Below are 57,671 nucleotides of genomic sequence, written 5' to 3'. Positions count from 1 at the left end.
GCGTCGTGATCCTGGCGCCGGATAGTGGCGCCGCCCGTGCGTCGGAGCTTCGCCGCGCCTTGCTGTCTGCCGGTCACGCGGTGCGCGTGGCGCAACCTCGGGCGCGGCGTCAGCCGGTTTCGATTCGCGATGACGTGGCGATCTGGCTCGCCGCGCCGGGCGCAACGGCGCTTGCCGCCGACACGATCCATGTCGCCGCCTTCGACAACGCGCCCGGCCACGGCTTTTCCTTCGATATCCGGGCGGAATCCCTTGGCGCGGATTTCCCGGCATGGTTTGATCGCCTGATGTCGCAGATTGCGGATGGCCATGAACGGCGCATGGCGGGGCCGGTCGACGCGCCGCTTGAGGATTTGAGCGGTCTTGATGCGACCGCATCGGTCGCCCTGTGGCGCAGTCGCCACGATCCGACGGCGCATCTGATCGATTTGTCCTGACAGTGGCTCGGGCTGATAGGGGGATAAGGCTTTGAGCATGGACGTGAGAATCGGCACGGCGACGGATCTCGACGATCTGGTCCGGTTTCTGCTGATGGCGGGCGAGGGCCTGTTCGAATATCTGTTCGACGATGCCTATCCGGGGCTGACAGCGCGCGATGCGCTGGCGCTCGGCGTCGGCGATGCCGAGAGCCCCTATCATTTCGAGAATGCCTATCTGGTCGAATCAGACAATCGGGTGGTCGGCTGCCTGATCGCCTTTCCGGCCGAACAGATCGGCCTGCCCGAGCTTGCCTACAGCGTTCTGCCGCGCGATCGCCTCGATCCGGTGCGCCCGCTCTTCGAAGAGCATGTGCCGGGAAGCCTCTACATCAACACGCTGGCCGTCGATGAATCGATGCGCGGGCAGGGTGTCGGCGGCCTTCTGCTGGATTTTGCAGCCGAACTGGCCCGCGGCGGCGACTGCGCCAGCATGACGCTGCACGCCTGGGGCGACAATGAGACGGCGCTGAGCCTCTACGCGGCGCGCGGCTTCGAATGCGTCGACAAGGTCGAGATACCGCGCACCGCGCAATTGCGGCATGAGGCACCCATGCTGCTGCTTCAGTGTCCGGTTGCCTAGGTGCGGCCGGGCGTCGTCGTCATCACGGGTGCCGGCGGCGGCATTGGCGCTGCCCTGGCAAATATCTATGCATCCCAAGGGGTTATGCTCGGTCTCGTCGGTCGCGACGAAGTCAGGCTCGGCCGGGTGGCCGACGACTGCCGGGCGAAAGGCGCGGATGTCCATGTCCTCCGTGCAGACGTCACGACGCCGGAAATCGAAGAGGTTCTGCGCGTATTCGATGCAAGTCACCCGATCGACCTGCTGATCGCGAATGCCGGCGTGACCTCGGGCATTTCGGCCGTCGACGGTCTCGAACCCTGGGATACTGCCCGGCGCGCCGCCGAAACCAATTTCATGGGCGCGCTCCGCACGATAGCGCCGGTCGCCGAACGGATGGCGGCGCGCGGACGCGGCCAGATCGCGGGCATCGGCTCCCTCGCAGCACTGGCACCGCTGCCCTTCAGTCCGGCCTACAGTGCCTCCAAGGCCGGCATGGAGACCTATGTTCTGGCCCTTCGATACCTGCTCGCCCCGAAAGGCGTGAAGCTGAACGTCGTGACGCTGGGCTATGTCGAGACGGATATGAGCCGTCGGCTGAGCGGGCCGAAGCCGTTTCTGACAACCCCCGCCAAGGCTGCTATCAAGATCAGGAACGGGCTGGCACGCAATCGGGCAAGGATTTCGTACCCCTTTGTTTTTGCTATGGGAATTCGCTGTCTCAACATTCTGCCCGAATGGCTTGTCCGCTTGATCCTGCCTGCCTTTGCTTTTACGATTTCGCGGCAGGGGGCCAGCATAGATCGTCTGAAGTAAGTATTGTTTTGGCTTCCACGGGGGACGTCTGATGATCGCCGGTCTTGCCGGGCTCTTCACTGCATTGAGCGCAGTGTTGATTCTTGAGCGTTTCGTCAAGCCGCAGCGGCGTCGAACGCCGATTCTCCACAAGGTCGGGCTGCTCGCGGCGATGCCGCTGATTCTGTTCTATGTTTCGATCCTGATGGTGACCTACCGGCCGCTTTTTTCGGCGGTTTTCGTCGTCATCGTGTTTCTCGGAATAGTCGTCGTCAACAACGCCAAGGTCCGCGAACTGCGCGAGCCGCTGGTCTATTCCGACTTTGCCTTGCTGCGTCAGGCCATTGCGCATCCGGGCCTCTATGTCACCTATATCGGCCCCATCAAGGTGACGGCCGTGATTCTAGCAGGCGCGCTGGCGATTATGGCCGGATTGGTCTTCGAGCCGCCCATTCTCAAAAGGGACGAACCTGCCGAATGGATGCCGACATTTGCCTATTGTCTGGTTTTCTTCGGCGCCATCTATGCCATCACGCGTGGCCCGCTCAGAAACGAGTTCAGGCAGATTCTGAGGGAATTCGGCCCGTCGACCGATGTCCGTGAAGATGTCGATAAACTGAGTCTCGTGACGACGCTCATCTTCTATTTTTTCCTTGCCGGAGAGAGCGAGGAAGCGATGGCGCATTCGCGGATGAATGAAGATGAAGACCGTGCGCGACCCCTGGGCGGGTCGAAGGCGCGCCCGCCGGTTGTCGTCGTGCAGAGCGAGTCCTTTTTTGATGCACGTCGTATTATGGAGACGCCCCCGGCCGGCTATCTGAAGCACTTCGACCGCATGAGCACGGAGGCGCGATACAGTGGCCGATTGCGGGTACCCGCTTGGGGGGCCAATACGCTGAGGACCGAATTTGCTTTCCTCTCCGGCATTCCGGATGAGGCAATGGGCGTCGATCGTTTCAATCCGTATCTTGGCTATTGTGCCAAGCCCGTATGGACCATCGCCTCCTATCTGCGCAGCATCGGCTACCGTACCGTTTGCATTCACCCCTACCACAAGTCCTTCTTCCGGCGCGACAAGGCATATCCCCATCTCGGGTTTGACGAATTCATCGATATCGCGTCGTTCAAGGAGTCCGATCGTATCGGGCCGTACACGTCGGATGCTGCCGTGGCAGCCAAGATCGAGGCGTTGCTCAAGGAAGCGGAACAGCCACTTTTTGTTTTCGCCATCACGATGGAAAACCACGGACCTTGGACGAAGCCACGGATCGAGATTCCGGAAGGCGTTCGCGCTGCGGCACCTGTCAGATCGAACGCGGTGCAGCAATATCTCAGTCACGCGCAGAACGCGGACAGGATGATTGCACATGTCCGGCGGGCTCTATGCGAAATGAAGGGCGATGCCGTGTTTTGTTTCTATGGCGATCATTTGCCGAGTTTGCCGAAAGCGTTCAGAACCATTGGCTATGATGACCCGCGGACAGATTATTTCATCTGGCGCAAACGCGTGCGGGACGAAAATCGCTCCGTCAATGTGAGCGCCGACGCATTGAATCGTCTGTTGCTCGAAACCGTCACCGGCGCGCTGGGCGATGCGGATGCGCGGGCAGCGATGAAGGGCGCAGCAGACGCACCGGTGCATGATCGCGAAGACTGGCGTGACGAGAGGCAGGCGGGGGAGAACCGATGAGCCGCGCTTTCCTCTTCCTTCAGGGAAACAGCAGTCATTTTTTCAGGGCGCTCGGACAGGCTTTGGGCGATCGCGGTTACCGCGTGAGACGCATCAACGTGTGCGGCGGTGATCGCTTCTTCTGGGGTGACTGGAACGCCGTCGATTATAGCGGAGCACCGGACGACTTCGCAGACTTTGCGCAGGACCTGATTGCCTCAGAGGGCATTTCCGACATCATCATGCACAATGACTGCCGTCCGCTTCACCGGGCGGTTATCGATGCCGTTGCTGGAATGGGCTGCCATGCCTGGGTGTTCGAAGAGGGCTATATCCGCCCGCACTGGCTCACGTTGGAAGAGGGCGGAATCAACGGCTACTCGCCATTGCTCCGCGACCCGCTTTTGCTCTCCGATGGTGATGATGGTGGTGTGACGGAAGAACCGGACTTTGTGTCTCTCGAGCCGGCCATGCGCCGTCGAGTCATATACGATTTTCAATGGCAGATATGGAACTATCTGAATTGGTTGCGCTATCCCAGATACCGGACGCACCGTCCCTTCCCGATCTGGGCGGAGTATGCGACATGGGTGCGGCGGCTTGTCACCCTGCCTCTCCGTAGTCGGCAAGCAAGGCGGATCGTCGATCGTCTCGTGATCGACCGCGACCCGTACTTCGTCTTTCCGATGCAGCTCGACAGCGATTCGCAGGTGCGGATGCATTCTTCCCATATCGATATGACGTCGGCGCTTGAATATGTGATAGGTAGCTTCGCGTCCAATACGCCTGCGCCGTGCCGGCTCGTCGTCAAGGCCCATCCACTCGACAATGGCTGGACCAATTTTCGCAGGCGTGTCCACAAGCTTGCCGGTCGGTTCGGCGTGTCGGACAGGATTGACTATATCGACGGCGGCGATCTGGAGGCGCTTATCGACAGTGCGCGAGGCGTTGTGACATTGAACAGCACGGTCGGCCTGACGGCGCTCGGCCTTGGATGCCCGGTGATCTGTCTTGGCAGGGCAATTTTCGACAGGCCGGGACTTACGTTCCAGGGAGAGCTGGACGAGTTCTGGGCTTCGGCGACAGCGCCCGACATGGGTTTGTTTGCGGATTTTCGGCGTAAGCTTCTGGTGCGGAGCATGATCAACGGCGACTACTACACGCCGGGGGGAATTCGACTTGCTGTCGCAAATGCGATCGCTAGATTCGAGGCCGTCGGACAAGGCCGTGCCGATACGGTGGCAGACGGAGCTGCCGGTGTAGCGGTGCGCGAGCGCCAAAGCAGGACGGGCGTTGCCGATCGGGTGCCGGCGCCGGCAGACACGCCGCAAACGATTGTAGCGGCCGTCCGTCATTGACGGCGCCTGCCACAGGCCAGCCCGTCGTGATCGCGTCGGGGCAAAGGTCCATCATATGATGGCCAGCGGGAAATGTGAGCATCGGCCGGTATGCTGGTCATGCTCGCTAGAGACAGGCGGACCTATCCGGTGAGTTTGAGCGTTGTCGACCAATCATCGCGTTCCGTCCAGGCGGAAGAGTTCTCGCGGACCTATGCAGCCGGCGAGGAGGACGCCGCCATCGCGATTGCCATAGCGGCGCTGGAGGCCGAGACCCCATTCATTCCGCCGTTCGAGAGTTTGTGGTGGCTCTGCGGCGAGTTGATTGCACGGCGGCGCTACCGCCTCGGCCTCGAGTTGACCGAGCAAGTCTGGAAACAGGGGTATCGGGGCTGGCGCGCACTCTATTTGCGCGGCGTCTTTCTGGCGCTGAGCCGCGAAATCGAGCCAGCTGCAGAAATACTCGAAACCGCACGCCGGGAAGCGCCCGAGGGCCGGAGGAGCGAGATTGCGCTGATCGAAGCCCGCTTGCGGGCAATGACGGGGCAGACCGGCAATGCATTGTCGCTATTCCGGGAACATCTGAAATTCGACCATGCAAGTGAGCGAGCGGTTGCCGCGGCGTTGCGCATTGCGCTTCGCGAAGACCAGAAGGATCTGGTCATTCAATGGACTGAGCAGGCCAACAAGGCTCTGGGTGCAACGGCTGCGCGTACGCGTCTCCTCGCGGAAATGTACTTTGAAAACGGCGAGTGGCAGAAGGCGCGCGCGACAGCGGAAAGCGGCGTACGTCTCGATCCGAACGACCTGGTGCTGGGCCGGATCGCCGCGCGAAGTGCCTACCGCGAAGGTCGCATCGCACCGGCAATTACGCGGCTTGAAGCGCAGCTCGCCCTCGATGATGCGTGGGTCGAAGGAAAGATTCTTCTGTCTCGTTGCCTCGTTAAAGGTGGCCGCGACAAGGAAGCACGACGAATTCTGAAGGGAATCGGCGCCGCCTCCAGCCATGAGGAGGAGCGGCGCGAACTGCTTGCGGGGCTGCGGAACGCCGGTACCGACGATGTGCTGGAGGCGGTGCCGCCCGGAACTCCCAGGAAGAAGCGTGGGAACAAGCAGGACGTTCTGCAGGATCCTGAAGTCAGGAAGATCATGTCGAACATGCCGGCCGAATTCGTGCCGCGCTGGACGCCCGAAACACTGGCCGCGCGCGGCAATCCGCTGATTGCCATTGGGCGGCTGTCGCATTCGGTGCGGACCCTGATGCTTCGCGAGATGATGGCAAGATTCGGGCGGCATGAGCTCGGCTATTTATGGGCCGTTCTCGAGCCGATGATGCACGTGCTTGTGATTTCCCTGATTTTCTACTTCATCCGCGCGCGCGACGCGCTTGGCATGAATATGGTTCTGTTCGTGACTACGGGTGTGGTGCCGCTGTTCGTCTACCTCAAGACCTACAATCAATTGACCAACGCGTTGAAGCAGAACCGTCCGTTGTTGAATCACTCGCGCGTACAACCGATGGATATATTCTTTGCCAGGAGCATCCTCGAGCTTTTTACGCACATTTTCGTTCTGATCCTGTTTGTCACCTTCATCTACGTATTCGTGGATAAATATACATTTGGCAATGCGTTGTCGGTGCTCGTCAACCTGTTCGGGCTCTGGATATTCGGCATTGGAGCGGGGCTTGCGCTTGGGTCTCTGGCGGTCTTCGTTGAATCGATCAAGAACGTCATGGACGGGCTGAACCGGTTGCTCTACATCACGTCGGGAGTGTTCTTCACGCTTGACATGATGCCGGCATCGGTCGCGCAATACATGGCCTACAATCCACTTCTGCATTTTGTCGACGGCGTGAGGGGCAATTTCAATCCCCTGATGGGCGGCACCCGCGTCGACATCGTTTATGCATTCAGCTGGGCTGTGGGTATTCTTGCGCTTGGCCTCCTTGCGGATCGTGCACTTCGAAGCCGGGTTCTCGATCGATGATTCACCTGATCGACGTGGAAAAGCATTTCAATACCGATGTCGGCATTCGCCAGGTGCTGCGGGAAACACGGCTTTCGATCCCAACCGACAAACGCGTCGGCGTACTTGGTCGTAACGGTGCGGGAAAATCGACCTTGCTCAACATGGTGGCCGGTGTGGATCAGCCGTCCTCCGGCATGATCGTACGCGAGAATGCGCGCCTGTCGTGGCCGCTCGGTTACGCTGGCGGATTTCATGGCGACCTGACGGCGCGCGAGAACATCTCGTTCGTGGCGCGCCTCTACGGCGTCGACTATGAGAAGACGTTTGAACTTACGGAAGACTTTGCGGAAATTGGCAGCTATGTCGATATGCCGGTGCGGACCTATAGCGGCGGCATGAAATCCCGATTGGCGTTCGGCCTGAGTTTGGCTATCAAGTTCGATTGTTACCTGATCGACGAGACAATCGGTGCAGGGGATCGCTTTTTTCGCGCCAAGTCGCGCCAGGTGTTTCTCGAGCAATCCAAAGGTGCGGGCATGCTGCTGGTCTCGCACAGTGAGGCGACAATTCGGGAATATTGTGAGATCGCTCTCGTTCTTTTTGACGGCGTCCTGGTGCCGTTTGCCGATATCGAGGACGCGATCGATTTTTACATGAGAAGGTGCGCACCATGAACACCCGGTTCGGCAAGGATCATCTCGATCGGATCATGCGTCCCGGCGGTCCGCTGGACCGTGTCAACGAATTCGCCCGAAACCGGGCGCGGCCATTCGTCGAGCGCGAACTCGTCGCCGTCGTGAAGCTCGGCATATCGAAAATTCTCTTGATATGTCTTGTGGCGGTGCCGACAGCCGTCGCATTCGTCTATTATGGATTTTGGGCGTCGGATCGCTATGTATCGCAGTCGCTGATGACCGTTCGGACCGCCGATTCGCAGATCGCCACGGCAGTTGGCGGATTGCTGGGGTCGATCGGCGGCACGAACACGGGGCTCGTCGACGGTTATGTTGTCGAGGCCTACATCCAGTCGCGGGAAATTGCCCGGAAGCTGGAAGAGGCCGTCGATCTGAGGACGATCTACATGGCGTCGGAAGCCGACATATGGTCGCGGCTCAGCGCCGACGCGAGCTTTGAGGAATTCTTCGAATATTATTTGAGCCGCATCGACGTGTATTTCGACAGCACGGCCAATGTCGTCCATCTTGACGTTCAGGCCTATCGCCCGGAAGACGCCAAGCGGATCGCAGGAGCGATCATCGAGATAAGCGATGACATGGTCAATCGCATCTCGCAGCAGTCGAGATCCGACGCGCTGAAATTTGCGCTCGACGAAGTCAAGCTGGCGGAAAACAGGCTGAGGGACAATCGTATGGCCCTGTACAGATTCCGTGAGGAGCACAGCGATCTCGATCCCGTCCGATCGGCGGAGGCCATCGGCGGGATCGTTGCCAGCCTTGAGGCCGAACTGTCGCGATACAAGACCGAGTTGGCGTCTCTCCGCAGCTACATGCGCGAAGACAGCGCGCAGATCGCTGGCGTCAAGGCGCGTATCGCGGCCATTGAACAGCAGATGGAGGCGGAGCGAGGCCGCCTGACGAGAAACGAGGACCTGCCGGGAACAACCTATTCCGACCTTCTGGCTGACTATGAAAGGCTGTTGATCGAGGAGGAGTTCGCCCGCGCGGCCTATACCTCTGCTGTATCGGCCTTGGAGCTGGCGCGGGCCGACGCGGGCCGTAAGCAGGCCTATCTCGTGGCCTTCGTCGAGCCGTCCTTGCCGGACGATCCGTCCAAGCCCGACCGTCTGCTGATTATCGTGTCGTTTCTGGCCTGCGGCCTGTTAGCATATGGGCTGCTGATGTTGATCGGAGCTGCAATAAGGGAGCATGCGCGCATATGAGGATCTGGGGGGCTGTTTTTGCGGTTGCGCTGCTGACCGTGTTTGGTGCGGGGGCGATTCAAGCTCAGGGGACGACAGGTGGACAAGGGAGCGATCCGACATTGCGGGCGCCCTCCTCGTTGCCGGAGCCCGAACCTCTGGGCGAGATCTTCGGCGATCCGGGGGGCAGCGAGCAGCCGCACGCGGTGCAATCGAGCCCCGTTGCCGGCGACCTTCTGCTGCGTGAACAGAGTGGCGCTCGCACCGACATCCCCAATGCGGTGCCGCCCGTTCCGACCGGCACCCTGTTGCCGTTCGGCTCGCAGATTTTCACCAATTCCAGCTTGGTCGACCGGAGCGTTGGCGTAAATCCGGACTATCGGATCGCGCAGGGCGACCGCATCGCGGTCAGGATGTGGGGTGCAAGGACCTTTGACGGCGTCCTCGTGGTCGACATTCAGGGCAACATCTTCCTGCCCGAGATCGGACCGGTAAGGGTTGAAGGGGTGACCAATGCCCAGCTTGCGCAGCGTGTCCGGAGCAGTGTTGCCAGCGTCTTCACCGACAATGTGAAAGTATATACGAACCTGCTCGGCACGCAGCCGCTGGGGGTGTTCGTCACGGGTTCCGTACCCTATCCAGGGCGCTACCCAGGCTCAAAGGACGACAGCGTCCTCTACTATCTGGCACGGGCAGGAGGGATTGATGTCGATAGTGGCAGCTTCAGGGAAATCCGGGTGGTCCGCCGCGGTGCGACGGTAGCGACAATCGATCTGTACAGGTTTCTCAAGGACGGCGTGATGCCGTCAGTCCGCTTCTCCGACAACGACTCCATCGTCGTCGGACAGCAAATGCCGACAGTGGCAATCTCCGGCGACGTACGGAACGAGTACAGGTATGAATATGATCCGGTTCGCTCGACCGGCGCGGAATTGATTGCCCTGGCGCAGCCGCGCCCGTCGGCCAGCCACGCGCTCATTCGCGGTGTTCGCGAAGGCAAGCAGTTCAATACCTACATTCCGTTGAGTCAGATGGCGGCCTACAAACCGACGGATGGCGACACGATTGCAATCGAGGCAGACCGTGAGGCCGAAACGATCGTGGTCAAGGTCGATGGCAATGATATGGGACCCTCGGCATTCGCGGTTCCGCGCGCAACGCGGCTCGGCGCGGTCGCGCAACTGATCGAAATCGATCCGACGCTTGCCGACATCGAATCGATCTATCTCCGCCGGCAATCCGTGGCGTTGCGCCAGCAACAGGCCATAGATCGTGCCTTGTACGAGCTGCAGCGGTCCGTACTGACAGACAGCGCGATAAGCGCGACCGAGGCAACCATGCGCGTTCAGGAAGCAGCACTTGTCGAGCGCTTCGTGTCGCAGGTTCGGGCCGTCCGGCCGGAAGGGCGCGTTGTTCTGGCGGGCAGCAATTGGCGGGAAATGATTCTCGAAGACGGTGACGAAATCGTCATTCCCAAGAAGAGCGACGTTGTCGTGATTTCGGGTGAAGTGAAGCTGCCGCAAACGGTGCTCTGGCAGGATCGCCGGTCGATCCGGGCCTATATCGGGGATGCTGGTGGCGTGAGCAATCGCGGCGACGCAGGGCGCATTCTGGTCATGCGTAGCGACGGATCGGTCCATGACGGCAGCAAGCCGATCCGCAAGGGTGATCACATCATGGTTCTGCCTGCGGCCAACCAGAAGACGTTCGCCGTATTCAGGGATATCGTCGAGGTTGTCTTCCGTGTGGCGCTGGCTGCAGCCGTTGTCATAGACGCCAACTGATTGCGACGGTGAATCTGGATATGGACGATTTTCGTCCGCTCTTTCCCGCGGCATCCTTTCGCTGTCGTGGCGAATACTTGCGTGCGTCCGAGCGCATTGTCGTCCTGACGGCAGAGCATTCGCCGACCTGTGACATCTACCTGCGTGAGCGGCTTCGGTGCTCGGTCCTGCCGGTGCACTACTGGTTGCTCGGGCAAGAGCCGCCAGTCGCGCTGGCAGGTGCTTTCGTCATCATCGTTCGCTATGCCGATGCGGCATCTCTGGCTTCACTCGAGCGGATCAAACACGAGCTGGCCGGCATTGCCTATCTTCTCGACGATGATCTGGCGGGGGCGATCCGCGACAGGACACTTCCGTTTCATTACAGGGCCTATATGGCGCATTTCTGGCTACGCTATGCGCGTCGTCTTGGGGCCCTTTCAAGCGAGATGTGGGTATCTTCCGAGGTGCTGGCACGACGCTATGGTGGAGCGGGTGTCGTTCATCGTATCGACCCGGCACCGCAAAGATTTGCCATGCCTCGGGAACGCGCCGCAAACGATGGTGCTACTGTGAACGTCTTCTATCACGGGCAGAAAACGCACCGTGCGGACAGAAAGTGGCTTCGGGACGTGATGCGCCCGGTCCTTGAGCAATGCGGGGACTGCCGATTCGAGATCGTCGGAGACCGGAGGGTGAGGCGCTGCTACGCCGGATTGCCGGGCGTCGCGATCGTGCCACCGATGCCATGGCCCGAGTACCGTGAGCGCAGCCGGACGACGCGGCTTGATATTGGTCTTGCGCCGCTCGTTCCGACGCCGTTCAACGCAGCCAGATCGTGGATCAAGTATCTCGATATTGCGCGTCATGGCGCTGTCGGCGTATTTGCGGACGGAGAACCCTATGCGCACGTTGTCCAGGACGGACGCAACGGTCTGTTGCTACCGCCGGGGGACAAGCAGGCCTGGTCGGCGGCTCTGATCTCTCTGGTTCGGGATCGCGCCTTGCGTGACAGATTGACAGCAGCAATTGATTGGCCAACCGACATAAAGACACCGCCGACATTTCAGCAATTTTAGGCGGATGGGAGCGGCCTGGGTGCAGGCATGACAGCGTCTTATTCTATGATAGACTTGCCGAAGTGTCCCAGAGGGCACGCCGCGGCGCAGGACGGAAAAGGTGAAAATATGCGGGGATTTTTGATCGCATTGATGTTGTCGGTCGGGCTTGCGGCATGCGAGACCACGTCGGCGTCCAGTGAGCAGGTCGGAGCGGACGAGGCTATCGGCAGCAATCCGTCGGGCGACCCGATTGCGCTCTACGCGGTCAATGCTGTTCCGGGAACAGTCGGGCCCGTCGTTGCGGCTTCCGGCGACAGCATGATGGTGCATGTCGGCCCGGACTATGTGTCTGCTACCGGAGATCGTTGCCGCCGTGTCATTCTGGCTGATGGTAACGGACGCTCGCAGGTAAGCGCCGTCTGCCTGACCGAGCAGTCCTGGAAAACGGTCATCGGCCTTTAACGCCTATAGCGGGGTGTTTTCCAGACGCTTTTTCTGATCGACGACCTCCGCCACGGTGAAGCGTATCTGCGCTTCGGTGTGGGCACTGGACAGAAAGAAGCGAATCCGCGCGATCCGTTCTTCAACGGCCGGATAGATGATCGGCGGCGCATTGATGCCTTTTTCGAACAGCGCGCGCGACAGGCGCACGGCCAGAAGCGAGCTTCCGGTAATAACAGGCAGTACCGTGGAGCCGACAGCGTAGCCGGTGTCGAGTCCGGCCTCCCGCGCAAGATCGAGCATGAGCTTGCCGTTGGCCTGAAGCTTCTGTACGCGCTCCGGTTCCTCCTCCATGATCCGCAAGGCTTCAAGCGATGCCGCCGCCATGGGTGGCGGCATGCCGACCGAGTAGAGAAACCCGGAAGCCGTATGTTTGAGCAGCGTGATCAACGCCTCGGAGCCGGCCACATATCCGCCGCAACCTGCCAGCGTCTTGGAGAGTGTGCCCATCCAGATGTCGACGTCGTCCGGTTTGAGGCCGAAATGCTCGCCGATTCCGAACCCTCGCGCTCCGAGCGCGCCAAAGGAATGCGCCTCGTCGACCATCGTCAGCGCCTTGTGCTTGCGCGCCACTTCGATGATCTGCGGCATCGGCGGCACATCGCCGTCCATCGAATAGACGCCCTCGACGCAAATCAGGACTTTCTCGAATTTGCGCCTCGACCGTGTCAGCAGGTCGTCCAGCCCGCGCCAGTCATTGTGATCGAAGGGCTGCCGCTGCGCGCCGGAGAGCAGGGCGCCTTGCAGAACGGAGTTATGAATCAACCTGTCGTGAAGAATGAGGTCGCGTTTGCCAAGTAGCGTGCCGATCGTGGTCACATTGGTGGCGTGGCCCGAAACGAATGTCAGTGCCGCGGCTGTCCCGTGCAGCTCGGCGATCTTGGCTTCCAGCTCGCGGTGAGGTCGGCGTTCGCCAGAGACAAGCCGGCTGGCGGACGCGGACGTGCCATAATCCACCATGGCCCGGTAGGCGGCCTCATTGACGCGCGGGTGGCCATTCAGGTCGAGATAGTTGTAGGTCCCGAAATTGATGTACTCCCGGCCACCAATAATTGTGGTGTCGCGCGCGAGGACATCGTGTTCCTGGAAATAGGGGTTTTCGAGATTGACCTTTTTCGCCAGACTCTGCTGGAGGACCAGCGTCTGGTAATCGGCGAACTTCTCGATCCGGTAGTGCGACTCGGGAATGCTCGTTGCATCGCGAACGGCAATGCCATTCATCCCCCCTGAAACCTCGTTGCGCTTTTTCAGGATGCGCCGCAGTGCCTCCTCCTTGGATTCCTTGGAGAGCCTGCGCGGTTCGTTAGGATCTGAAGTTGTCACGTTCCGAATTGATTTTCGCTTGTTGAAGTACCGCGAGTGTCTTCTGTTCTGCGAATGTTTTCAACATCATCGTCATTGATGTGACGCGAAATAATCGTCTGAACGTCCCCGGCAAATTGGTCTCCGGCTTCGTCGCCGCGAATCTGGGCGACGATCTGGGCAGAAAGAGATGTGATGTTGCCTCCTTCGGAGAGCGCCATGACCGGAATCTCGATTCCAAAGCGGTCCTCGATGCCGAGTTTGAGTTCGAGGGCCATCAGCGAGTCCATGCCCAGATCGAATACCGACTTTCCAAGGTCGATCTTGTCGGGTGTCAGGCGAAGGACCTGACCGATCTCCTCGGCGAGAATGCCGGAAACGAGAGCGATGGCCTCCTCCAGGGAGACCTCGGTCAGTTTTGACAGGGCATCGTCCGGGCCACCGCTGTCGGCCTTGCGTTCGCTGCCGGATGCCAGCTCGCCAAACACACGCGCCTGCAGAACGGGCAGGCCCGCGCGCAAACGCTGCCAGTTGATGCCGGCTGCGTAAAAGTTGGATTCGTCGCGCGCAACAAGCCGCTCCAGAAGAGCCATTGCATCGCGGGTGCTGAGCGGATCGGCGCCTAGCTTCGAGGCAAGCTGGTCTCTGAGATCTTCATTGCGGGCGAGATAGCCTGCGTCGGCAATCGCGCCCCAGCCGATCGCCTGTGCCGGCAGGCCGGCCGCACGTCGATGTTGCGCAAGTGCCTCGAGAAAGGCGTTTGCGGCGACATAATTGGCCTGGCCAGGATTGCCGAATGCGGTGGTGATCGACGAATAAAGCACAAAAAAGTCGATCTCGCGCCCGAGGCTGACGTCGTGCAGGACGAGGGCACCGTGAATTTTCGGTTCGATGACGCGTTGATACTGACGTTGGTCGAGCGTCTCCATCGTGGCATCGTCGAATACGGCTGCTGCATGAACGACGCCGCGGATCGGATAACCGGCCGCCTGCGCTTCGTCAAAAAGTGTCCGGATCGAATTGGCGTCGGTAACGTCGCAGGCACGAGCGATGACATGAACGCCCAAGGCTTCGAACTCGTTGATGGCAGTCCGCGCCTCGTCGCTCGTCGCGCCCGAGCGTCCGATCAGGACAAGACAGCCCGCCCCCTTTGTGGCCAGCCACCGTGCCGTTGCGAGCCCGAATCCCGAAAGACCGCCGGTCACCAGGCAGGCGGCATCGCGGCGTACCGGAAATGCCGTCTCCACGCGCTTCGGGGTGTCGGCTGTGGCCAGCGGCGGCCGAACGATGATCTTCCCGATATGGCCGGACCGCTGCATCAGCCGGAATGCATCGGGCGCGCGGGACGCGTCGAAGGCACGGTAGGGGAGGGGCGTATAGACGCCCTTCTCAAACAACCGGAGCAGTTGATCGAATATCTCGCGTGCCAGCTCCGGCCGCTCGATCATGAGTTGATCGGCGTCGACGCCGAAATAGCTGAGATTGTTGCGGAAGAACTTGAGGCCGATGCGATTGTTCTCGTAGAAGTCCCGCTTTCCGAGTTCGATGAACCGACCAAACGGCCGTAGCAGGGTCAGATTCCGATGAATCGCCTCGCCGGCGAGCGAGTTGAGAACGACGTCCACACCTTCGCCATTTGTTGCCGCCATGATTTCATCGGCAAACAACAGCGACCGCGAATCGAATATCCGGTCATCCGGAATGCCGAGCATTCGCATCAGCTGCCGTTTTTCCGGCGTGCCCACGGTCACGAAAATATCCGCGCCGATGTGACGAGCAACCTGAATGGCCGCAAGGCCGACGCCGCCTGCTGCGCCATGAATCACGACACGTTCGCCTTTGCGCAGGCGAGCGATGTGGTCGAGAGAATACTGCACAGTAAAAAATGCGGTGGGGATGGTCGCTGCTTCCTCGAAGCTCAATCGAGCGGGCTTGATCGCTGCTGCGCTCGCCGAGGTTACGACATGACCGTCGAAACAGTGTGGCGCAAAACACAGAACCTCGTCGCCCGGCTGGAATCCTGTTACATCAGCGCCGACACTGGTCACGATGCCGGCCGCCTCCATGCCAAGACTCGGTCCCGCAAAACCGGCCTCAAGCGCTTCTTCCGGCAATACGCCCAGCGCGTACATCACATCGCGAAAATTGAGGCCTGTCGCGCGTGGTGCGACGACGATTTCATGAGACTTCGGGACAGGCATGGGTGCCGGCCGCCACGCAAGGGAACCGAGGCGGCCTGTTGTAAAGGTGAGTTTCCGTGTTGTTGGTCCGGCCTCCGTGGTTTGCTCATTTGGGACAATCCGCAAGCGCGGCGCAAACGAACCTTCGGGGCTCAGGATCAGTTCGGATTCGGGATCGGCGTCGAGCAGCGACGCGCAGAGCGCGGCGATCAGTTCGGTTTGCGTTGGATCGTCGCCCTGGAGATCGATCATGCGCAAGCGTGTCTTCGGCACTTCGTTTGCGATGACGCGCCCGATGCCCCAAAGCGGCGCCTGGGTCAGGTTCATCTTGTCCGTGGCATGGAAACTCGACGCATTGCGGGTCACGATATGAAGGCGCGGCATGGTCTTGAAATCTGCATGCGACATGGCGCGCGCTGCCAGCAACGCGCTCCAGCCCGGCCGCGCGTCTGCCGACATGTCTCCAAAGAGCACGATGCCACGAAGGTCGATGCCGGTTCCCGCCATCGCCTGGTAGGTCTCCAGCCACTGCAGTTCGACATCCGGGTCGAGAGGCAGCGCGTCATCCTCCTGCCCTGCGACATGACCTGCGTGGGCATGGATTGCGATGGCACCGGCACGTTCGAGCTCGCCGCACAACGCGCGGGCGCTGTTGGCTTCCGCCTTGGAGGGATCATAGACGACCAGCCATCCCGTTCCAGTCGCGTCGATGCCGGGACGCGATGGCAGATGCCGGAAGTCCCCCGGTCGCGGCGCATCGGCGATTAACACTGTTGCACATCCGGCATTTGTTGCCTGAATGTTGCAGAAGCCGTCGGCCTCGAAAAAGCGGATGAGCGCCTCTGCATCCATCCGGCCGTGCGGCACATCCGCGTTGTCGTCGGGAGTCGCCAGAACGGTATCGATCCAGCGAGCCGTCACGGGTTCGGAAAGCAGCAGGAGCCCGCCCGGCGCCAGAACATCGTTGATATTCCCGCGCAATGCGGGCGTCAGGCCGCCGACTGCGGAAGGCAGTGGACAAACGATCACATCGAATTCGCCGAGCTTTGCAAGGTCGCTTTCCGACAGCAGTCCGGCCGGATCGGCATGCATGAAGCGGACATTCGGAGCTTCTATATCCATCTCCAGATGGGAGAGTTTTGTTTCATCGTCCGAAATGATCGTGAAGTCGATGGTACCGGCGGCCGAGATCGACGCAATGTCACGCACCAGACTGTTGGCAGTTCCGACCTCGAGTATGCGAAGCCGGCGACTCGCGGGCCAGAGAGCCGCAATCTTGATCAGTGCTTCGATGAGCAGGCTGCGTGATGGTGCAAAGCTTGGCGAACTTTCCAGCAAATGATCGCGGCTGGTCGCGCTCTGTGCGTGTGGGCGCTCTCCGCACGGAATCAGGGCGCTGAGTTCGGCAAGATAGGCCGGATAACGGGCCAGAGAGTCCCGCCACATCCGCACTCCGTGACCTTCCTGCAGAATTTCGGCGTGCCGAATATCGTCACGGTCCTTGCCGCTGGTCCGCAACGATGCGGCAAGCGGATAGATGTTGCCGTTGGTGCCCTTGCTGCGGGTCTGCGCGCCATCGTATCCCGACAGGCTTTCGGCAATGGCGTCGAGATCGGGCCCGTCATCGGGATGGGCATCGCCCTGTCGTTCGTCAAGGTTCAGCGCGGCGGCAATCGTCGCCGCGTCCGGTGTTTCGCATTCGGCGGAAACATGGTCGAGCGGCAGTGTCTCGAACCGGAAGCGGCGTGTGCCGGTCCCGGTGGTCTGAAGTTCGGTCCTCAGAAATCGCAATCCGGTAACTTCCGCGACGCAGCCGCCATCGGCATCGAACAGCGCAAAGTCGGCAACCAGGGACTTTTCGCCCCTCGCGCGCAATCTCGTGTGGCAGCTGACGGCAAGGGTGTGTGGCTGAAACACCCGGACACCATTGAATTGATATGGCAGATAGGCATGATTTTCTCTCGTGCCGGCCTCGAACAGGGTCGAGATCAGCGTTTGGAGGCAGCTGTCCAGAAGGGCCGGATGCAGGACGAATTTATCGAGCGCTTCCACAATGCCGTCCGGTGCGCGCAGTTCCGCAATTGATTCCTTTCCCGATACATGGACCCGCTCGACGGCACGGAAGACCGGGCCGTAGTTCAGTCCGAGCGCCGCAGCGATCCGGTAGTGATCGTCAGACGCGACTTGACTTGCGGTCGCGCCGATCGCGGGAAGTATTGGAGCGTCGTTTGCGCCGACAATGGGCTCGGCCAGGCGGCCCACGGCATTCAGTGTCCATGGGTCTGTACTTCCACGCTTCAATGTTTCGATTCTGAAGGCCTTGTCGTCTTCGTCATAGATGAATCGAATATTGAGCATCTGGCCGCGCACAAGCACGATCGGACGACGAATTTCCAGCGTCTCGATGTCGCGGCGTACGCCGCCAAACAAGGCGGCTGAAGCCTCCAGCGCACATTCGACATAGCCTGATGCGGGGAAGACGATCGAACCGCCGACATTGTGGTCGGCGAGGAAGGGAAACATTTCCGCATCGATCTGGTTTTCCCAGAGTGCATGGCCGCGTTTCGGACGGAGGCCGAGGAGGGGGCCATCGACATGCGCATACATCCGCCCGTCGGCTTCAGCGGTTACCGGTGTCCAATGGTCCTCGTGCTGCCATGGGTATCGCGGCAGTTCAACGCTGTGGCCCGGTACGGGGAACGATTTGCTGAAATCAATCTGGGCCCCCGCACAGAACGCCGTGTCGGCAACCTGGCGCAGCATCTGTCTGCCGTGCGCGCCGCGCGTCATGCTGGCAAGCGGTGCGCCGCCTTTGCCTTTGCCGCGCAATATCTGGCGCAGATAGGGTTGAAGGACATTGTGCGGGCCGATCTCGACCAGAACGTCGACACCGCCGTCGATCATTGCGCTGACGGCGTCGCGGAAACGCACGGGCCGGCGCATGTTGTCCCACCAGTAGTCGGTGTCGAGGCGCTCGCCCGGCGTTGCCGCGCCAAGGACAGCCGAATAGTAGGGAATGCCCGCCGCCGTCGCCGTCACGGACCCGATCCGCTCCAGAAAATCTTCGTGGACGGGATCGAGTGCACGGCTGTGAAATGCATAGTCGAGATCGAGCATGCGAAAGAAGATCTTCTCGCTCGTCAGTCGCTCTCCAAGCGCGACGAGTGCGGTCTCCTCGCCCGCCAGCGTGACCGATGTCGATGTGTTGATCGCGGCAAGTTCGATCCTGCCGTCGAATTCGCTTTCGATTTCCAGCGCCTGTTCTGGCGAAATGCCGGCCGCCGCCATGCGTCCATGGCCGCGCGTACGGCCTTGCGCTTCGGATCGGGCGATGATCAGCCGCACAGCTTGATCGAGATCGAAGGCGCCGGCGAAATAGGCGGCGGCAACTTCGCCGACACTGTGTCCGGCGACGGCATGGGGCGTCAGCCCTTCCTTCTCAAGGCAGCGCCCGAGCCCGACCTGCAGCGCGAACAGCGCAGGCTGCGCCACTTCGGTCTGCTGCATGCGCCGATCGGCGTCTTCGGCATGCAACGCTTCGACAAGCGACCATCCCGCGCGCTCGACAACCAATGCGTCGATCGCGTCCAGTTCGCACCGGAAGATATTGCTCTCGGCGTAAAGCTGGCGGCCCATGCCGGGCCATTGGGCGCCGTTGCCGTTGAAGACGAAGCCGATCTTGGCAAACGGCGTGCTGGTCTCGCTTGAAACGACAGGGCTGTCTGTTTCTTCCGAAAAGGCGGAAAGATGACCGATGATGTCCTCGATCGCATCACCTCGAATGACGGCGCGATTTGAAAGATGCGTACGCCGGAACGCTGCGGTGAACGCGGCATCGTAATAATCGTCCCGAGTGGCCGGCTGCAGGAAGCCGGCCCAGTTCCGGGCAACGGCGCGAAGCGCTTCCGGTGATTTGGCAGTCAGGAAGAGCGGAGGTGGCGCCGGCGGAATGTCTCGCGTGTCGGCAGCCGGGGCAACATGTTCGCGCAGCAACACCGTTGCGTTTGCGCCGCCGAATCCGAATGAATTGACGCCGGCGCGGATGGGGCGTCCATCTACTTCTAGCGGCAGCAGCTCTTGTACCGGTGCGATTCGAAGGGTCTTGAAATCGATATCGGGATTGAGTGTCTCGGAGTGAAGTGACGGCGGCACGGCACGGTGGCGGATTGCCATGATCGCCTTTATGAGCCCCGCCATGCCCGATGCGGGTTCCAGATGTCCGATATTCGTCTTTGCCGACCCGATGGGGAGCGGTCCACGGTCGGGACTGCGCTTCTGGCCGATGGCCTCGCCGAGCGTGCGGCTTTCGGCGGGATCGCCGACGCTGGTGCCGGTGCCGTGCGCCTCGAAGAAATCGATCTCGTTCGGGTCGATGCCAAACCGGGCCATCGTCTGTTCGATGAGGAGGCGCTGCGTCTCGTGCGAGGGCAGCGCGATGCCGTTCGTGTGTCCGTCGGTATTGGCGCCGGCCCCCTCGATGACGGCATGGATCGGATCGCCGTCTCGAAGTGCATCGGCCAGCGATTTGATGACGACGACACCGCCGCCTTCGCCACGCACATAGCCGCCTGGGTTCTCGCCGAAGGCCCTGCACTGGCCATAGGTCGAGAGCATGGTCGCTTTTGAGAATCCGATATAGGGCAATGGGCTGAGCAGCAGGCTGATGCCGCCGACCAGTGCCATGTCGCAACGTCCGGCCCACAATGCATTCAGCGCTTCGTTGAGCGCGACCAGCGACGAAGAACAGGCAGTATCGACCGCCATGCTCGGCCCGCGCAGATCGAATTGATAGGAGAGGCGGTTGGCCGCAATCGAAAGCGTCGAGCCGAGCATCGTGTAGGCATTGATGCCGTCGCCATTGCCCTGTTGGCTCGAGCCGTATTCTGTCGAGGAAATACCGATATAGACCGCGCAATTGCGTCCGACGAGGTGGCCGGGAATCTGCCCGCCGGATTCGAGCGCTTCCCAGCCCATCTCCAGCAGCATTCGCTGCTGCGGGTCCATCATGTCGGCCTCGCGCGCCGAGATGCCGAAGAAGGCAGCGTCGAATCCCCGGATGTTGCCCAGCGTGCCGGCGGCGAAAGTGTAGCTTCGCCCGGGCGCCTTCCGATTTGGATGCTTGAAGAGCGTGTGATCCCAGCGGTCGGCCGGAACTTCGGTGACGACGTCGCGGCCGGCCGCGAGCAGGTCCCAATAGGAATCGGGCGAATCGCTGCCGCCGGGGAACCGACAAGCCATGCCGATTACGGCCATGTCGGTCTTTTTCATGTGGCAACTCTCATAAACACGCGCCCCCGAAGCGCCATATCCCCCGCCCCCGTCCGCCAGATGACACGCTGTCCCGGCATAGCGGTCTTCCGTCTCGGAATAGGGCAGAACAGCCTCGAACTATAGGGGAACTCGCCGATTGAAGGCTACCTGTCTCTTTGGTTGGTTGGACCATTTGCGACTTGACGGGGGCCTTGCTGACGGCACTCGATATTGCGTAGCGTCACGCCGTGGTTTGTCCCAACGGCAGGCCATGTTGACAGAGAAACCTCGACCGGCATGTTACCGGGGGATATGCAGGGTCGGTGGCGATCCCGGTATGCCGCAGTCAGCCGCCGCGGTCAGGGCGAGCAGGTCAAGATATTGATTTATAACAATAAAAGAGTATCCGTCGCACCCATGATGGACTGGACGGACCGGCACGACCGGTTCTTCCTGCGCCTGATCGCGCGCCGTGTCCTGCTTTATACCGAAATGGTGACGACGGGCGCGGTACTGCACGGAGATCGCCAGCGGCTGTTGGGTTTCGACCCGGCCGAGCATCCGGTGGCGCTCCAGCTCGGCGGCTCGGAGCCAGCCGACCTCGCCGAGGCCGCCGCCATCGGTGAGGGCTTCGGTTACGATGAAATCAATCTCAATGTCGGCTGCCCGTCGGACCGGGTGCAGTCCGGCCGCTTCGGTGCCTGCTTGATGCGCGAGCCGGAGCTTGTGGCGCGTTGCGTCGCCGCTATGCGCGCCCGCGTTTCAATTCCCGTCACCGTCAAATGCCGCCTCGGCGTCGATGAGCAGGAGCCGCACGAAGCGCTGCCGGCCATGGCGCGCGCCGTGCGCGAGGCCGGCTGCGAAACGCTGATCGTGCATGCGCGCAAGGCCTGGCTCGAAGGTCTGTCGCCGAAGGAAAACCGCGACGTACCGCCGCTCGACTATCCGCTTGTCTATGAATTGAAGCGCGACATGCCGGACATGACCATCCTCATCAATGGCGGCATTGCCACTCTGGACGAGGCGGCCGCACACATGGCCCATGTCGATGGCGTCATGCTCGGACGCGCCGCCTATCACAACCCTTATCTCCTCGCCGAAGCGGATGCCCGTTTCTACGGTAACACGCGTCCCGCGCCTGCACGTCACGACGTGATTGAGAATTACATTCCCTATGTCGAGCGCGAACTGGCGCGCGGCACCCACCTCCATGCGATGACGCGCCACATCCTGGGACTTTTCCAGGGCTGCCCCGGCGCGCGCGCCTTCCGCCGTCACATTTCCGAGAACGCCCCGCGCCCCGGCGCCGGCATTGAAGTCATTCGCGATGCTGCCGCGCTGGTGCGCGATCCGGGCGATACTTTCGCCGCCGCCGAATAAGCAAGCCCCCTCCGTCATTCAGAAAGCCCGCAGAAAATGAACATCGAGGCCATGTCGCTGATGGAACTCGCGCCCTTTGCCGCGGGCCTCGTCGTCACCGGCCTCGTCGCAGGTGTCCTCGCCGGTCTTCTCGGTGTCGGCGGCGGCATCGTGATCGTGCCCGTGCTCTATCATGTGTTCACGTTGCTCGGCATCGACGAAGCTGTGCGGATGCACGTCGCTGTTGGTACCTCGCTCGGCACCATCGTGCTGACCTCCGTCCGCTCCGTCCGCGCCCATGCGAAGAAGGGTGCGGTCGACCGGCCGATGCTGAGAAGCTGGGCGCTACCCATTCTGCTGGGCGTTGCGGTGGGAACATTGATTGCGGCTTATGTGAGCGGTGATGCGCTCACTGGCGTCTTCGCAAGCATCGCGCTTCTCGTCGCCGCCAATCTCGCCTTCGGCAAGGAAAGTTGGCGCCTCGGATCGCAGTTGCCGGGTAGGCCTGTGCAATATTCGGTCGCCGGCGTCATCGGCGCGCTCTCGGCCCTGATGGGTATCGGCGGCGGCACCTTCGCCGTCAGCTTCATGACGCTCTATGGCAAGAACCCGCGCGAGGCAGTCGCCACCTCGTCGGGTCTCGGCGTGCTGATTGCCGTACCGGCCGTCGTCGGCTTCATGTGGGCAGGCTGGAACGACCCGCTGCTGCCACCTTTCAGCTTCGGCTATGTCAATCTGATCGGAATCGCGCTCATCGCGCCGCTTTCGGTGCTGGCCGCGCCCTGGGGTGCCGCCATTGCCCATGCGATCAGCCATAAGGCGCTGATCCGCGCCTTCGCGCTCTTCCTGGCGCTGACATCGCTGCAGATGTTCTATCGGCTCTTCGGCTAATCGAGGAACCAGTCGATCACCCGCGCGTTTTCTTCCGCCGGATAAGTGTGAGACAGATCCGCGATCTCCCGATAGGTGACGCGCGCGCCCGCCGCTGAAAGTTCGGCCTGGGCAAGCCGCGCCATGTCGGCGGCAAACATCCAGTCCCGCGCGCCATGCACAATATAGACGGGAAGTCCCGCGGTCCGCGCAGGATCGGCCATGCCCATCAGCATCGGATGCCAGGCCGACGACATCGGCGCCAGATGGGTGAAGGGCCCACCAGAAAGCCCGGCGAGATAGGTAAAAGTGCCGCCGTCGCTCATGCCGGTGAGCAATATGCGGTCGGCGTCGATGTTCCAGCGCCCGGCTGCATGCGCCATCATTCGCGCGAGCGAGGCGCGGTCTTGCTCCGGCTCCATCAGCGACCAGGTGGCGTCGAGCGATGTTGGCGACAGCAGGATAGCGCCCGCCGAGCGTGCGTCGCTGAGCCAGCTCCACAGGAAGCTGCGTCCGTGCCCGCTGCCGCCGTGGCACGCAACGATCAGCGGATGCGGCTGCGCCGCGTCGTATGTCTCCGGTACATAAAGCGAGAAGCCGCCGCGCTGGCCTTTCTCATTGCCGAAATGATGAACGCCGGTTCCCTCGCGCGTCGCGCCCTCGGCCAGTGATTCGACCAGCGTCGCATCGTCGCGCCTCGTCTCGTTGAGAAAGAAGCGGCTGACCGGCGGCAGCATCGCGCTGACGGGATAAAGGCTCTCCAGCGCCCGCGGCAGATAACGCAGCGCCCGGTAGGCGCCGAAGACCGGGCCGCCCGCCTCGGCCGGTGCTTCGCCAGCGGCGCGCAACGCCGCGAAGGCCGCGCGCGCGGCCTCCGCTGCGTCCTGCACATGATCGTGGAAGGGCACAAGGTGCTCCGGCCACACCGCCGCATCGAACGTTGCCCGTGTTTCGGCAAGCCGCGCCTCGACCGGCCCCATCTGTTCGGTCAACTCGCCGATCAGCGGCGGATGCAGATGCCGCGCGATAAAGCCCAGCGCCTCAAGCGCTTGCAACAAGGCCGGCAGCAGCGCGTCGACGGCGTCGATCAGGCCTTCGTTGTCGGAATCGGACATCTATGCGCCCCTTGTAAGGTGGCTGGCGCCTTCAAATCTTCTGATCGTATTCGCCGACTTCCGGCTGTGCCGAGAGGTGCTTGTCGATCTCGGCGAACATCGCCCGCATGTTCGCTTCCGAAGCCGGACTTTCGACGACCACCACAAGGCCCGGCTTGTTCGACGAAGCGCGCACGAGTCCCCATGTCCCGTCTTCCACCGTCACGCGTACGCCGTTCACTGTCACCACGTCGCGGATCGTCTGTCCGAGCAGCTTGTCGCCCTTCGTTTCCATTTCCTCGAAAAGCTTCACCATCCGCTCCACGACTTCATATTTCTTCTCGTCCGGACAATGAGGCGACATGGTGGGCGAGCCCCATGTCTTCGGCAGCGCCTCGCGCAGATCCGACATCGTCTTTCCCGGATTGCGGTCCAGCATGTCGCAAATGGCGATGGCGGAAACGAGGCCATCGTCATAGCCGCGGCCGATCGGCGGATTGAAGAAATAATGTCCGGATTTCTCGAAGCCCACAAGCGCATCGAGTTCGTGGGCGCGCCGCTTGATATAGGAATGTCCGGTCTTCCAGTAGTCGGTCTTGGCGCCATTGGCGATCAGCACCGGATCGGTGAGGAACAGTCCGGTCGACTTGACGTCGACCACGAATTGCGCGTTCGGGTATTGCGCGGAGAGATCGCGCGCCAGCATCACGCCCACCTTGTCGGCGAAAATCTCCTCGCCCGTATTGTCCACGACGCCGCAGCGGTCGCCATCGCCGTCGAAGCCGAGGCCCACATCGGCACCCGTCTCCAGCACCTTGTCCCTGAGTGCATGGAGCATTTCCATGTCTTCCGGATTTGGATTATAGCGCGGGAACGTCCAGTCGAGTTCGCAATCGAGTGGGATCACTTCGGCGCCGATCCCCGCCAGCACCTGTGGCGCGAAGGCGCCCGCCGTGCCGTTGCCGCAGGCCGCGACGACTTTCAGCTTGCGCTTCAGTTTTGGCCGGTTGGTGAGATCGGCAATGTAGCGGTCCGCCATGTCGCCCACGCGGATATATCGTCCGCCGTCGCGCGCGCGCCCGAGGCCGCCCAGCACGATCTCCTTCAGCCGCGTCATTTCGTCGGGCCCGAAGGTCAGCGGACGCTGCGCCCCCATCTTGACGCCGGTCCAGCCGTTCTCGTTGTGGCTCGCCGTCACCATGGCGACGCAGGGCACATCGAGCGCGAACTGCGCGAAATAGGCGACGGGTGAAAGCGCCAGCCCGATATCGTGAACCTCGCAGCCCGCTTCCATCAGGCCGATGACCAGTGCCTGCTTGATCGACACCGAATAGGAGCGGAAATCGTGGCCGACGGCGATCCGGGGGCTGACACCCATCTCATGGATCAGCGTCCCGAGCCCGAGCCCCAGCGCCTGGATGCCGACGAGGTTGATTTCCTTCTCGAACAGCCAGCGCGCGTCATACTCGCGAAAACCGTTGGGCGAAACGAGCGCCAGGTTCTCGAATTCGATCGTGTTGGGTTTGAGGTCGGCGCGCGGCTTCAGGGGCATGATCTCTCCGGGAGACAGGGTGCTGGCGGCGGTTATAGCGGGCTTTGGCCGCGCATGCAGCCCCGCTATTCGCGCAGGACAAGCCGTTCGCCCCGGACCTCGACCGACGATAGCCGTCCGAGGAAGCTCATCCCCAGCAGCGACTGGCCGAGCCCTTCGCGGGAGACAGAGGCGGTGACGTTGTTGAGCCGGATTGCGCCGATACTGACTTCGTCGAGTGTCAGGCGCGCCGCGTAAATCGTGCCATTGGCCGTCTGATAGGGCGTGGTGTAGCGCAGACTGTTGAGGTCAAGCCCGATGCGCTGCGCATCCGAGGCGCTGAGCGCAATGTCGCTGGCGCCGGTATCGACCATGAACCGCACATGCGTCCCGTTGACCAGCCCGTCGGCATGGAAATGTCCGGAGAGATTGCGCGACAGATAGGCCGTGCCGGGCTCGCTCTCGACCGGCACCGTCGGCACCAGCGCCGTGCGCGTGCGGTCGCCCATATCCATGAAGACGTCGCTGTAGCTGTACCCGACGACGAGCGCCATCGCGATGGCGATCCAGATCAGCGCCTGCTTGAGCGCGAGGCCGGCCCGCTCGCGCCAGCCCAGCACCAGGCTGCCGCCCACCAGCGCCAGCAGCAGCAGGCTGTGCACCAGCCGCATCTGCGCGTCCTCGCTGTCCAGTGCGCCGGGAAAGCGGCTGTTGAGGAACAGCAGCAGCGCCACCAGCGCCAGAAGCAGCAGCGCCGCCCATGTCCAGTTGTTCTGTCTCATGGTCCTAATGTAGGGCGGATTGTGTGAGAAATCCGTAATCCCGGCCTTGGCACGATCGCGACAAGCTCTTATTTACATGCTATGGTTGCCTTGAAAGATAAACACCGAAAAAATTAAGTGAAATGACCGGGCACAAAGTCATATCCCTGACCGGGAACCGGAAAGCGAAGCGGGTGCCGGATGTCGCGGACGAAGCCGTCTCGACGCTGGCGCTGCCGGCTTTCGAGCCGGGCTGGGTGTGGCTGGTCGGCGCGGGTCCGGGCGATCCGGGCCTGCTGACGCTTCATGCGCTCAATGCGCTGAAACAGGCCGATGTCGTCGTCTATGACGCGCTGGTTGACGAGACCGTGCTGCAATTCGCGGATCCCCGCGCGAAGCTTGAATATTCCGGCAAGCGCGGCGGCAAGCCGAGCCCGAAACAGCGCGACATCTCGGCGCGGCTCATCGAGCTGGCACGGGCCGGCAAGCGCGTGCTGCGCCTGAAGGGCGGCGATCCCTTCGTCTTCGGCCGCGGCGGCGAGGAAGCCCTGGCGCTGGTCGATGCGGGCGTTCCCTTCCGCCTTGTGCCGGGCGTCACCGCCGGCGTCGGCGGCCTCGGCTATGCCGGCATCCCGGTCACGCATCGCGACATCAACCACGCGGTGACCTTTGTCACCGGCCACATGGCGGGCGGCGCGGTACCCGAAAATCTCGACTGGCCGTCGATCGCCAAAGGCTCGCCGGTCATCGTTCTCTACATGGCGCTCTCGCATCTCGGCGCGATTTCGAAACTGCTGATCGAAAACGGCCGCTGCGCCGATGAGCCGGTGGCCCTGGTCCGCAACGCGACGCTGAAGGACCAGCAGGTTCTCGAAACGACGCTCGGTACCGCGGCGGTAGATGTCGCCCGCGCGAACTTCAAGGCCCCCGCCATCATCGTCATCGGCGATGTGGTGCGCCTGCGCGAAGGCCTCGACTGGCTCGGGGCGCTGGAAGGCCGCATTCTGAAGCGCGATCCGCTCAACGCCCGCGCGAAAAAGGACGTGGGCTGACCACCCCGAAAAAAACTTATCTCCACCCCTCAAACCGCCCCCATATTAGGTTCATCTCGCTCCACCGAAGGGCGCGTCCGGACTGGCCGAATGCGTGGAGAGGGGGTTGCGGTCCCGCGGATTGTGGTGCCAGACCACGTTCCCCGGGAGGACCGAGGAGTGAGCCGGGCACTACGACCCGGGGGCGCCACCGCCGATAAAAGCGGCTGGATGTCATGGATGGTTGCTCGGACCATAAATCCGCAACGCGCGGGGCGGGCACGAAGCCGCCTCTTGCATGTGCCACATGTCACATGAAACATGTGCGGTCGAGTTCAATATGCGCCCCGCGCATCCTTCTTTCTGTTGCGTGCCGAAACCCCGGAAGGATCGCGTCACGGGGCCTTCGTTGCGTGCGTGGCGTATTTCTAGTCGAGCGCGGCGGCGATCTTCGCGAGCGCCTCTTCGGGTGCCGTCGCCTTCTCGCCCAGCGCCGCGATGCGCGCCGGAAGGGCGCGCAACACGGTGTCGCGCTCGCCGTCGCTCATGCGCGACCAGCCGGCGATCTCCTTCAGCGTCCGCCCGCACCCGACACAGGCATTGGCGCGGCCGTCGACGGCGCAGATGCTGAGGCAAGGGCTTTTGATCGGCTTCGAATAGGTCAAACGGCTTTTCCGGGTTCCGGGCGACGATGCGACGGAGTATAGAGCGGACGAACCGATTTCCCATGGCGAGTTCAAACATGACCCGCGCCGCCACCGGCCTGCCTTTCGACGACATCCGCAACCTGCTGGCCGGCCTGCCGCAAGCGGATGAGGCGGCGCGCGCCACGGCGCGGGCGCGAACGCGCGATCTCGCAGTGCCCGAGGGTTCGCTCGGCCGCCTCGCCGACATCGCCGAATGGATGGCCGCCTGGCAAGCCAACCCGAAACCCGCCGTCACGCGCCCGCTTGTCGCGATCTTCGCCGCGACGCACGGCATTGCCGCCGACATACCCGGTGCTGACGCACATGCAACCCATCGTCTCGTCGAGCTCTTTGCGGCCGGAGGCGCGGCCGTGAATCAGGTAGCGCTGCAGGCCGAAGCAGGCCTCAAGGTCTTCGACCTCGCGCTCGACATGCCCGTGCCCGACATCCGCACTGAGGCGGCGCTCTCCGAAGCGGCCTGCGCGGCTACCATGGCCTTCGGCATGGAGGCGATTGCCGGCGGCACCGACCTCCTCTGTATCGGCGCGGCGGGCGAGGGCGGACGCGTCGCTGCCGCCGCGCTCGCGGCGGCTCTTTTCGGCGGCAGACCGGCAGACCGGACGGATGATTCCGATTTCGCGAGCGGCGCCGTCGCCGCGGCGCTTGCCACGCATGAGGGGCATCTCGCCGATCCGCTGGAAGCGCTGCGCCGCGTCGGCGGTCGTGAATTTGCAGCCATCGCCGGCGCGATACTCGCCGCCCGCTACCAGCGCATCCCCGTCCTGCTCGACGGTTTCGTGGTCTGCACGGCAGCGGCCGTGCTGCACAGGCTGAAGCCCGGCGCGCTCGATCATTGCCTTGCGGCCCATTGCTCGGGGGAACCGGCCCATGCGCGATTGTTGGAGGAACTCGGCAAGGAGCCGCTGCTCCGGACGGGGCTGACCTCGGAAGAGGGGGCCGGCGCCGCGCTTGCCATCGCCCTGGTCAGATCCGCTGCCGCGATCCATTGCGGCATGGCGACGCGGTCGCAGCGCTGGAGCCCATGAAGGCTTGTGTCACCGTTCAAAACCGAACAGCGCCCCGATCGCCGCATAGGAGCCCCTGCCCTTGCAACAGGGACCTTTGGGACTATTATCACCGCCAAAATGGCGTCTCGGCACGCGGGATCGACGGGGGCTTGGTCCCCCGGACGGGCGGCACCGGACCAGGAAAACATTAGGCCGGCGTGAAGCGCGGGGGGCAGAGACCGCCCGCGCGCTGCCACTTTGGAGGTCGACTCTATGGATATGCGCTTTTCCCCCGAAGAACTCGCCTTTCGCGACGAGGTTCGCGAGTTCATTGCCAGCAACTACCCGCAGGAACTGAGGGGCGGTGCCCGCCGTTCGCGCGGCGAAATGTCGAAGGAAGATATCCTCCGCTGGCATCGCATCCTCTACAAGAAGGGCTGGATCGTCCCGCACTGGCCGGTCGAATATGGCGGTACCGGCTGGACGATCACGCAGCGCTATATCTGGAATGAGGAAAATGCGCGTGCCGAAACCTCGCCGCTCCTGCCCTTCGGTCTCTCGATGGTCGGTCCCGTGATCTACACCTTCGGCAACGAGGAACAGAAGAAGCGCTTCCTGCCCGGCATTCTCTCGGGCGACGACTGGTGGTGTCAGGGCTATTCCGAGCCCGGTTCGGGTTCCGACCTTGCCAGCCTGCGGACCAAGGCGGTACGCGAGGGCGACCACTACATCGTCAATGGCGGCAAGACATGGACGACGCTGGCGCAGTTCGCCGACTGGATGTTCTGTCTCGTCCGCACCGATCCGAACGTCAAGGCACAGGAAGGCATTTCCTTTCTGCTGATCGACATGAAGACGCCGGGCATCACCGTGCGTCCGATCATCACGATGGACGGCTCGCACGAGGTCAACGAGGTCTTCCTCGAAGACGTCAAGGTGCCGGTCGAAAATCTGATCGGCGAGGAGAACAAGGGCTGGACCTATGCCAAGTTCCTGCTCGGCAACGAGCGCTCCGGCATCGCCGGCGTGGCGCGTTCGAAGAAGGCCATCGAACGTCTGAAGAACATTGCCAACGCCGAGTTGATCGACGGCGCGCCGCTGATGAAGACCGATGAGTTCTCGCGCAAGGTCGCCGAACTCGAAATCGACCTCTCGGCGCTCGAAGTGACGGAACTGCGCACGCTGGCCGCCGAGAGCAAGGGCAGGGGGCCTGGTCCCGAGGCCTCGATCCTGAAGATCAAGGGCACCGAAATCCAGCAGCGCATCACGGAACTGGCGGTTGAAGCGGTCGGCAATTACGCACTGGTTCAGGCGCCGCGCATGGAAGTCACCGGCAACGAATTCGTTCCCGGTCCGGATTACAGTACCGGCACCGCGCAGGATTATTTCAACATGCGCAAGACCTCGATCTATGGCGGATCGAACGAGATCCAGCACAACATCATCGCAAAAATGGTTCTGGGCCTCTGAGGCTTCGGAACGCAAGAACATCAAGGGGAAGGTCACGAGATGGATTTTTCGTTCACAGAGGAACAGACGCTGCTGCGCAACACGGTGCAGAGCCTGCTTGCCGACAAATACGACTTCGACACGCGCCGCAAGGTGACGAAGACGGCCGAAGGCTGGCGCCCGGAAATCTGGGCGCAGTTTGCCGAACTCGGCCTGCTGGCCGCGCCCTTCTCCGAGGAGCTCGGCGGCCTTGGCGGCGGCGCCATCGAGAACATGATCATCATGGAAGAGTTTGGCCGTCATCTTGTGATCGAGCCTTATGTCGAAACGGTCGTGATCGCGGGTGGTTTCCTCCGCGAGGGCGGGTCGAAAGAGCAGCAGGAAGCGCATATTCCTGGCATTATCGGCGGTGAGACGGTCTGGGCCTTCGCCTATGCCGAACCGCAAGGCCGCTACAATCTGGCCGATCTGACCACGACTGCGAAGAAGGACGGCGCGGGCTACACGATCAATGGCTACAAGGCCGTGGTGCTGGGCGCCCCCTGGGCCCAGAAACTGATCATGACGGCGCGCACCTCCGGTGGCCAGCGTGACCGCGACGGTGTTTCTGTCTTCATCGTCGACAAGTCGGCAGCCGGCGTTTCGGCTCGCGACTACCCGACGGTCGATGGGCGCCGCGCCTCGGAAATCACTTTCGAGAACGTCAAGGTCGGCGCCGACGCGCTGATCGGTGCCGAGGGCAAAGGTTTGCCGCTCGTCGAGAAGATCACCGACGAGGCGATCGCGGCACTCTCGGCCGAAGCCATCGGCTGCATGAAGGAACTCAATACGGCCACCGTCGAATACTGCAAGACGCGCAAGCAGTTCGGTGTCCCCATCGGCAAGTTCCAGGTTCTGCAGCACCGCATGGTCGACATGTTCATGGCCCACGAGCAGTCGGTGTCGATGACCTACATGGTCAACCTGAAGCTCGCCGAAAGCGAGGCCGAACGCGTCAAGGCGGCGGCCGGTGCCAAGGTGCAGATCGGCAAGGCGGGCCGCTTCGTCGGCCAGCAGGCCGTGCAGCTTCACGGTGGCATGGGCATGACCGACGAACTCAATGTCGGCCACTACTTCAAGCGCCTGACCATGATCGACACCCAGTTCGGGAATGTCGATTATCAGCTGAAGCGCTATTCCGAAGCCGCGTAACTGGCATCGGACCGAAACGATCAAGGCCGCTCCCCGGAGCGGCCTTTTTCTTTGGTGCTTTTTGACCGCACCCCGCTCCTGCGCCTAGGCTCGGCACGGACATCGGCAACAGGAGGGAAGCATGCAGGAACATGTTCTGATTGCGGGCGCCACGGGACTTGTCGGTTTTGCAGCGATGAAGCATTTCGCCACGCGGGGTTACAAGGTGACGGCGGTTTCGCGCCGAAAGCCCTTCGAGACCTTCGGCGCCCGTCATGTCGCGCTCGACCTCACCGACCGTGCCGCCTGTGCCGACACGCTGTCCGCCATGACCGATGTCACACGCGTGGTCTATGCCGCCCTCTACGAAAAGCCCGGCCTCGTGGCGGGCTGGCTCGAGGCGGATCAGATCGAGACCAACCGGCGCATGCTCGAGAATTTTTTCGACCCGCTGGAAAAGGTGACGCCGCGTCTCCGCCATGTTTCGCTCTTGCAGGGGACCAAGGCCTATGGTGCGCATGTCCGCCCGCTGGCCGTGCCCGCCCGCGAAAACCGTTCGGAGTTGAAGGAGCAGCCCAATTTTTATTGGGACCAGGAAAGCTATATCCGTACGAAGCAACAAGGCCGTGACTGGCACTGGACGATCTTTCGTCCGCAGATCGTTTTCGGTTTTTCGCTCGGCGCGGCAATGAACCTGATCCCCGCCATCGGTGTTTATGCCGCCCTGTTGAAGGAGGAAGGCAGGCCGCTTTGCTATCCAGGTGGTTCATCGTCCGTGCTTGAAGCCGTCGATGCCGATCTCCTTGCCGACGCCATCGCCTGGGCAGGCGTCCGCGACCGGCAGGAGAACGCGATTTTCAACATCACCAATGGTGACGTCTTCGTCTGGAAGAATGTCTGGTCTGCCATCGCCGATGCGCTTGGCATGAAGCCGGGACCGGATGCGGCCATGTCGCTTGGCGCCGAAATGCCGAGGCGCGCAGCCGATTGGGACGCGGTGAAGAGGAAATACGATCTCGTCGCGCCGGATATGAACGCGTTTGTGGGCGAGTCCTTTCACTATGCGGATTTCACGATGGCCTATGGTGCCGCGCGCGAAGTACCGGCTGCCATCGTTTCGACCATAGCGCTGCGAAAGGCCGGCTTCCATGACGTGATCGACACGGAAGAGATGTTCCGAAAGTGGTTTCGTCTGTTTCAGGAAAAACGCTTGCTGCCACCGTGCTAGCCGTTGGGCTGGACTCAGGCCGATCGGCGGTCCGGTACGGCCCGGCGAAGGCGTTGCGGCGGCAACACGCATTCGGCCTGTGTTCCCTCGCCGAGCTTGCTCTTCAGTTCGAAGCGACCGCCATGGACCGCCAGAAGGCCTTTGACGATTGAAAGGCCGAGACCTGAACCCTTGCCCGGCTGCGCGAGCCCCGACGCGCCCTGGGTGAAGGCATGCATTACCTTGTCGATCTCGGATTCGGCGATACCGGGCCCGTTGTCGTGAACTCCGAAGCGCATTTCGCCATTGGGTTCCATGTGGGCGAACATGCGGACCTCCGAGCCGGGTGGCGAGAACTTGATCGCGTTGGTCAGGAGATTGATCCAGGTCTGCCGCATCGCGCGCGCATCGCCATGGAAAATGGGCAGGTTCTGCTCGAATGTCGTGGCGATCGTCACCCGCTGGCCTTGCGCGCGGATTTCGAGAATCCGGCGGCTGTCTTCGGCAAGCTGCACGATGTCGACGTCTTCTTCGGAGATCTGGAAACGTCCCGCCTCGATGCGCGAAAGGTCAAGAACGTCGTTGATCAGACCGAGAAGATGCTGACCTGAGCGATTGATATCGTCAGCATATTCCTTGTAGGTCGCCACGACGTGCTTGCCGAAGATTTCGGACGACATGACTTCGGAGAAGCCGATAATGGCGTTGAGCGGCGTCCGCAGCTCGTGGCTCATATTGGCGAGGAAATGCGACTTGGCGCGGTTGGCTTCTTCGGCGCGCGCGCGTGCCGCATCGGAATCGCGCTTGGCCTTGAAGAGCTGGTCGATCAGCGCATTCTTGTCTTCGCGCAGCACGGTCGCGCGTTGCATGGCCTTGTTGACCTGGGCGGCAAGCTTGACGAGTAGGAGAGTGAAAGCAACGAGCACCCCGACAATCGCAAAATGGAACGCCTCGCCGTAAAGCGCGATTCGCGTCCCCAGGATGCAGATCGTGGGCAGAACGGTCCAGTAGAAGACCGGAAAGTAGAAGACCGTTACCAGCGTCATCGGCACCAGCGCGATCGTGACGGACGAAATCAGGTAGGTCTGATGGAAGAGGTCATCCGGTTGCCAGAAGAGAAACAGGATCGAGGAGAAGCTGACTGAAAAGAGCGCCGTAAGTGTTTCGAAGCGCCAGCGCCAGCGATTGGCATCGTCCGGGTCGGGTTTAGTTCTGAGAAAATGTCGTGCCGTGAAATGGGTTGCTAGCTGCAAGATCGTCATGGCGCCGATCCACAGGGCGATTATCGGCCAGGCAACGATATAGGCATGACTGAGACCGAAAACGGCGAGTAGCGCCAAAAGCACATACGGCATGCTGACTTGCGATTCAGCCAGCGTCTGGAGCTGGGCAAGCCGCGCCTTGGGGGTGAGCTCGGCACCGCCATTGGTCACGGTCGCTAAGTAGGCGCGGAGGCCGGGGCGGCGCGGCTCTGCGGACGCGGCCCCGAAAAAGCTGCCGTCCGCGCCCGCATCCGGCGCCGTGTTCCGTGATGCCTCGTCCAATGCCATGTGCCTGCCTTTTTGGCGTCCTGCCGTTGAGGCGCCCGCGCCCCGGCCTGATGGCGCAGGGGCTCCCCCGAAATCATTGGCCAAGCCTCGGCGAAAAGTCTTAACAAGGTTTTCCAATACGTGGTTAAAGCTGCATAATTCCGCGCAAATACGGCACAAATGCCGAAGGAATGCGCGCGGTCATCTGGCCGCCGAGAAATGCACAGGAAAGAGGCAATCCAGCAATGAGCGATCCCCTGATTTTCGAGAAAGACGGCCCGGTCGTTACCCTGACCATCAACCGGCCGGAGAGCCGCAACCCGCTGGGTGCGCCGGAGGATGCCGACAATTTCACGGCCGCTGCGGCCCGCATCAATGCGGACAGGGGCGTGCGCTGCGTGATCCTGACCGGGGCCGGCAAGGCCTTTTCGGCCGGCGGAAACGTCAAGGCCATGCGCGAGGGCGGAGATGGTTTCGGCGGTCCGGGCGTCCATATTCGCGAGCGATACCGCAACGGCATACATCGGATCGTAAGATCGGTATGGGGCATTGAGGTGCCGGTGATCGCCGCGGTCAACGGTCCGGCGATCGGCCTTGGCAATGACGTTGCCTGTCTCGCCGACACGCGGATTGCTGCCGAGAATGCCATTTTTGGCGCGACCTTCCTGAAAATCGGCCTTATTCCCGGCGATGGCGGTGCCTGGCTGTTGCCGCGCATCATCGGCATGGCCCGCGCCTCGGAGCTCCTCTATACGGGCGACACAATCGATGCTGCCACAGCAAGGGATTGGGGTCTGGTATCCGAAGTCGTGCCGGCCGCCGCGCTGATGGATCGGGCCAATGAGGTTGCGGCGAAGATCTGCAACCAGCCGCCGGATGTTCTGCGCATGACAAAACAGTTGCTGCGGCAGGGCATGCTGACCTCCTTCGACACGGTGATGGAACTCTCGGCCTCCATGCAGGCGCTGGCTCATCACACGAAGGATCACCATGAGGCGCTGGACGCCTTTTTCGACAAGCGGCCGCCGGCCTACAAGGGCGAGTGAAAGGGTTCGATTTTGAACAGGGCCAGGCTGCGGCGCGAACAGGCCGGGGCAGCGTGGACATTGATGCCTCACGGCTTTGCGCCTAAAGTCCCGGCAACAACAATGACGGCAATCGGAAAAGGGAGCGGAACATGAGTGTCATCGGTGTCGTGGCGACCCTGAAAGTGCAGCCCGGCAAGGAATCCGAATTCGAGAAGGTCTTCGGTGCCCTGCGCGAGAAGGTCAGGGCTAACGAGAAGGGTTGCCTGCAGTATGATTTCTTCAAGTCGAAGTCCGAACCATCGACCTATGTCGTGATGGAGCAATACGCGTCCCAGGCCGACCTCGATGCACACGGCAAAACCGAATATTTCCGTGCTGCCGGTCCGTCGCTCGGTGCCGTGCTCGGCGGTGCGCCGACGCTGCTCTTTCTCGACAAGGTGTAAGCGGGAAATATCATGGATCTTTCGTTCAGCAAGGAAGACGAGGCATTCCGTCAGGAAGTCCGCCAGTTCATCGCGGAGAGCTACACGCCCGAAATGCGTGCGAAGCACGCACGTTCGAAACATGGCTACATGGACAAGGAAAACCATGTGAAGTGGCAGAAGGCGCTGGCGAAGAGAGGCTGGCTCGCGCCCAACTGGCCAACCGAATATGGCGGACCGGGCTTCACCGCCTCTCAGAAATATATCTTCGACGTGGAGATGGGCCGCGCTGGCGTGCCGCACACTATTCCTTTCGGGCCGACCATGGTGGCGCCTGTCATCATGAAGTTCGGTACGCCTGAACAGAAGAAGCGCTTCCTGCCGGACATCCTCGAAACCAATGTGCTGTGGTGTCAGGGATATTCCGAACCGGGCGCGGGTTCCGACCTTGCCTCGCTGCAGACAAAGGCCGAGAACAAGGGCGACCACTATCTGGTCAACGGTTCGAAGATCTGGACCTCGGTGGCGCAATGGGCCGACTGGATCTTCTGTCTCGTCCGCACCTCGAAGGAGGGTAAGCCGCAGGAAGGCATTTCCTTCCTGCTGATCGACATGAAGACGCCCGGCGTCAAGGTGGAGCCGCTGGTGCTGCTCGATGGCACGCCAGGACCGCATCAGGAAGTCAACCAGGTCTTTTTCACTGATGTGAAGGTCCCGATCGAAAATCGCGTCGGTGAGGAGAACAAGGGCTGGACCTACGCCAAGTACCTGCTCGAATTCGAGCGCGGCAATCCTTATTCTGCGGGTCTTTATCGTGGTCTTGACAAGGCCCGGAAGATGGCCAGGGAGACGATGGTCGATGGCGGCGTACTTGCTGACGATCCGGAATTCAAGGCCCGTGTCGCCGATCTCGAGTCGCAGATCGTCGCGATGGAGTTTACGGAACTGCGCATCTTCTCCGCGCTCTCGACCGGTGGAAATGTAGGTCCGGAATCCTCGCTGCTGAAGTGCCGCGGCACGGAAATCCAGCAGGCGGTCTCGCAGCTCGCGGTTGAAGTGCTCGGTCACTACACCATCCCCTTCGTGGAGGATGGCATGATCGAGACCAACGAACCCGACATCGGACCGAAAAACGCCTTCACCGTTGCGCCTTACTATTTCTCGCTGCGCAAGGCGTCGATCTATGCGGGCTCGAACGAGGTCCAGCGCAACATCATGGCGAAAGCAGTGCTCGGCCTTTGAGCACCGCCGTCAATCTGACGATCAGGCAAGCGAGCGCCGGAGACATTCCGGCGCTCGCGCGCGTTTGGCACGACGGCTGGCATGCAGGCCATGCGCAGTTGACACCGGATATTGCGGCCGGACGTCCATTTGAATTTTTCGAGCAGCGCATGGAAGGCGGGGATTGCGATTGCATCGTCGCCTGCGCCGGCAGCGAACTTGTCGGCTTCATACGCTGGGAGGGCGACGGCATCGCGCAGGTTTTTGTGCTGCCTGCCTGGCACGGCCGGGGCGCCGCGCCGCTGCTGCTTGCCGCCGCCGAAGATGAACTGAAGCGGGCAGGGCACAGCCGCATCTGGCTGCAATGCCAGGTTGGAAATGCGCGCGCGCGACGTTTCTACGAGAAATACGGCTGGTGCGTCACAGGCGAGGTCGGCACCGAAATCGGCACAATGGAGGGCCGCATGCCGCAACTTGTCTGGCGGATGGAGAAGGCCCTCTAGCGCGGCGGTGCCTTCTCCGCTTTCGTTCGCCCATAGGCCTGCGTGATCCGGTCGAACACGATCGCGAGTGCGACGATGGCGATGCCCGCCGCGAGCCCGCGCCCGACATCGAGCCGCTGGATGCCGAGTAACACTTCCTCGCCGAGACCGCGCGCGCCGATCATCGAGGCGATCACGACCATCGACAAGGCCAGCATCGTCGTCTGGTTGATGCCCGCCATGATGCTGGGGAGCGCCAGCGGCAGCTTGATGTCGAAAAGGAGGCGCCATCTGTCGGCGCCGAGATCTGCGGCGACTTCGACGAGCTGCCGGTCCACCGTTCGCAAGCCGAGATCGACAAGCCGGATCAGCGGCGGCGTCGCGTAGATGACCGTCGCGAAGACGGCGGGTACCTTGCCGAGACCGAACAGCATCAGCGCCGGGATCAGGTAGACGAAGCTCGGCATCGTCTGCATCGCATCGAGCACGGGCAGCATGATTCGCCGCCCGGGATCGCTCGACGCCATCGCAATGCCGAGTGGCAGCCCGATCAGCACCGTGATGAAAGCTGAAACGAGCATCAGCGCCAGCGTCTGTATCGCAAGATCCCAGAGCCCCAGCATGCCGATGAGAAACATCAGTGCCGCCAGTGCAACGGGAAGCACGATCCGCCGCGAGGCATGCCAGGCGGCGCCGGCGATTGCCAGAATAATGATCCACCAGGGCAGGAAACCAAGCGCCGATTCCAGCGCCACGATGACGGCAAGGAGCCAGCCGCTTGCCGCGTGGAAGGCATTGCCGTACTCGGCAACGAAGCTCTTCATCGCGAGATTGACCCATTGCTCGAGGGGAAATTCGAGCGCCGCCGGAAAACTTTTGGCCACTGCTTCCTTTTCGCCGGTCACGCGATCCGCGATCTCGGGCGCCAGCCATTGCTGCCAGACATCGGGCCGCGTCTCGATGAAGTGAAGCGCGGCGTCACGCGCGGATACTTCCTCGTTCGCCTGCATATAGGCAAGCGCCTCGCTTACCATCTGTCCCGTGGTCTCATAGGATCGCAGGAAGGCGGAAATCTCGGGCGCTTTCTCCACGAAGTCGGCATTTGCGCCGATAATCACCTCAACGGTCGGGAAGGCGACGGGCGGATTGCGCGCGGGATCTGCGTTGAAAGCGTTCCACGCCGCTTCGGACCAGGCTGGCTCTTCAAGCTTCACGAGATCGAAGGCGCCGAGAACCCATGTCGGACCCCAGTAATAGGCAACGACAGGCTCGCCCCGCTCATGGGCGGAGGCGATGGCGGCGGCGAGCGCTGCGCCGGTTCCGGGCCGGAAGTTGGTGTAGAACCGGTCGAGCCCATATCCCTTGAGCTTGCGGGTGCTCTGCTCCTCGCAGCTCCAGCCGAGAATGCAATTGTAGAACCGTCCCTTGTCCGGCTGCTCCGGATCGCGAAAGAGCGGCGCATGTTGTTTGAGATCGGAAACCGAGCGAAGGCCAGGTGCCATGGGTTCGATGCCGCGCGCCGCGTCGCCCTCGATCACATAGCGCGGCACATACCAGCCCTGCACGGCGTCCGGAAAATTCGTGCCGAGCGAAACCACGGTCCCCGCTTGCAATGCGTCGTTCCACGGCTCGGTAACATTGTCGCGCCAGACTTCCATCAGCACGTCGATGTCGCCCCGCCCAAGGCCAGTGATAAGCGGCAGCGTTGAGCCAGGCAGCACATCCGTGTCGCAGCCATAGCCGCGTTCGATGATGAGGCGCGCAAGTTCTGTATGAAAGGCGTTGGAATCCCAGTCGAGCCCGCCAAACATCACCGGCCGGTCGATCTCGCAAGTCGCCGCGGCGGCGGAAGCGGAGGAAACTCCGCCGGTCGCAAGAAAAAGGGCCGCAACTGCGAAGAGGAACCGGATCGGCATTCCAGCACTATAGGGATCGCATTTCCGCTTTGCCAATCCGGTATGGCCGAAGAAAAAGGGGAACCCGGAAGGTTCCCCTTTGCACGTCCCTCCGGTACGGAGACTTACTTCCCGCCGGTTGCCAGCTTGAAGAACTTGCCCGTTTGTTCGCCGCCCATATGGAAGGGCGTCGCATTCGAGAAATCGGAAATCTTGCCCCAGTTCTCGGCAACCTTTTCGGCCGTCAGGCCTTCGCGGCCGAGGAAGATGCCTTCGGCTTCTTCCATCCGCGCCGCGGCAAAAACGCCGGCGCCGGCGCAGAGGATCATGCCCGTCGGCGCGTCTTCCGAGACGAGGAACATCACCCCTGGCGACACGCTGTCGGGCGTCAGCATCTGTTCGGCTTCCGGCGGCATCAGGTCCGAGGTCATGCGCGTATAGGCGACCGGCGCCAGCGCATTGCAGTGAATGTTGTTCTTCTGGCCCTCGAGCTTCAACGTGTTGATGAAGCCGACAACGGCAAGCTTGGCTGCGCCGTAATTGGTCTGGCCGAAATTGCCGTAAAGCCCCGTCGACGACGCGGTAACCACGATACGCCCGTAGTTCTGGGTCTTCATGATTTCCCAGACGGCTTTGGTGGGCTTGACGGTGCCCATCAGATGCACATCGACGACCAGCTGGAAATCTTCCATCGTCATTTTCGAAAATGACTTGTCGCGCAGGATACCGGCATTGTTGATCAGGATGTCGATGCGTCCCCATTTTTCCATGGTCTGCTTGACCATGTTGTTGACGCCTTCGTCGTCGGTGACCGACGAACCGTTGGCGATCGCCTCGCCGCCCAGTGAATTGATTTCCTCGACCACTTTCTTTGCAGCTTCCGATGAGCCGCCGGCGCCGGTCCGGTCGCCGCCGAGATCGTTGACAACCACTTTGGCGCCGCGCCGTGCGAGTTCCAGTGCATGGGAGCGGCCGAGGCCGCCGCCCGCACCGGTGACAATGGCGACCTTGCCGTCAAATCGAATGCTCATGGGTATTTCTCCAGTTGAACTGTCGGCCGTCGATCGGCCGAAAGGAAAGGGGCCGTATTTGTCCCACACCACTTATCGGGAGGGGGTAATGGCCGTCCCTGCGAAAACTGGGGGGACTTTGTGCATGAGAGGGGGGCGGGGGTCAAGGGAACGAAATGCCGCTGAAACAGGGGCTGGCCCGTTGCGCTGCGATGACCCCGACCTATGATGGATGTGCCCGCCCGTCCCTTCCCAAAGAGACCGCTTCATGCCCCTTTTGTCCCTTCAGAGTGCCCTGGGTCTTGCCACGATTGTCGGTCTTGCCTGGGCCTTGAGCGAGAACCGCCGCGCATCGCGCCGGCGGCTCCTGAAGGATGCGGCTGTCGCTATCGGGCTGCAATTGATCCTGGCACTGGCGCTGCTGAAAGTAGCGGTGGCGCGCGATGCGATGCTTGGGCTCAACAGTGTTGTCGAGGCACTGATGGCGGCAACGGGCGCGGGAACCAGCTTCGTCTTTGGCTATGTTGGCGGGGGCGATGCACCATATGAGATCGCCCATCCGCAGAACAGCTTCGTGCTGGCCTTTCAGGCGCTGCCGCTGGTGCTCTTCATGTCGGCCCTGTCGGCCCTGCTCTGGTACTGGCGCGTCCTGCCGGTCATCACGCATGGCTTCGCCTTTGTGCTGCGCAAGACCATGGGTATCGGCGGCGCGGTCGGTCTCTCGTCGGCCGCGAATGTCTTCGTCGGCATGGTCGAGGCACCGCTGCTGGTCAAACCCTATCTGGAACGGCTGTCGCGAGCCGAACTCTTTGCGATGATGACGGTCGGCTTGGCGACGGTCGCTGGCACCGTACTCTTCCTCTATGCGAGTATCATTGCTTCTGTCGTGCCGGGCTCACTTGGTCAGATTCTGACTGCTTCTCTGATTTCGTTACCCGCTGCACTCCTGATTGCGCGCCTGATGATCCCGGAAGAACAGGACCGGATGCCGACGGGCGTCGGCAATGACGCGCCGGCCGTGGAATACGAGAACAGCATGGACGCGCTGACGCGGGGCACCTTTGACGGGCTGAGCCTGCTGCTCAATATCATCGCCATGCTGATCGTGATGGTGGCCCTCGTGGCGCTGGTCAACATCCTGCTTGCCCTGTTGCCGGATATTCGGGCCGAACCGCTCAGTCTGCAGCGCATTCTGGGTTGGGCCTTTGCGCCGCTGGTCTGGTTGATGGGCGTGCCGGTGTCGGAGGCTGCTGCCGCCGGCCAGATCATGGGGACGAAGACCATCCTCAACGAGCTTCTCGCCTATATCGCTCTCGCAGGGGAGGCTGGCGCCACGTTGAGCGACCGTTCGCGCCTGATCATGGTCTATGCGCTGTGCGGTTTCGCCAATCCGGCAAGCGTCGGAATCATGATCGGCGGTCTTGCCGCCATCGTTCCGTCGCGCCGATCGGAAATCGTCGAACTGGCGCCGCGTGCGCTTGTGTCCGGTACGCTCGCGACCTCAATGACGGGCGCGGTGATTGGCCTCATTACCTGAATTCCCGAACAGACGAACAGAACGGAGGGGAATCCGATGAAGCTCTACAATTCGGCCATGCCGGCGCCCAATCCGCGCCGCGTACGCATTTTCGCTGCCGAAAAGGGTATAGATCTACCAGTCGAGGAAGTGTCGCTGATCAAGCGCGAACACAAGTCCGACGAATACCGGCAAAAGAACTCACTCGGCCAAACGCCGGTACTTGAACTCGACGACGGCACGACCATTTCAGAGAGCGTCTCCATCTGTCGCTACCTGGAGGAGACGCATCCGGAGAAACCGCTCTTCGGACGCACCGCCCTCGAACGTGCACAGATCGACATGTGGTTGCGCCGCGTCGAGTTTGCGCTGATGGGGCCCATTGGCAATTTCTGGCGCCATGCGCATCCCTTCACGGCCAAGGTCATGAAGCAGTTCAACGATTTCGGCGAGTCGAATCGCGAAGCAACTGCCGCTGCATTCCGCTGGCTCGACCGCGAACTGGCGGGTCGCGACTTCATTGCCGGCGACGCCTTTTCGGTTGCCGACATCACGGCGCTTTGCACGGTGGATTTTGCGAAGTTCGCCGGCCTTGAAATGCCGGACGAGGCAGGCAACCTGCGTGCTTGGCATGCGCGCGTCTCGGCACGGCCGAGCGCTGCGGCCTGAGAGAAAGAAAGGCGGCGTCCACGGGGTACGGAATGGACGCCGCCCAACGTTTTCCCGTGCTCGACAAAGCCTGGGTGAAACGTGACCGGCGAGCTTTCGACCCGTCGGCTGAGAGGGAGAATGGCGTTTTGAACCTGAACGCAGTCTGAACCGGGAAAAGTGCAATTTGCGCCTATGCATCGCTCGGCTAATTCGTAAAATAAATTTACTAATTGAGGGGGGCGGAGAGAAGTCGATGGATTCGCATGACGGCGAAGCGGCGGCGCGTCTGACCCGTTGGCAGCTTGTCGCCTACGGTCAACTGGTGATGCCGCTGGCGGTCATTGGCCTGCCGGTGGCCGTCTACATCCCGCCTTTCTATTCGAGCACACTTGGTCTCGACCTTGCCGCTGTCGGCTTCATCCTGATGCTGGCCCGCATCACCGACGTCATCACCGATCCGCTGATCGGCCGTCTGTCCGACCGTACGTACACGCGCTGGGGCCGGCGCCGGCCCTGGGTCGCAGCCGGTGTACCGCTGATGGTCCTATCGGCGCTGATGCTGTTCGTGCCGCAAGGCGAGGTCACCAACCTCTATCTGCTGATCTGGATCGCCGCGATCTATTTCGGCTACACGCTGATCACCATTCCCTATGGCGCCTGGGGCGCGGAGCTCTCCGGCGACTATCAGGAGCGTAACCGCATCACCGGCAGCCGCGAGATCTTCTTGCTGGTCGGCCTGCTGGTCGCGATCACGGCGCCTATTATCGGCGCTTATATGAGCGGTGAGGCAAGTGACACCGAAAGCGGTGCCGCGAGCCGTAGCGCCGTCGGCGTGCTGGGCTGGCTGACGGCCGGCCTCCTGCCGCTTTGCGCCTTGATAATGTTCTCCTCGGTACCGGAGCCGAAAGTGCCGGTGACCGACACGATTTCGTTCCGCCGCGGGCTGCGCGTTGCGATGAGAAACGGTCCCTTCCGCATCGTGCTCTTCAGTTCGATTTTCGGCGCGCTGGCCGGCTCCATCAACATCGGCGTCGTGATCTTCTTCTTCGATCATGTAGCGGGCATCGGCGCTGCCGGAACAATCCTGATTTTCGTCCTCTTCCTCGCCGGCGTTGCCGGGTCGCCATTCTGGGTCTGGATGGGCGGCCGTGTTGGCAAGCACAAGGCCATCGCGATTGCCGGTTTGGCCTCGATGTTTGCCTTCATGCTGGTACCGGCGGTCATCTATCTGATCAAACCGGTCGCGCCCGAGGCCGTCTTCTGGTGCCTGCTGGCAATCAATGTTGTGCAAGGTCTCGCACTCGGCGCGGCCCCCATTCTTGGCCCGTCGATCATGGCCGACGTCGTCGATCTCGACACCATCAAGAGCGGCGAGCCGCGCGCGGCCTTCCTGTTCGCCTTCCTCGGCATGGTCCGCAAGACCTTCGAGGCGATGGGTGTGGGCCTCGCGCTGCCCCTCCTCGCCTGGGCCGGCTTCAACGCCCAGTCGAAGGACAATTCGCCGGAAGCGCTATTCGCGCTGCTGGCCATGTATTGCATCGTGCCACTCATCCTCTGGTTGATCTCGATTGCCATAATCCTGCGCTATCCGATCACCCATGAGCGCCAGCGGCGCTTGCGGGCGGGGCTGGAGCGGCGATTGGCACGGCGGCGGGCCACTCGGCCTCAACCGGCCGATTGACCCAAGAGCGGCTTGACCGTAGATTGCGGCACCATAAACTGATAAATTGTCAGAAACAGAAATCGGCAAGGAAACGGTCAATGGCCTTGGAACATTTCGACGTGCTGGTCGTCGGCGCGGGTATCTCGGGCATCGGTGCGGGCTACCACCTGCAGACCTACAGCCCGAACCGGAGTTACGCCATTCTTGAGGGCCGCGAGCGGCTCGGCGGGACATGGGACCTCTTCCGCTACCCCGGCATCCGCTCCGACAGTGACATGTACACGCTCGGCTATTCCTTCCGCCCTTGGAAAGAGGCAAAGGCCATCGCCGACGGCCCCTCGATCCTCAACTATCTGGAACAGACGGCGCGCGACCACGGCATAGACCGGCACATCCGTTACCGCCATCAGGTGAAACGCGCCGCCTGGTCGACAGACACCGCGACCTGGACCGTTGACGTCGAGCGTGGTCCGGAAAAGGAACTGGTGCAGTACAGCTGCAATTTCCTCTTCATGTGCAGCGGCTACTACAACTACGCGGAGGGCTACACACCTGAATTTGCCGGCGCCGACCGCTTCAAGGGCGACATTGTCCATCCCCAGTTCTGGCCGGAGAATCTCGACTACAGCGGTAAACGCGTCGTTGTGATCGGCAGCGGCGCCACCGCTGTGACGCTGGTTCCCGAAATGGCGAAGACGGCGGCGCATGTCGTCATGCTGCAGCGTTCACCGACCTATGTTGTCTCGAGACCCGAGGAAGACCGGATTGCCAACTGGCTCCGGCGACGTCTACCGGCGATGATGGCCTATGGCATCACGCGCTGGAAAAATGTGCTGCTGGGCATGTATTTCTTCAACATGTGTCGCAAGAAGCCGGACCGCGCCAGGGAATTCATTCTGAAGGGCGTACGCGAACAGCTTGGGCCCGACTACGACGTCGATACGCATTTCACGCCGAAATACAACCCGTGGGACCAGCGCCTGTGTCTGGTGCCGAACGGCGATCTGTTCGAGGCGATCAAGAAGGGCGACGCTTCGGTCGTCACCGATCACATCGACAGCTTCACCGAAACTGGCATCAAGCTGAAATCGGGCAAGGAACTCGATGCCGACGTCATCGTGACCGCGACCGGTCTCAAACTGCAATTGCTGAGCGGTCTTGAAGTGACGGTCGACGGCAAGCGGATGGATCTGTCGAAGACCTTTGCCTACAAGGGCATGATGTACAGCGACGTGCCGAACCTCGCTTCCGCCTTCGGTTACACCAACGCCTCGTGGACGCTGAAGGCCGATCTGACCTCGGCCTATCTCTGCCGCCTGCTCAACCATATGGAAAAGACCGGGCTGCGGCAGGCGACGCCACGCGTCACCGATCCGGCGCTGGAGGAAGAGCCTTGGCTCGATTTCACCTCGGGCTACGTGCAGCGTTCGATCGACGAATTCCCGAAGCAGGGAACAAAGGCACCGTGGAAACTTTACCAGAACTACGCCCTCGACATCGTGTCGCTGAAATTCGGCAGCATCGAGGATAGCGCGATGGAATTCTCGAACCCCGCACCGCGTGAGCCGCTGAAAATGGCGAGCTGATCGGGCGCAAGAACATCTGAGATTGAAGGGCAGGGGACGGAAACGTCCTCTGCTTTTTTATGTCCGCGCATTGCAGCGCTTGACAAAGCGACTGCGCGCGCCAATACTTTACCGCATGGTTAAGTATAAAGAAGCCGTTCTCGATCGGACTTTCGCGGCGCTTGCCGACCCTACGCGACGCGCGCTGCTCGTCCGTCTCGAAGGGGAGGATGCCCTGACCGTGAGCGAACTCGCCAAGCCGTTCAAGATGTCGCTGCCCGCCGTGATGAAACATCTCGATGTGTTGTCCGATGCCGGTTTGATCGAGAAAACCAAAATCGGGCGCTCCGTAACTTGCGAGCTCAACGCAGGGCCCATGGAGGAAGCGATGCAGTGGCTGATCCGCTATCAGCGCTTCTGGTCCGGCGCGCTCGACAGGCTCGCTGCATTTCTGGAGGAAGACCAATGCCCGCCAACGCCAACGTCGAAGATCGTTCAACTCCCGCGGCGCGGCCGAGCCTCACCCTCAAAAAGCGGCTCCGGGCGACGCCCGCCCGCGTCTACGCCGCGTGGACGGACGCCGCGCAAATGATGCAGTGGTTCGGGCCCGAGAATGTCGTGATGAAGGAGGCTGAATGCGATCCGCGCGTGGGCGGCCGTTTCCGCGCCGTGATGATCGAGAATACCGGCGACCGCCACGAGGTCGGTGGCACCTATCTCGAACTGGTGCCGAACGAAAAGCTCGTCTTCAGCTGGTCATGGATCACGACGCCAGAACGCGAGTCGCAGGTCACGGTGACGCTGAAATCCGATGGTGACGAAACGATCCTGACGCTGCATCACGCGCAATTGTTCGACGAAGCGTCGCGTGCTGGCCACGAGCGCGGATGGACGGGCTCGCTCAATAAGCTGGAGGAGTTCTTCGCGTAATGTCGGCGCCGACTGCCGTGTCTATGCGCTGAGTAAGGGGAAATCAGATGACCTATGTTGACGGATTTGTACTTGCCGTTCCGAAGAAAAACGTCGACGCCTACAGGCGTATGTCGCGCAAGGCCGGCAAGATCTGGATGGAATATGGTGCGCTCGAGTACAAGGAGTGTGTCGGCGAGGATCTCGACATCAAGGGTGTGCTGACCTTCCCGAAGGGTATCAAGGTAAAAAAGGGGGAGACTGTCGTCTTCGCCTGGATTTCCTACAAGTCACGCGCTCATCGCGACAAGGTCAATGCGAAGGTGATGGCCGATCCGCGCCTCGCGAAGATGCCCCACCCGATGCCTTTCGATCATACGCGCATGATGTATGGCGGGTTCAAGCCGATCGTCGATCTCTGATCTCGAAACTGGGAGGAGGACAAAGATGGAACAGCAAAAGATCGTCTCTCGCGACGAATGGCTCTCGGCCCGAAAGGCACTGCTGGCCGAGGAAAAGACGCTGACGCGAGAGCGTGACCGCGTGGCCGCGCTGCGCCGCGATCTGCCATGGGTGAATGTCGAAAAGGATTACGTGTTCGAGACGCCGACTGGAAAGCGCCATTTGATCGATCTCTTCGGGCCGCGCAGCCAGCTCATTGTCCAGCATTTCATGCTGACGCCAGGTTCCGATCACATCTGTCCCGGTTGCGCGCTCGGTGCCGACCATGTCGATGCGGCACGACAGCATTTCGAACAGGCCGATCTTTCCTATGTCGCTATCTCGCGGGCCACGCTGCCGGAAATCGAGGCCGTGAAGAAGCGCATGGGCTGGCGCTTCGACTGGGTCTCCTCGCACGGCACCTCGTTCAACTATGACTTCGGCGTCTCCTTCACACCCGAGCAGGTGGCGAGCGGCAATGCCGGTTACAACTACGGCACGTCTCCCTATGCCCTTGAAGACCTGCACGGCATGAGCGTCTTCGCGCGTAACGAGGCCGGCGATGTCTTCCACACCTATTCGACCTATGCGCGCGGCTCGGAGACCATCGTCGGGGCTTTCAATTATCTTGACATGGTGCCGAAGGGCCGCAACGAGAGCGGCACCATGAGCTGGGTCAAGCTTCACGACGAATATGAAAGCACCGGCAATGCCGGGTCCTGCTGCGCGGCGGAGTAGCGCCTGCGCTTCCGCTTTGTTCGTGCGTATCGAAGGAGAAATCCAATGAGGCTTCCCGCCCGAGAGATCACCTCGTGCCTCTGGTACGATTCCGAGGCCGAGGAGGCCGTAAACTTCTACATGTCGGTCTTCAAGGACGCGAAGATGGGCAGGATCGCCTGCTATGGCGAGGAAGGACACGAAATCCATGAGCGCGAGACCGGCTCCGTCATGACGGTCGAGTTCGAAATCGCCGGCCGGAAATTCGTCGCCATCAATGGCGGTCCGAGTTTCAAATTCGACGAGGCGATCTCGTTCCAGATCCATTGCGACACGCAGGAAGAGATCGATTATTTCTGGTCGAAGCTCTCCGAAGGCGGCGAGGAGAGCGTCTGCGGCTGGTTGAAGGACAAATTCGGCCTGTCCTGGCAGGTGGTGCCGGCCGTTCTGCCCGAAATGCTGCTCGATGCCGACACCGTGAAGTCGCAGCGCGTCACGAAGGCCTTCATGCAAATGAAGAAGTTCGACATCGAGGCGTTGAAACAGGCCTGCGCCGCATAGGGATTTTCCTGCGCCATAAAAACCCGGGAAAACCCCGGTTGAAAATTGAATCCGGAGGGCCCATCTTCCGGGCCCCACCGTAAATCGGTCTTGTGAGTCGGAAACGGCGCCCCATGCAGCCCATCATCTCCATCGCCAGTCTCTCGAAGACCTATGCCGGCGGCTTTCAGGCGTTGAAGAATGTCGATCTGGAAATCCGCAAGGGCGAAATCTTCGCGTTGCTGGGTCCGAACGGTGCCGGCAAGACGACGCTCATAAGCATTGTATGCGGCATCGTCAATCCGGGCGGCGGCCGCGTGCTGGCGGGCGGCCACGACATCGTGCGCGATTTCCGCGCGGCCCGCTCGCTTATCGGCCTCGTGCCGCAGGAGTTGACGACCGATGGTTTCGAAAGCGTGCTTGCAACGGTAACGTTCAGCCGCGGCCTTTTCGGCAAGGCGCCAAACCCGGGCTACATCGAAAAGCTGCTGCGCGACCTGTCGCTCTGGAACAAGAAAGACGATCGCATCATGACGCTCTCGGGCGGCATGAAGCGCCGGGTGATGATCGCCAAGGCGCTGAGTCATGAACCTGAAATCCTGTTTCTCGACGAGCCGACCGCCGGCGTCGATGTCGAACTCAGGCGCGACATGTGGGAGATGGTCCGCCGCCTGCGCGAAAACGGCACCACGATCATCCTGACGACGCACTACATCGAAGAAGCCGAAGAGATGGCCGACCGCATCGGCGTCATCAGCAACGGCGAAATAGTATTGGTGGAGGAAAAGAACGCGCTGATGGCGAAGCTCGGCAAGAAACAGTTGACATTACACTTGCAGACGCCGATCGAACATGTGCCTGAAGGGCTCAACGGCTACAAGCTCGACCTCGCCGAGGGTGGCGGCGCGCTGGTCTACACCTTCGATGCACAGAGCGAGGATACCGGCATCCCGGCGCTGCTGAAACGCCTCGGCGATCTCGGTATCGACTTTCGGGATTTGCAGACCAGCCAGAGCTCGCTGGAAGACATCTTTGTCAGCCTCGTGAGGGCGCGGCCATGAACCTTTATGCCGTTCGTGCGATCTACACCTTCGAAATGGCGCGCACCTTTCGTACGCTGCTGCAAAGCATCGTCTCTCCGGTCATCTCGACCTCGCTCTATTTCATCGTCTTCGGCGCCGCCATCGGCTCGCGCATCACCGAGATCGACGGCATTCCCTACGGTGCCTTCATCATTCCCGGCCTGCTGATGCTGACCATGCTGACCGAAAGCATTTCCAATGCGTCGTTCGGCATCTACATGCCGAAATACTCGGGTACCATTTACGAAGTGCTCTCGGCGCCGATCTCCGGTCTCGAAATTGTCATCGGCTATGTTGGTGCCGCCGCCTCGAAATCGATCATCCTCGGCGTCATCATCCTGGTCACCGCCAAGGCTTTCGTCGACTACGAGGTCGCGCACCCGTTCTGGATGCTGTCCTTCCTCGTGCTGACTGCCCTTACATTCAGTCTTTTCGGCTTCATCCTGGGCGTCTGGGCCGACAGTTTCGAACGGCTGCAGCTCGTGCCGATGCTGATCGTGCTGCCGTTGACCTTTCTCGGCGGGAGCTTTTATTCGATCACGATGCTGCCGCCCTTCTGGCAGACGGTGACGCTGTTCAACCCGGTGGTCTATCTGATCAGCGGCTTTCGCTGGGCGTTCTATGGTAGCGGCGACGTCGGCCTCGGCGTCAGTCTGGCCATGACCGTCGGTTTTCTCGCACTCTGCGTTGCGGCGCTTGTCTACATCTTCAGGACCGGCTACCGGCTTAAGGTCTGATCAGAGCGGCCAGACCAGCAGCAGCATCGGCACGCCGACGGCGACCACGATGATCTCGAGCGGTAGTCCCATGCGCCAGTAATCGCCAAAACCGAAGCCGCCGGGGCCGAGGATCAGCGTGTTGTTCTGGTGGCCGATCGGTGTCAGGAAGGCGCAGGATGCGCCCACGGCGACGGCCATCAGGAAAGGATCGGCGCTGGCGCCCAGCTGGTCCGCCGTTCCGATGGCGATCGGACACATCACGGCGGCTGTCGCCGCATTGTTCATGAAGTCCGACAGGGTCATGGTCACGATCAGGATCAACGTCAGCGCGATCACCGGATGCCCCTGAGCAAGCGTTTCGAGCATTGCGTGGGCAATCAGATCGGCTGTCCCCGTCGTTGCCATCGCACCTGCCACGGGAATGAGAGCGCCGAGCAGGACGATCACGGGCCAGTCGACGGCATTGTAGACGGTTCGGGGCGAAATCACGCGCAGGGCCATTGAGGCGAGTACGCCGCCCGCAAACGAAATGGCGGCAGGGACGAGACCAAAGGCGGCACCGCCGACAGCCACCGCCATGATGCCGCTCGCAGTCAGGGCCTGTCGTGGTTCAGGGATGCGCAGTGCCCGCTCGGCCAGTGGCACACAGCCGAAATGTGCGGCGAATTCGTTCAGCGATTCCTGCCTGCCTTGCATCAGCAAAACATCGCCGGGCCGGACCGTCATGGTGCGCAGCCTGGCCATCGAACGTTGCCCCTGCCGCGAAACGGCGAGAAGATTGATGTCATAGCGTGTGCGCAGGCGGATATCGGAAGCGGATCGGCCTGCGAAGGTGGAGTCGGGCAGAACGGCCAGTTCCATCAGGACGACGTCATCGGACTGAATCGCCTTGCGGCGCTTTTCCTTGGGATCCTCGTCGTCAGCCGAATCCTTGTCGGCGTCATGGCGTTCTGTATCGTCGCCGTTCTTCTCGTCCTCGCCGGAGTCATCCTCGTCAGTCTTGCGAACATCCTCTTCCAGCTTGAGGCCGAGTGTGGACAGGGCGGAGACAAGACCTTCGGGCTCCGCTTCGATGACCAGGATGTCGCCGCGCGTCACCTCACGAAAGGGACTCGGCGCTGGAATGCGCACTTCATTGCGCACAAGGCCGATCACCTGCGCGTCAGCCTCTTCCAGAACCTTGTCGATCTCGCGCAAGGTCATGCCGGCGGCCTTGCTCTTTGCGGTGATGCGCGCTTCGGTCAGGTAGGCGCCGGTCTCGAACCCTTCCGCGCCGGCACGCTCACGCACCGGAACGAGCCAGCGGCTGAAAATCACCACAAAGATCACCCCGGCTGCCGCGACGGCCAGCCCGACAGGCGCGAAATCGAACATGGCGAAGCTGCCGGCGCCGGCTTCGGCGCGAAAGCCCGATACGATCAGATTTGGTGGCGTACCGATCAGCGTGGTCATGCCACCAAGGATCGAGCCGAAGGCCAGAGGCATCAGAACCTTGCCAGGGGGCAGATTCTGCTTGGCGGCGACCTGGATGGCGACGGGCATCAGAAGTGCCAGAGCGCCGACATTGTTCATGAAGGCCGAGAGAACAGCCGCGAGGCCGGTCAGGGCGGCGATGGTTGTCAGGGCACCTGTCGATTGCGGCAAGGCGACCCGCGCAAGGGCATCGACCGCTCCGGACTGTTGCAATCCGCCGCTAAGAATGAGAACGCAGGCAACCGTAATCACTGCAGGATGGCCAAATCCCGCGAACGCGGCCGCATTGGGCACAAGTCCTGCCAGCACACAGGCGAGCAGCGAGGCCAGGGCCACCATGTCGTGACGCCAGCGTCCCCAAACAAACATCGCCACAGTGCCCGCCAGGATGGCAAGGATGACGGCCTGGTCTTGAGTCATGATCGGGACATCCGTTGGGAGGGCCTGAGGAACGCGCTCCGCGAATCCTACACGACCCTGCGCTGCGGCGTCGCGTCGAATTGTGCCGATCGCGCAGTGATTGTCAGTGCGTCCGGATCGAAATCGTCGACGCCGATGACCATGCGCACCAGCCTGTCCGTTTCCTCAAGTGCCGCGGTTTCGGCGGCACTCAGGGCCTCGCCCTTGCGCTGCCGCTGGCGTACAGCGGCCGATTGGTCAACCTGTATGAAAGCACGATCCAGCATGGCGACTTCATCGTTCCCCCGAGGCCGATAAATGCCACCGGTCAGACGGTCGCGGGCCGATGATGGGGCCAGAAGGATTTCCGCGCATTCCGCGGCGAGCGCATCGGAGGGCGCGCGCCGCCGGACGCCGTAGGGAAAGATCACGGCGCGCATGGCGATTGCCAGAAGCCGGTTCGGGAAGTTGGCGAGGAATCGATCGAGGCTCTGCTCGATGCGACGGAATGAGCTTTCAAGCGACAGGCGCGCGAATGGCAGGTCGGCGCTCTGGCGCCCGTCATGTTCGTATCGGGCAACGACGGCGGAGGAAATATACAGTTCACTCAACACGTCGCCGAGACGGGCCGAGAGATTTTCCATGCGTTTCAACGCGCCGCCGAGAGAAATCAAGGTCACTTCGCTGACAAGCGCCAAGGCCGCCGAGTAACGAGCGAGACGCCTGACATCCGCCGTCAGAGGGCCTGCATCCGGCACGGATGCGGATCGGCCTGCGGTCAGGGCCCGCAAGGTGGCCCTGCCGAGCGTCGCAACAACGTGGCCGACATGCTTGAAGATGACGCTGTCGAAGGTCTTGAGACCGCGCAGCTTGTCCTCGTCCTGCGCCGCCTCCATTTCGGTCAGCAGATAGGGGTGACAGCGGATGGCACCCTGGCCGAACACGATCAGGCTGCGTGTCAGGATATTGGCGCCTTCGACGGTGATGCCGATCGGAATGGCACGATAGGCAGAACCCAGATAGTTTTTGGGGCCTTCGCAAATACCTTTGCCGCCATGCACGTCCATAGCGTCGTTGACGGCAGCGCGCATGCGCTCGGTTGCGTGATACTTCATGATTGCCGATATGACGGCCGGCTTCTCGCCAGCATCGATCGCCTGGCAGGTGAGCCTTCGTGCTGCTTCGAGTTCATAGGCCACGCTGCCGATCCGCGCCAGTGCTTCCTGGACGCCCTCGAACCTGCCGATCGGCAGCCCGAACTGTTCGCGGATACGCGCATAGGCACCTGTCGTGTAGGCGGCAAACTGCGCGCCGCCGGTCGAGAGGGCGGGGAGCGATATTCCGCGCCCGGCGGCAAGCGCGCCCATCAGCATGCGCCAGCCATCGCCGACGCGCGCCGGCCCGCCGATCACCCAGTCGAGCGGGATGAAGACGTCCTTGCCTTCGATGGGGCCGTTCGCAAAGGCAAGCATGCTCGGGAAGTGCCGCCGGCCGATTTTCACGCCTGCGGTGTCGGTCGGGATCAGGGCAACGGTAATGCCGCGCTCCACATCGTCGCCAAGCAGACCGTCCGGATCGCGCAGCTTGAAGGCAAGTCCCATCACAGTCGCAACCGGCGCCAGCGTGATATAGCGTTTGGAAAAATTGAGGCGGATACCGAGCGCCTGCCGGCCATCAATCTCGCCGTGGCACACAATGCCCTCGTCCTCCATGGAGGCAGCGTCCGACCCTGCTACCGGACTGGTCAAGGCAAAGCAGGGAATTTCCTGACCGCGCGCCAGCGGTTCCAGATAGCGTTTCTTCTGTGAATCCGTTCCGTACATCATCAGCAGCTCGCCGGGCCCGAGCGAATTGGGCACCATGACCGTCACCGCTGCGGTGATGCTGCGCGTCGAAAGTTTGACCACGACGGCCGACTGCGCTGCAGCCGAAAAGCCAAGACCGCCATATTCCGTCGGGATGATCATCCCGAAGAATCCCTTGTCCCTCATGAAGGTCCATGCATCGTCCGGCAATGCGAGATCGGTCGAAATGCGCCAGTCGTCGAGCATGCCGCACAATTCTTCCGTTTCATTGTCGAGGAAGGATTGCTCGCGTCCGCTGAGAACCCCGGGCGGCGCGGAGAGCAGGCGGGACCAGTCCGGGTTCCCGGAGAACAGTTCGGCGTCCCACCACACCGTGCCGGCGTCGAGCGCGGCGCGCTCTGTTTCCGATATGGGCGGAAGCACACGCCGAACGAAACCCAAAAGTGGTGCGCTGACGAGTCTTTGGCGAAGCGAAGATGTGATCATCGCGTGTCTCCTTTCCTGCCGTCATGCACTCTGCATATCGACCGATCAAGACCCCGGCGCCCCATTCAAGCCTCTACTCAACTCTTTTGTACGTCAAGCATTCGCCGGACAGGTGCCCGCGCCGATTTAGCTGCGGCTGACGGCCTGCCAGTCCGTTCCGAAATGCTTGGCCAGGTCTTCGAGACCCTTGGCCGACGAGATATGAAGATCGCGCTGCGGAAATGGGAATTCGATGCCATTGGCCTGAAAGGCGTCCCAGATGGCGAGGCGGATTTCGCTGGAGACGTTCACGATTCCCTTCTCCGGGTCGAGCACCCAGATGCGTAGTTCCAGGTCGACGGAGGATTCGCCGAAATCGACCAGGCGGGCCTGTGGCCTGTGCGTCTCGTCCTGCAGCACGCGCGGCAGCGTCGACGCCGCCTCGACCATCAGCGCCATCGCCTTGCGGACGTCCGATCGGTAGGAAATGCCGACACCGATCCGGATTCGGATAGCCCGATTGCTGTAGGACCAGTTGATGACCTGTTGTGTGATGATGTCTTCATTCGGAATCAGATATTCCTTGCCGTCGCGCGTGGCAACAGTGACATAGCGCGCGCCCATCCTCTCGATCCATCCATAGGCATCGCCGATTTCGATTACGTCGCCTGGTTTGAGCGAGCGGTCGAGCAGGAGCATGATGCCGCTGAGCAGATTCGAGACGACCTTCTGCAACCCGAATCCGATACCGACCCCGACCGCACCGGAAAATATCGCAATGGCCGTCAGGTCGACGCCGACGGATGTCAGTGCGACGACGATGGCCGCAACAATGAAGGCAATACGCAGTATCTTGACGATGAGAACACGGGCTGCTGCTGAAATACCCTCAAGATGCGTCATGCGGTCGTCGACGAGGCGCAGCACGAAATTGGCGGTAAGAACGAATATGCCGAAGAGAACGACGCTGTTGATGATCCCGAGCAGGGATATCCGGAATTCACCCGCACTGAACGAAACCGAATCGAGAAGCAGATAGAGAGGCTGCAGGAATCCAAGCAACGCTAGCGCAGTAATGCTCCAGATGATCGCAGCGATCAGCGAGGCCCATCCAGGTTGGCGGATCAGACTTGTTGCCAGCCGGATGACAACCCATGCCGTCAAAAGGTTGGCGGCAATCCGGATGATTTCGCCCGGAAGGCCAAATGCTTGGACAACGCCATAGACCAGCCACACGACGATGGCGGCGGCCAGCGCGGGAATGACGAGGCGCAAGTGCGCAAGTGCCGCGGACAGGGCCGGGCCTGTCAATCCGCGTCCGGTCAATCTGTCGACATAGGAAGCAAAGGCACGTCTTGACGCCAGTCCGACGGCAAGCAGGACAAGCAGCGCGCCAAGCTGCGCGAATACTGGCCACGTAATCAGGTAGTTGGAAGCGGAATCCGAGACGAGTTCGAGGACATCTTCGAGATTCGGCAATGACGATACTGGTTCCCCGTCGACGCTCATGTCCGTGCCACCTTTCCGCGTCATCTTTTTTGTTCAAAGACAGACAGCCTCTATACTAGGCCGGCATCCGGATATCGGCCAGTGCATCCTGGATGAAGTTGCATCGATGTCTGAACAATCAGCGAAGGGCGCGGACGGTAATGGCGGATATCTCCGGGACTGCAGGCCCTGAACAAACGATTCGCGTTCAGCGCCAACGCCTCCGCCTGCGTGCATGGGTCAGAAGCCGCCTCTGGGCGCAGGTCGTTGCCGGCATGCTGGCAGGGCTTGCAGCAGGTGTCGTGCTGAGCCCGGACATGGGCATCTTGTCGCCGGTAGTTTCGGAGGACCTTGGCAGATGGCTCGCGCTGCCCGCGCAGATATTTCTCGGGTTGATTGCGATGGTGCTTGTCCCGCTGATCTTTGCATCGATTGTCGGTGGATTGACCGGCGCACGGTCAGGGGCGGAGTTGAAGTCGATAGGCGCGCGTTTCGCCGTTTTCGTCGTCCTGACGACCGTCGCGGCCGCCACAACCGGCGTCATGCTGGCAAACTGGTTGAAGCCGGGCGAGCAAATCGTTTTGTCGGTTGGTTCCGCGTCAGAAGAAAGTCGTGCTGACGTTGATGGAGGCGGCACGGCCGTAGCGACGGTTGGCGTCAACGATACCGCCGGAAGTCCGTTTTCGGAGATGAAGGGCCCGGACATCATTGCGGGTCTGTTGCCGACCAATCCGATGGCCTCGATCGCACAGGGTGACATGCTGGCGGTGGTTGTCCTGGCGCTTCTGCTCGGCCTGGCGGCCGCGCAGGTCGATCGGGCCAAGGTCGAACCCTTTCTGCAGCTTCTCGACGCGCTTCTCTCGGTATCGATGACCATCGTCAAATGGGCGATGTTTCTGGCGCCTTTTGCGGTATTCGGCTTGATGGCACAACTCGTCATGCGCATCGGATTGGAGACCCTGGTCGGCCTCTCGGCCTATGTCGGCACCGTTCTGCTGGGTCTTGTCATATTGATGACGCTCTATCTTTTCATTGTAACGGTGGCCGGGCGGCTGTCGCCTGTCCGGTTTCTGACAACGGCAGGCGGAACCCTGCTTCTGGCCTTTTCCACATCGAGTTCCTCCGCGATCATGCCCATGAGCATGGCAACGGCACAGCGGCTGGGCGTGCCGTCGGCGGTACGAAATCTGGTTGTTCCCCTAGGCGCGACGATGAATATGGCGGGGACGGCTCTTTATCAGAGCGTCGCCATATTGTTCCTTGCACAGATGGCAGGCGTCGATCTCAGTATGTCGCAGACGATTCTGCTTGTAGCGACGCTGGTGGCCGCTTCGATCGGCGCGCCGGGCACGCCGGGCGTGAGTATCGCGATCCTGATAAGCGTTGCCGGCAACTATGGCATCCCGCTTGAGGGCATGGTGATTGTACTGGGCGTCGATCGCCTGCTCGATATGTCGCGGACGACGGTCAACGTTGCCGGCGATCTGGCCGCCTGCGTCGTTTTGCGAAACGCGGCCGGTGAGGAGCCGGATGTTGCGGCGGCCGTCTGACCGGCGCCGGGAGATGGCTGCCAGGGCGTGATTTACGTTCTGTGCATCGCCTCCGCAAGTAGCTCATAGGAGCGGATGCGGTCGCGCTGGTCATAGGTAATTGTCAGAATGACGAAATCGTCGACCCCGTGGGCCTCCCCCATCGCCAGCAGTCTTGCGCGCACTTGTTCCGGCGTGCCGGTGATTCCAC

47 protein-coding genes and 1 pseudogene (2 of these 48 only partly in view) are annotated in these 57,671 nt (G+C 61.6%); 34 read left to right on the top strand and 14 right to left on the bottom strand.

Annotation, left to right across the window (positions count from 1 at the left end; genetic code table 11):
- The 11 genes from AAC071_RS02890 to AAC071_RS02840 all read left to right on the top strand — a co-directional run.
- Positions 1-437: the 3' portion of a glycosyltransferase gene (locus AAC071_RS02890; RefSeq protein WP_339829802.1), read on the top strand. It extends 1,396 nt beyond the left edge of the window; only the last 437 of its 1,833 coding nucleotides appear in the window; its start codon lies beyond the left edge, outside the window; it ends in the stop codon at positions 435-437.
- A gap of 37 nt (positions 438-474) precedes the next feature.
- Positions 475-1,059: a GNAT family N-acetyltransferase gene (locus tag AAC071_RS02885; RefSeq protein WP_339829800.1), complete on the top strand. Its 585-nt coding sequence runs from the start codon at positions 475-477 to the stop codon at positions 1,057-1,059.
- On the top strand, positions 1,060-1,854 hold the full coding sequence (locus AAC071_RS02880) for an SDR family NAD(P)-dependent oxidoreductase (RefSeq protein ID WP_339829798.1): 795 nt from the start codon (positions 1,060-1,062) through the stop codon (positions 1,852-1,854).
- Between the two features lie 31 nt (positions 1,855-1,885).
- Positions 1,886-3,523: an LTA synthase family protein gene (locus AAC071_RS02875; RefSeq protein ID WP_339829796.1), complete on the top strand. Its 1,638-nt coding sequence runs from the start codon at positions 1,886-1,888 to the stop codon at positions 3,521-3,523.
- Positions 3,520-4,860 (top strand): capsular biosynthesis protein, encoded by a 1,341-nt coding sequence (locus tag AAC071_RS02870; protein ID WP_339829794.1) that lies wholly within the window; start codon positions 3,520-3,522, stop codon positions 4,858-4,860. Before AAC071_RS02875 ends, AAC071_RS02870 begins: the two co-directional genes overlap by 4 nt.
- Positions 4,861-4,950: 90 nt before the next feature.
- On the top strand, positions 4,951-6,828 hold the full coding sequence (locus AAC071_RS02865) for an ABC transporter permease (RefSeq protein WP_339829792.1): 1,878 nt from the start codon (positions 4,951-4,953) through the stop codon (positions 6,826-6,828).
- The gene (locus AAC071_RS02860) at positions 6,825-7,484 is read left to right on the top strand and encodes an ABC transporter ATP-binding protein (protein ID WP_339829790.1); all 660 of its coding nucleotides are present in this window, start codon (positions 6,825-6,827) and stop codon (positions 7,482-7,484) included. The genes AAC071_RS02865 and AAC071_RS02860 overlap by 4 nt, the downstream gene beginning before the upstream one ends.
- Positions 7,481-8,710 carry a hypothetical protein gene (locus tag AAC071_RS02855; protein WP_339829788.1) on the top strand — a complete coding sequence of 410 codons (1,230 nt, stop codon included), beginning with the start codon at positions 7,481-7,483 and terminating at the stop codon, positions 8,708-8,710. The genes AAC071_RS02860 and AAC071_RS02855 overlap by 4 nt, the downstream gene beginning before the upstream one ends.
- On the top strand, positions 8,707-10,473 hold the full coding sequence (locus AAC071_RS02850) for a polysaccharide biosynthesis/export family protein (RefSeq protein ID WP_339829786.1): 1,767 nt from the start codon (positions 8,707-8,709) through the stop codon (positions 10,471-10,473). Before AAC071_RS02855 ends, AAC071_RS02850 begins: the two co-directional genes overlap by 4 nt.
- Before the next feature lie 20 nt (positions 10,474-10,493).
- Positions 10,494-11,531 (top strand): hypothetical protein, encoded by a 1,038-nt coding sequence (locus AAC071_RS02845; protein WP_339829784.1) that lies wholly within the window; start codon positions 10,494-10,496, stop codon positions 11,529-11,531.
- Positions 11,532-11,639: 108 nt separating this feature from the next.
- Positions 11,640-11,975 carry a hypothetical protein gene (locus tag AAC071_RS02840; protein WP_339829782.1) on the top strand — a complete coding sequence of 112 codons (336 nt, stop codon included), beginning with the start codon at positions 11,640-11,642 and terminating at the stop codon, positions 11,973-11,975.
- A 3-nt stretch (positions 11,976-11,978) separates the two neighbouring features.
- On the opposite strand, the gene AAC071_RS02835 is transcribed toward AAC071_RS02840, so the two are convergent.
- Both AAC071_RS02835 and AAC071_RS02830 read right to left on the bottom strand, forming a co-directional pair.
- Positions 11,979-13,235 carry an aminotransferase class I/II-fold pyridoxal phosphate-dependent enzyme gene (locus AAC071_RS02835; RefSeq protein ID WP_339829780.1) on the bottom strand — a complete coding sequence of 419 codons (1,257 nt, stop codon included), beginning with the start codon at positions 13,233-13,235 and terminating at the stop codon, positions 11,979-11,981.
- A gap of 98 nt (positions 13,236-13,333) precedes the next feature.
- Entirely contained in the window at positions 13,334-20,764 is a 7,431-nt protein-coding gene (locus AAC071_RS02830; protein WP_339829778.1) for an SDR family NAD(P)-dependent oxidoreductase, read from the bottom strand.
- 366 nt (positions 20,765-21,130) lie between these two features.
- Here AAC071_RS02830 and dusA point away from each other — a divergent pair, with 366 nt between their 5' ends.
- Together dusA and AAC071_RS02820 are read left to right on the top strand one after the other, a co-directional pair.
- Entirely contained in the window at positions 21,131-22,126 is a 996-nt protein-coding gene (dusA, locus tag AAC071_RS02825; protein ID WP_339829855.1) for a tRNA dihydrouridine(20/20a) synthase DusA, read from the top strand.
- A 36-nt stretch (positions 22,127-22,162) separates the two neighbouring features.
- Positions 22,163-22,996, top strand: a complete 834-nt coding sequence (locus AAC071_RS02820) for a sulfite exporter TauE/SafE family protein (protein ID WP_339829776.1) — start codon at positions 22,163-22,165, stop codon at positions 22,994-22,996.
- On the opposite strand, the gene AAC071_RS02815 is transcribed toward AAC071_RS02820, so the two are convergent.
- From AAC071_RS02815 to AAC071_RS02805, 3 genes are all read right to left on the bottom strand, one after another.
- On the bottom strand, positions 22,993-24,090 hold the full coding sequence (locus AAC071_RS02815; protein WP_339829774.1) for a phospholipase: 1,098 nt from the start codon (positions 24,088-24,090) through the stop codon (positions 22,993-22,995). The two genes, AAC071_RS02820 and AAC071_RS02815, sit on opposite strands and share 4 nt — an antisense overlap.
- A 31-nt stretch (positions 24,091-24,121) precedes the next feature.
- Positions 24,122-25,621: a phosphomannomutase/phosphoglucomutase gene (locus tag AAC071_RS02810; protein ID WP_339829772.1), complete on the bottom strand. Its 1,500-nt coding sequence runs from the start codon at positions 25,619-25,621 to the stop codon at positions 24,122-24,124.
- A gap of 65 nt (positions 25,622-25,686) precedes the next feature.
- A complete protein-coding gene (locus AAC071_RS02805) occupies positions 25,687-26,382 on the bottom strand; it encodes a TIGR02281 family clan AA aspartic protease (RefSeq protein ID WP_339829770.1) in 696 nt (231 codons plus the stop codon).
- Between the two features lie 122 nt (positions 26,383-26,504).
- Here AAC071_RS02805 and cobA point away from each other — a divergent pair, with 122 nt between their 5' ends.
- Positions 26,505-27,413: a uroporphyrinogen-III C-methyltransferase gene (gene cobA / locus AAC071_RS02800; RefSeq protein ID WP_339829768.1), complete on the top strand. Its 909-nt coding sequence runs from the start codon at positions 26,505-26,507 to the stop codon at positions 27,411-27,413.
- Between the two features lie 407 nt (positions 27,414-27,820).
- Here cobA and AAC071_RS02795 read toward each other — a convergent pair whose 3' ends face one another.
- Positions 27,821-28,057, bottom strand: coding sequence for a DUF1289 domain-containing protein (locus AAC071_RS02795; RefSeq protein WP_339829766.1), 237 nt, complete (start codon positions 28,055-28,057; stop codon positions 27,821-27,823).
- A 77-nt stretch (positions 28,058-28,134) separates the two neighbouring features.
- Here AAC071_RS02795 and AAC071_RS02790 point away from each other — a divergent pair, with 77 nt between their 5' ends.
- From AAC071_RS02790 to AAC071_RS02775, 4 genes are all read left to right on the top strand, one after another.
- Positions 28,135-29,124: a nicotinate-nucleotide--dimethylbenzimidazole phosphoribosyltransferase gene (locus AAC071_RS02790; protein ID WP_339829764.1), complete on the top strand. Its 990-nt coding sequence runs from the start codon at positions 28,135-28,137 to the stop codon at positions 29,122-29,124.
- Between the two features lie 234 nt (positions 29,125-29,358).
- Entirely contained in the window at positions 29,359-30,555 is a 1,197-nt protein-coding gene (locus AAC071_RS02785) for an acyl-CoA dehydrogenase family protein (RefSeq protein WP_339829762.1), read from the top strand.
- Positions 30,556-30,594: 39 nt separating this feature from the next.
- Complete coding sequence (locus tag AAC071_RS02780; protein WP_339829760.1) at positions 30,595-31,725, top strand: acyl-CoA dehydrogenase family protein; 1,131 nt, start codon at positions 30,595-30,597, stop codon at positions 31,723-31,725.
- A 121-nt stretch (positions 31,726-31,846) separates the two neighbouring features.
- Entirely contained in the window at positions 31,847-32,932 is a 1,086-nt protein-coding gene (locus AAC071_RS02775) for an SDR family oxidoreductase (RefSeq protein WP_339829758.1), read from the top strand.
- A gap of 14 nt (positions 32,933-32,946) precedes the next feature.
- Here AAC071_RS02775 and AAC071_RS02770 read toward each other — a convergent pair whose 3' ends face one another.
- Positions 32,947-34,461, bottom strand: a complete 1,515-nt coding sequence (locus AAC071_RS02770; protein ID WP_339829756.1) for an ATP-binding protein — start codon at positions 34,459-34,461, stop codon at positions 32,947-32,949.
- 224 nt (positions 34,462-34,685) lie between these two features.
- On the opposite strand from AAC071_RS02770, the gene AAC071_RS02765 reads away from it, so the two are divergent.
- From AAC071_RS02765 to AAC071_RS02750, 4 genes are all read left to right on the top strand, one after another.
- Complete coding sequence (locus tag AAC071_RS02765) at positions 34,686-35,486, top strand: crotonase/enoyl-CoA hydratase family protein (protein WP_339829754.1); 801 nt, start codon at positions 34,686-34,688, stop codon at positions 35,484-35,486.
- Between the two features lie 131 nt (positions 35,487-35,617).
- Positions 35,618-35,911: a putative quinol monooxygenase gene (locus tag AAC071_RS02760; RefSeq protein WP_339829752.1), complete on the top strand. Its 294-nt coding sequence runs from the start codon at positions 35,618-35,620 to the stop codon at positions 35,909-35,911.
- 12 nt (positions 35,912-35,923) lie between these two features.
- Positions 35,924-37,132, top strand: coding sequence for an acyl-CoA dehydrogenase family protein (locus AAC071_RS02755; RefSeq protein WP_339829750.1), 1,209 nt, complete (start codon positions 35,924-35,926; stop codon positions 37,130-37,132).
- Positions 37,129-37,614: a GNAT family N-acetyltransferase gene (locus tag AAC071_RS02750; RefSeq protein ID WP_339829748.1), complete on the top strand. Its 486-nt coding sequence runs from the start codon at positions 37,129-37,131 to the stop codon at positions 37,612-37,614. Before AAC071_RS02755 ends, AAC071_RS02750 begins: the two co-directional genes overlap by 4 nt.
- On the opposite strand, the gene AAC071_RS02745 is transcribed toward AAC071_RS02750, so the two are convergent.
- The 3 genes and pseudogenes from AAC071_RS02745 to AAC071_RS02735 form a co-directional block, all read right to left on the bottom strand.
- Positions 37,611-38,417, bottom strand: coding sequence for an ABC transporter permease subunit (locus AAC071_RS02745; RefSeq protein WP_339829853.1), 807 nt, complete (start codon positions 38,415-38,417; stop codon positions 37,611-37,613). The genes AAC071_RS02750 and AAC071_RS02745 overlap by 4 nt on opposite strands.
- Before the next feature lie 144 nt (positions 38,418-38,561).
- Positions 38,562-39,404 (bottom strand): annotated as a pseudogene (locus AAC071_RS02740) (ABC transporter substrate-binding protein); the annotation flags it as partial.
- Positions 39,405-39,613: 209 nt separating this feature from the next.
- Entirely contained in the window at positions 39,614-40,519 is a 906-nt protein-coding gene (locus AAC071_RS02735; protein WP_339829746.1) for an SDR family oxidoreductase, read from the bottom strand.
- A 247-nt stretch (positions 40,520-40,766) separates the two neighbouring features.
- Between AAC071_RS02735 and AAC071_RS02730 the strand changes: the two genes are divergently transcribed.
- From AAC071_RS02730 to AAC071_RS02680, 11 genes are all read left to right on the top strand, one after another.
- On the top strand, positions 40,767-42,035 hold the full coding sequence (locus tag AAC071_RS02730) for a nucleoside transporter C-terminal domain-containing protein (protein ID WP_339829745.1): 1,269 nt from the start codon (positions 40,767-40,769) through the stop codon (positions 42,033-42,035).
- Between the two features lie 36 nt (positions 42,036-42,071).
- A complete protein-coding gene (locus AAC071_RS02725) occupies positions 42,072-42,683 on the top strand; it encodes a glutathione S-transferase family protein (RefSeq protein WP_339829743.1) in 612 nt (203 codons plus the stop codon).
- Between the two features lie 235 nt (positions 42,684-42,918).
- On the top strand, positions 42,919-44,346 hold the full coding sequence (locus AAC071_RS02720) for an MFS transporter (protein WP_339829741.1): 1,428 nt from the start codon (positions 42,919-42,921) through the stop codon (positions 44,344-44,346).
- 80 nt (positions 44,347-44,426) lie between these two features.
- A complete protein-coding gene (locus AAC071_RS02715) occupies positions 44,427-45,914 on the top strand; it encodes an NAD(P)/FAD-dependent oxidoreductase (protein ID WP_339829739.1) in 1,488 nt (495 codons plus the stop codon).
- A 115-nt stretch (positions 45,915-46,029) separates the two neighbouring features.
- Entirely contained in the window at positions 46,030-46,485 is a 456-nt protein-coding gene (locus AAC071_RS02710) for a metalloregulator ArsR/SmtB family transcription factor (RefSeq protein ID WP_339829851.1), read from the top strand.
- The gene (locus AAC071_RS02705) at positions 46,482-46,823 is read left to right on the top strand and encodes an SRPBCC domain-containing protein (RefSeq protein WP_339829737.1); all 342 of its coding nucleotides are present in this window, start codon (positions 46,482-46,484) and stop codon (positions 46,821-46,823) included. Before AAC071_RS02710 ends, AAC071_RS02705 begins: the two co-directional genes overlap by 4 nt.
- Before the next feature lie 47 nt (positions 46,824-46,870).
- Positions 46,871-47,224: a DUF1428 domain-containing protein gene (locus AAC071_RS02700; protein ID WP_339829735.1), complete on the top strand. Its 354-nt coding sequence runs from the start codon at positions 46,871-46,873 to the stop codon at positions 47,222-47,224.
- Positions 47,225-47,249: 25 nt separating this feature from the next.
- Positions 47,250-47,981 carry a thioredoxin family protein gene (locus AAC071_RS02695; protein ID WP_339829733.1) on the top strand — a complete coding sequence of 244 codons (732 nt, stop codon included), beginning with the start codon at positions 47,250-47,252 and terminating at the stop codon, positions 47,979-47,981.
- A gap of 45 nt (positions 47,982-48,026) precedes the next feature.
- Positions 48,027-48,521 (top strand): VOC family protein, encoded by a 495-nt coding sequence (locus AAC071_RS02690; RefSeq protein WP_339829731.1) that lies wholly within the window; start codon positions 48,027-48,029, stop codon positions 48,519-48,521.
- Positions 48,522-48,634: 113 nt separating this feature from the next.
- Positions 48,635-49,561, top strand: a complete 927-nt coding sequence (locus AAC071_RS02685; protein WP_339829729.1) for an ABC transporter ATP-binding protein — start codon at positions 48,635-48,637, stop codon at positions 49,559-49,561.
- Positions 49,558-50,319, top strand: a complete 762-nt coding sequence (locus tag AAC071_RS02680) for an ABC transporter permease (protein ID WP_339829727.1) — start codon at positions 49,558-49,560, stop codon at positions 50,317-50,319. Before AAC071_RS02685 ends, AAC071_RS02680 begins: the two co-directional genes overlap by 4 nt.
- Here AAC071_RS02680 and AAC071_RS02675 read toward each other — a convergent pair whose 3' ends face one another.
- The 3 genes from AAC071_RS02675 to AAC071_RS02665 all read right to left on the bottom strand — a co-directional run bounded on the left by AAC071_RS02675 (position 50,320) and on the right by AAC071_RS02665 (position 55,952).
- Positions 50,320-52,194, bottom strand: a complete 1,875-nt coding sequence (locus AAC071_RS02675; protein ID WP_339829725.1) for an SLC13 family permease — start codon at positions 52,192-52,194, stop codon at positions 50,320-50,322. It lies immediately after the preceding gene.
- Between the two features lie 47 nt (positions 52,195-52,241).
- Complete coding sequence (locus AAC071_RS02670; protein WP_339829723.1) at positions 52,242-54,464, bottom strand: acyl-CoA dehydrogenase; 2,223 nt, start codon at positions 54,462-54,464, stop codon at positions 52,242-52,244.
- 126 nt (positions 54,465-54,590) lie between these two features.
- On the bottom strand, positions 54,591-55,952 hold the full coding sequence (locus AAC071_RS02665; RefSeq protein WP_339829721.1) for a mechanosensitive ion channel domain-containing protein: 1,362 nt from the start codon (positions 55,950-55,952) through the stop codon (positions 54,591-54,593).
- A 140-nt stretch (positions 55,953-56,092) separates the two neighbouring features.
- Between AAC071_RS02665 and AAC071_RS02660 the strand changes: the two genes are divergently transcribed.
- A complete protein-coding gene (locus AAC071_RS02660; protein WP_339829719.1) occupies positions 56,093-57,481 on the top strand; it encodes a dicarboxylate/amino acid:cation symporter in 1,389 nt (462 codons plus the stop codon).
- A 32-nt stretch (positions 57,482-57,513) separates the two neighbouring features.
- On the opposite strand, the gene AAC071_RS02655 is transcribed toward AAC071_RS02660, so the two are convergent.
- Positions 57,514-57,671, bottom strand: the 3' end of a protein-coding gene (locus tag AAC071_RS02655; RefSeq protein WP_339829717.1) for an LLM class flavin-dependent oxidoreductase. Its footprint extends 874 nt past the window's final position; the window shows 158 of its 1,032 coding nt (coding positions 875-1,032); the start codon falls outside the window, past its right edge; the stop codon is at positions 57,514-57,516.

It is taken from the genome of uncultured Parvibaculum sp. (assembly GCF_963975745.1).
Classification (GTDB): domain Bacteria; phylum Pseudomonadota; class Alphaproteobacteria; order Parvibaculales; family Parvibaculaceae; genus Parvibaculum.
This window is presented reverse-complemented; position numbering and strand designations above follow the sequence as displayed.

What these genes read in the sequence shown, in the direction of transcription:
- cobA (WP_339829768.1), top strand. Translation starts at nt 26,505, where the DNA reads ATGACCGGGCACAAAGTCATATCCCTGACCGGGAACCGGAAAGCGAAG.
- AAC071_RS02790 (WP_339829764.1), top strand. Translation starts at nt 28,135, where the DNA reads ATGACCCGCGCCGCCACCGGCCTGCCTTTCGACGACATCCGCAACCTG.
- AAC071_RS02700 (WP_339829735.1), top strand. Translation starts at nt 46,871, where the DNA reads ATGACCTATGTTGACGGATTTGTACTTGCCGTTCCGAAGAAAAACGTC.
- AAC071_RS02710 (WP_339829851.1), top strand. Translation starts at nt 46,030, where the DNA reads ATGGTTAAGTATAAAGAAGCCGTTCTCGATCGGACTTTCGCGGCGCTT.
- AAC071_RS02725 (WP_339829743.1), top strand. Translation starts at nt 42,072, where the DNA reads ATGAAGCTCTACAATTCGGCCATGCCGGCGCCCAATCCGCGCCGCGTA.
- AAC071_RS02830 (WP_339829778.1), bottom strand. Translation starts at nt 20,764, where the DNA reads ATGAAAAAGACCGACATGGCCGTAATCGGCATGGCTTGTCGGTTCCCC.
- AAC071_RS02885 (WP_339829800.1), top strand. Translation starts at nt 475, where the DNA reads ATGGACGTGAGAATCGGCACGGCGACGGATCTCGACGATCTGGTCCGG.
- AAC071_RS02840 (WP_339829782.1), top strand. Translation starts at nt 11,640, where the DNA reads ATGCGGGGATTTTTGATCGCATTGATGTTGTCGGTCGGGCTTGCGGCA.
- AAC071_RS02670 (WP_339829723.1), bottom strand. Translation starts at nt 54,464, where the DNA reads ATGATCACATCTTCGCTTCGCCAAAGACTCGTCAGCGCACCACTTTTG.
- AAC071_RS02735 (WP_339829746.1), bottom strand. Translation starts at nt 40,519, where the DNA reads ATGAGCATTCGATTTGACGGCAAGGTCGCCATTGTCACCGGTGCGGGC.
- AAC071_RS02835 (WP_339829780.1), bottom strand. Translation starts at nt 13,235, where the DNA reads ATGAATGGCATTGCCGTTCGCGATGCAACGAGCATTCCCGAGTCGCAC.
- AAC071_RS02705 (WP_339829737.1), top strand. Translation starts at nt 46,482, where the DNA reads ATGATGCAGTGGTTCGGGCCCGAGAATGTCGTGATGAAGGAGGCTGAA.
- AAC071_RS02715 (WP_339829739.1), top strand. Translation starts at nt 44,427, where the DNA reads ATGGCCTTGGAACATTTCGACGTGCTGGTCGTCGGCGCGGGTATCTCG.
- AAC071_RS02780 (WP_339829760.1), top strand. Translation starts at nt 30,595, where the DNA reads ATGGATTTTTCGTTCACAGAGGAACAGACGCTGCTGCGCAACACGGTG.
- AAC071_RS02785 (WP_339829762.1), top strand. Translation starts at nt 29,359, where the DNA reads ATGGATATGCGCTTTTCCCCCGAAGAACTCGCCTTTCGCGACGAGGTT.
- AAC071_RS02875 (WP_339829796.1), top strand. Translation starts at nt 1,886, where the DNA reads ATGATCGCCGGTCTTGCCGGGCTCTTCACTGCATTGAGCGCAGTGTTG.
- AAC071_RS02755 (WP_339829750.1), top strand. Translation starts at nt 35,924, where the DNA reads ATGGATCTTTCGTTCAGCAAGGAAGACGAGGCATTCCGTCAGGAAGTC.
- AAC071_RS02730 (WP_339829745.1), top strand. Translation starts at nt 40,767, where the DNA reads ATGCCCCTTTTGTCCCTTCAGAGTGCCCTGGGTCTTGCCACGATTGTC.
- AAC071_RS02660 (WP_339829719.1), top strand. Translation starts at nt 56,093, where the DNA reads ATGGCGGATATCTCCGGGACTGCAGGCCCTGAACAAACGATTCGCGTT.
- AAC071_RS02805 (WP_339829770.1), bottom strand. Translation starts at nt 26,382, where the DNA reads ATGAGACAGAACAACTGGACATGGGCGGCGCTGCTGCTTCTGGCGCTG.
- AAC071_RS02760 (WP_339829752.1), top strand. Translation starts at nt 35,618, where the DNA reads ATGAGTGTCATCGGTGTCGTGGCGACCCTGAAAGTGCAGCCCGGCAAG.
- AAC071_RS02845 (WP_339829784.1), top strand. Translation starts at nt 10,494, where the DNA reads ATGGACGATTTTCGTCCGCTCTTTCCCGCGGCATCCTTTCGCTGTCGT.
- AAC071_RS02690 (WP_339829731.1), top strand. Translation starts at nt 48,027, where the DNA reads ATGAGGCTTCCCGCCCGAGAGATCACCTCGTGCCTCTGGTACGATTCC.
- AAC071_RS02745 (WP_339829853.1), bottom strand. Translation starts at nt 38,417, where the DNA reads ATGAAGAGCTTCGTTGCCGAGTACGGCAATGCCTTCCACGCGGCAAGC.
- AAC071_RS02680 (WP_339829727.1), top strand. Translation starts at nt 49,558, where the DNA reads ATGAACCTTTATGCCGTTCGTGCGATCTACACCTTCGAAATGGCGCGC.
- AAC071_RS02820 (WP_339829776.1), top strand. Translation starts at nt 22,163, where the DNA reads ATGAACATCGAGGCCATGTCGCTGATGGAACTCGCGCCCTTTGCCGCG.
- AAC071_RS02675 (WP_339829725.1), bottom strand. Translation starts at nt 52,194, where the DNA reads ATGACTCAAGACCAGGCCGTCATCCTTGCCATCCTGGCGGGCACTGTG.
- AAC071_RS02870 (WP_339829794.1), top strand. Translation starts at nt 3,520, where the DNA reads ATGAGCCGCGCTTTCCTCTTCCTTCAGGGAAACAGCAGTCATTTTTTC.
- AAC071_RS02865 (WP_339829792.1), top strand. Translation starts at nt 4,951, where the DNA reads ATGCTGGTCATGCTCGCTAGAGACAGGCGGACCTATCCGGTGAGTTTG.
- AAC071_RS02855 (WP_339829788.1), top strand. Translation starts at nt 7,481, where the DNA reads ATGAACACCCGGTTCGGCAAGGATCATCTCGATCGGATCATGCGTCCC.
- AAC071_RS02695 (WP_339829733.1), top strand. Translation starts at nt 47,250, where the DNA reads ATGGAACAGCAAAAGATCGTCTCTCGCGACGAATGGCTCTCGGCCCGA.
- AAC071_RS02720 (WP_339829741.1), top strand. Translation starts at nt 42,919, where the DNA reads ATGGATTCGCATGACGGCGAAGCGGCGGCGCGTCTGACCCGTTGGCAG.
- AAC071_RS02665 (WP_339829721.1), bottom strand. Translation starts at nt 55,952, where the DNA reads ATGAGCGTCGACGGGGAACCAGTATCGTCATTGCCGAATCTCGAAGAT.
- AAC071_RS02815 (WP_339829774.1), bottom strand. Translation starts at nt 24,090, where the DNA reads ATGTCCGATTCCGACAACGAAGGCCTGATCGACGCCGTCGACGCGCTG.
- AAC071_RS02770 (WP_339829756.1), bottom strand. Translation starts at nt 34,461, where the DNA reads ATGGCATTGGACGAGGCATCACGGAACACGGCGCCGGATGCGGGCGCG.
- AAC071_RS02860 (WP_339829790.1), top strand. Translation starts at nt 6,825, where the DNA reads ATGATTCACCTGATCGACGTGGAAAAGCATTTCAATACCGATGTCGGC.
- AAC071_RS02810 (WP_339829772.1), bottom strand. Translation starts at nt 25,621, where the DNA reads ATGCCCCTGAAGCCGCGCGCCGACCTCAAACCCAACACGATCGAATTC.
- AAC071_RS02775 (WP_339829758.1), top strand. Translation starts at nt 31,847, where the DNA reads ATGCAGGAACATGTTCTGATTGCGGGCGCCACGGGACTTGTCGGTTTT.
- AAC071_RS02850 (WP_339829786.1), top strand. Translation starts at nt 8,707, where the DNA reads ATGAGGATCTGGGGGGCTGTTTTTGCGGTTGCGCTGCTGACCGTGTTT.
- AAC071_RS02685 (WP_339829729.1), top strand. Translation starts at nt 48,635, where the DNA reads ATGCAGCCCATCATCTCCATCGCCAGTCTCTCGAAGACCTATGCCGGC.
- AAC071_RS02765 (WP_339829754.1), top strand. Translation starts at nt 34,686, where the DNA reads ATGAGCGATCCCCTGATTTTCGAGAAAGACGGCCCGGTCGTTACCCTG.